This is a genomic window from Corynebacterium sp. HMSC067D03 (genome assembly GCF_001811185.1).
Classification (GTDB): domain Bacteria; phylum Actinomycetota; class Actinomycetes; order Mycobacteriales; family Mycobacteriaceae; genus Corynebacterium; species Corynebacterium coyleae.
On record NZ_KV803781.1, the window covers coordinates 57,672 to 114,552 of the forward strand.

Here is a 56,881-nt window from a genome sequence, read left to right on the forward strand (position 1 = left end):
TCTTGGCCCGCGAGTTCGGCGACGTGCTCGAGGTGGCCGCCTTCCACCCGCAGAAAGGTGCGGTGAACCTGTACCGGACGCAGCGGCTGGCGAATGGGAAGCAGCGGACGATGTCGAAGTTGATGTCGCCACGTTGCGCCTTCCCCGACTGCCGGCATTCCGCCGAAACCACCCAAACCCACCACATGCACGCCTGGAAGCACGGCGGGATGACCAACATGGACAACCTGGCGCAACTGTGCGCCTACCACAACGGAGTCAACGACGACGACCGGTGGCGGGCGATCCGCGGGCACATCGACAACCCGAACGGGCGCATCTGCTGGATCGCACCCAACGGGACCGAAGTGCCCACCGTGACGGGGGCGATGGAGCTGCTGTTCGACTAATCGATTCACCCGGCCCCGAAAACGCGAAAAACCCGCCCGGGTGAGCGGGTGACGCGGTGTGCCTGAAACCGGTTAGAGGGCTTCGACCTCGAACTGGAGTTGCGGGTTGGCGTAAAACTCCTGGGCCTCGACGAGCTGGAGTTCGTTGGTCTCGGCCTCGAAGGTGAGGCGCAGCATGTCGTAGACCGAGGAGGCGGTCTTTGCCAACGCGTCCTTTGCGTCGTGGCTGCGCACGTAGTGGCCGGTAAACAGCGCTGCAGTAACATCGCCGGAGCCGTTGCGCTTAAACGGCAGGCGCGGGGTGCGCACGATCCACTTGCCGTTGTCGTCCACGGCGATCATCTCAATCGCGTCCTCGGGGGTTTCGGGGCGCTCCACCGAAGTCACCAGCACGGTCGACGGGCCCATCTCGCGCGCGGCGTCCACGGCGGCGAGGGTGGAGTCGAGGTCGGTGACGTCGCGCTCGGTGAGGTAGCCCAACTCGAACTGGTTCGGCGTAATGATGTCCGCCGCCGGCACGATCGTCGAGCGGAACAGCGGCGGGATCGTATCCGCCACGAAGCAGCCCGACTTCGCCGACCCCATCACCGGATCGCACGCATAGAGCGCATCCGGGTTTTCAGCCTTGATGTCGCGCACGGTGCTGACGATCACGTCGGCGATTTCCGGGGAGGCCTGGTAGCCGGTGAGGATGGCGTCGATAAGCGGGAACGCATTGCGGTCGCGGATGCCCTTGAGCACCGCCGCAACGTCGGCGGCCGGAATGATCGGCCCCTCCCACGCACCGTAACCCGTGTGATTGGAGTAGTTTACCGTGTACACCGGCCACACCTCGTGGCCGATGCGCTGCAAAGGAAAGACCGCCGCCGAGTTGCCAACATGGCCAAACGCGACGGCGGACTGGATCGAGAGAATATTGCTCATACGAGCATTTTAGAGCTCCGGCGACACCAGAATCTTCACTGCGGTCTCGTTGCGGTTAATCAGGGTGTCGAAGCCCTCGTCAACAACACCGTCGAAACCGATCTTGCCGGTGATAAACGGCTTCAGATCAATCTTGCCGGACTCCACCAACTTGATGGTCTGCGGGTGATCGTGGGCGTAGCCGATGATGCCGCGGATGGTCAGTTCCTTCATCACGAGCGCGTGGATGTCCAGCTCGGCCTTCTTCGACCAGATGGACTCGACGACCAGGGTGCCCTTGAGCTTCAGGCAGTCGATCAGCTGGTCGAGCACAACGTTGACGGAGGTGCACTCGAATGCGACGTCGACGCCCTTGCCGTCGGTGATCTTTTCGATCTCTGCCTTGAGGTCGGTTGCGCTCGGGTCGATCGCGTAGTCTGCGACACCTGCGTCGAGCGCCTTCTGGCGACGCAGCTCGGAGAGCTCGGAGACGATGACGGTCAGGCCGTATGCCTTCGCCACAGCTGCGGTGAGCACACCGATCGGGCCGGCGCCACCAATGAGGGCGACGTCGCCTTCCTTCGCCTCAGACGCAACGAATGCGTGGTGGGCGACAGACAGCGGCTCGATGAGCGCAGCCTCGTCGAGCGGAACATCGTTGGAAATCGGGTGAACCCAGCGACGCTGCACAGCGATCTTCTCGGAGAGGCCGCCGCCACCACCTGCGAGGCCGATGAAGTTCACGTCCGGGTGGAGGTTGTACGGGCCCGGCTCCTTCGGGTCGACGTCGTCCGGCAGGACGTACGGCTCGACGACAACGTGCTGGCCGACCTCGAGGTCGTCGACACCCTCGCCGAGCGCCGAAACAACACCGGAGAACTCGTGGCCGAGGGTGACCGGCGGCTCCTCACCAGTGATCGGGTGCGGATGGCCAGGCTTCGGGCAGAAGATCGGGCCTTCGAGGTACTCGTGCAGGTCAGTGCCGCAGATGCCGCACCAGGCGACGTCGATGAGCACCTCTCCCTTGCCTGCAACCGGGGCGTCGATTTCCTCGACGCGGATGTCCTTCTGGCCGTAGTAGCGAACTGCTCGCATGGTGGAACTCCTTTCGGTTGGTTACAGGTGCTACGATACCCCGTTTTCGGGTTCCTCGCCGACCGCAACCAGCACGGTCCGGGTCTTGATGCGCCCGCGTCGGTCGCGGCCGCCTTCTGCGGTGTAGCGGATGCCGTCGCGAAGAATGGAGGCGCCGGGAAGGGGCACGCGGCCGAGTTCGTACGACAGCAGGCCGGCGACGGTGTCCACATTGTCGACGACCTCCTCCGAGTACTCCAGCGTGTAGTCGAGGTGGTCGGCGAGGTAGTGCACGAGGTCGTCGAGAGGCAGGCGCGCTTGGACGCGGAAGACGCGCTCGTCGATTTCTTCGATGGGGGCTTCTTCATCCTCGTCGTATTCGTCGGTGATCTCTCCGACGATTTCTTCAAGCAGGTCTTCCATGGTGAGCAGGCCTGCGACGTTGCCGAACTCGTCGATAACCACCGCGATGTGGGTGTTCTGCTGCTGCATCGCGCGCAACAGCAGGTCGAGCGGCTTGGAGTCCGGGATGAACATCGGTTGGCGCATCAACTCGGTCAGTGGCGTGTTCGGGTCGACGGGCGCGCCGCGGTCGGTGAACATGTCTTTGAGGTAGGCGACACCGATGATTTCGTCGACGTTTTCGCCGATGACGGGCACGCGCGAGTGGCCGGAGCGCACCATGAGTGCGGTGGCTTGGCGGGCGAGTTTTTCGCCTTCGATCCACACCATTTCGGGTCGCGGAACCATGACTTGGCGTGCGGTGGTGGAGGCGAGGTCGAAGATGTTTTGGATCATGCGGCCTTCGGTGGTTTCCACCACGCCTTTTTCTTGGGCAACTTCGACCATTTCGCGCAGTTCGATTTCGGTGGCGTATGGCCCGTTGCGGAAGTCTTCGCCGGGATGGAACAGGTTGCCGATCCAGATGAGCAGTTTCGCCACTGGTCCGAGCACGGTGTGGAAGATGTGCAGGCCTTGGGCGGCTTTGAGCGAGATGGTGTACGGGTTGCGTTTGCCGGCGGTGCGTGCGAACACGCCGATGATGGAAAATTGCAGCAGCGTCACGACGATTACCGCCACCGCAATCGCCCACGCATCTGACGCGATGACGTCCATGGCCAGCATCGCCGCTGAGACTGCCGCCATGACATCTAAGACGGTGCGCAGCAGCACGAGGGTGTTGATGTGATTCGCGCGATTATCGACGACGCGCAGCAACGCATCTGCACCCGGCGTCTCATCCTTGACCATGCCTTCCACGCGGGCACGCGAGATGGGGGCCAGGGCAGATTCGACGGAACCGAGCAGGCCGGAGAGCAGTAGCGCAACGACGGTGATCGTTGCGAAGGTGATGGTGAGTGTCACTCGGCGCCCTTCATCAGCTTGTCTAGCTCGTCGCGGTCAGCTGCGGACGGGAAGGCGTGCGGGCCGGTCGGCTTCGGCTGGTATGCCACCCCGCGGCGGGCCAGGTCGTCGTACCAGTCGGCGAGGATCTCGTTTTGCAGCGCGAACATTTCCCGCTCGTCTTTCGGCTCGATGTGGTCGTAGCCGAGCAGGTGCAGCACGCCGTGGACGGTGAGCAGCGCCATTTCGTGGGCGAGGTCGTGGCCGGCCATCTCGGCCTGTTTGCGGTCGTAGGCCGGGCACAGGATGATGTCGCCGAGCATCGCAGGTCCCGGCATGTCGGCGTCGGGCCGTCCCCCACCCGGGGTGAGTTCGTCCATGGGGAAGCTCATCACGTCGGTGGGGCCGTCGAGGTCCATCCAGCGGACGTGGAGGTCGGCCATGGTGGCTTCGTCGACAAGCGTGATGGTTGCTTCGGTGTCGGGGTGGACGTCCATGGTGCGTAGGGCGTAGGAGGCGACGTCGATAAGCATTTGCTCGTTGACTTCCGCCTCGCCGGACTCGTTTAAGACTTCAATGCTCACTGCGCTGCCTCCGCTTCGCGCTCTGCTTCAATCTTCTGCTGCCGCTTTTCGTAGCGCAGCGCGTTCTGGGCATCGTGGTGGTCGTAGGCGGCCACGATGCGGGAAATCAGGTGGTGGCGCACAACGTCGTCGGCGCGCATCTCCTGGAAGGAAATGTCGGGGATGTCGCTCAAGATACGACGCGCCACACGCAGGCCCGAGACGGTGCCGCGCGGCAGATCCACCTGAGAGGTGTCACCCGTAACCACCATCTTTGAGCCAAACCCGAGGCGGGTGAGGAACATCTTCATCTGCGCCCCGGTGGTGTTCTGGGCCTCGTCAAGGATGACAAACGCGTCCGACAGGGTGCGCCCGCGCATGTAGGCCAGGGGCGCGACCTCGATGATGCCGGCCTCGATGAGTTTCGGGATGGCCTCTGGGTCCATCATGTCGCGCAGCGAGTCGTACAGCGGGCGCAGGTACGGGTCGATCTTGTCGGAAAGCGTACCGGGCAAAAAGCCGAGTTTCTCGCCGGCTTCCACGGCGGGGCGCGTCAGGATGATGCGTTTGACCTGCTTGTTCTGCAGCGCCTGCACCGCCTTCGCCACCGCAAGGTACGTCTTGCCGGAGCCGGCAGGCCCGATACCGAAGGTGATCGTGTTCTCGTCGATCGCATCCACATAGCGGCGCTGACCGGCAGTCTTCGGGCGGATCACCTTGCCGCGCCGCGCAATGATCTCCTCGCCGAGGATGTCCGCGACCGAGCCGGGGGCTTCCATCTCCATGAGTTTCACCGCCTCCACGACGGTGTCAGGGCGAAGTGGCACCCCGCGTCGCGCCATGGACTCCAGCTCCTCCACCACGCGCAGCGCGTGCGCCACGTGGGCGGCCGTGCCGCGCACCGACAAGGTGGTGCCGCGGGCGTGGAAACTCACGTCCAGATAGCGGTCCAGTAGTTGGAGGTTGTTGTCGTTGATGCCGAGGACGGATTGTGCGTACGCCGAGTCGAGTTCGACCTTGCGCGTCACCATTTCTTCCATGTGCGTTTACCCTACCAGCGGTTTGTCAGCGCGCCGATCGCGCTGAGCGCCGCGAACGCTGCTGTTGCGGTGCGCAGGACTTCGGGGCCGAGTTTCACGGCGTTCGCGCCGAGCAGTTCGAGTTCGTCTTGCCCGATGCCACCTTCGGGGCCAACGATGAGCCAGATGTCCTCGCCGAAGGTGACCTCACGCAGCGCTACGGTGGCGTCTTCATGCAACACGAGCGCGTGACGCTCGTCCCTCGCATCACGCAGTATTTCGGACAACTGGTTCGTGGTCACCGGCTCGTGGATCTCGGGCACCCACGCGCGGCGCGCCTGCTTCGCGCTCGCCAGCGCTTGCGAGCGCCACTTTTCCACCTGCTTCGCCTGCTTGTTCGCCGGCCAGCGCGCAATCGTGCGGTGCGAAATCCACGGCACGATTCGATCCGCCCCGCCCTGCACGGCGAGGTCGACGGCGAGTTCGGCGCGCTCGCTTTTCGGGATCGCCTGCACGACCGTCACGCGCGGCGTGGGGCGCTCCACGAACTCATGCTTATCGACGACCCCCTCAACCCTTGAGGCATCCACCCGCGTGACGGTGACTTCCGCCTGGTTGCCGGTGCCGTCGAAAAGCATGATGCGCTCCCCCGGCTGGATGCGCTTGACGTGGGCGTGTTTGGCCTCGGGGCCTTCGATGATGCCGGAGGTGGGGTCGTCGCTAAGAAAATAGGGCAGGCTCATCGGCGGAAACGATCACGCATCCGGGAGAAGAAACCATCACCGTGTTCGCCGCCCTCGGAGTGGACCTGAGGGTCCTCCGGGTGGCCGGCACGCAGGTCCTCAAGGGCTGCGCGCTCCTCGTTGGACAGCGCGGTGGGCACAGTGACCTCGATATGGGCGATCATGTCGCCGGCCCCCTCCTGGCGCAGGCGCGGCATGCCCTCGCCGGAAAGCACGACGCGGTCGTCCGGCTGGGTGCCGGCGGGCACCTCGATGCGGGTCTCATCGCCCGTGAGATTCTCCACGGTGAGCTCGGTGCCCAGCGCCGCGTCATACATGGGCACAGTCAGGCGCAGGTGCAAGTCGTTGTTGTCGCGCACGAACACCGGGTGCGGCTCGACGTGCACCTCGACGTACAGGTCGCCGGCGGGACCGCCGCCGTGGCCGACCTCGCCCTGGTCCGCCATGCGGATGCGCATACCGTTATTGATGCCGGCCGGGATGTTGACCACCAGGTCGCGGGTGGCGCGCACGCGGCCGTCGCCGGCGCACTGGGCGCACGGGTCGGTGATCACTTCGCCGAAGCCGTGGCACTTGGGGCACTCGCGGGTGGTCATCACATTGCCCAGGAAAGACTGCTGCATCTCCTGGACCGCGCCGTGGCCCTGGCACACGTCACAGGTGACCGGCTTAGCCCCTGACTTGGAGCCCGAGCCGTGGCACTTGTCGCACAGCACCGCCGTATCGACGGTGACGTCCTGCTTCACGCCTGTGAACGCCTCCGCGAGCGAGATCGAGGTGCGCAGCAGCGCGTCGTTGCCCGGCTGCACGCGCGAGCGCGGCTGGCGAGCACCACCGCCACCGCCGAAGAATGCCTCGAAGATGTCGCCGAGGCCACCGCCGCCGAAACCGGCGCCGCCCATGCCGCCGCCGGCCTCCATCGGGTCGCCGCCGCGGTCCACGATGGAACGCTTCTGCGGATCCAGCAGCACCTCTTGGGCTGCTGCGATCTCCGCGAACTTCTCGGCAGCTTCCTCGGACGGGTTCACGTCCGGGTGGTATTTGCGTGCGAGCTTGCGGTACGCCCGTTTAATTTCCTGCTCGGTGGCGTCCTTGTCCACGCCGAGGATGCCGTAGTAATCGCGAGCCATATCTTCCCTTCTATTCACCCCGCAGTGTGCGGCTGATGTAACGAGCCACGGTGGCAACCTTCTGCATGGTACCGGGGTAGTCCATGTGGGTTGGACCGACTACCCCGAGGCCGCCGAGTGCTGCATCGCCTGCCCCGTACGCTGTTGTAACAATTGAGGCGCTGGATAATTCCTCGTCTTCGTTTTCGCGGCCGATGCGCACGGAGACACGTTCGAGTTCTTGGGCGCCGGCGAGCAGTTTCAGTACGACAACTTGCTGCTCGAGGGCGTCGATGACGTCCTGGAGGCCGCCGGAGGGCACGAGCAGGTTTGAGGAGCCTGCGATGATGAGGCGGTCGGGGGCGGCGTCGACAAGTGTGGTGATGAGCACTTCGGCGGCGCGCGTGGTGGGTTCGGTCAGGTGCGGCGGGGCGCTGACCGCCACGCCGGCGAGTGAGGCGGAGGCGTCGCGCATGTTCTTGCCCACAAGTGCGTCGTTGAGGATGTCGCGAAGGATGCGCACGCCGTCGTCGCCAATTGGCGCGGCGAGATCAACGTTGCGTTGGTCGACGCGCCCGGCGTCGGTGATGAGCACGAGCAGCAGGCGCGTTGGTGTGAGTTCGACAACCTCACAGTGTTTCACGCGCGAGGCGGACAGGTTCGGCAGTTGCACCACGGCGGCTTGGTGGGTCAGTTGGGAAAGCAGTTGGACGGAGCGGCGCAGCACGTCTTCGAGGTCCACCCCGTCTTCGAGGAAGTCCAAAATCGCGTGGCGCTCGGCGGCGGACAGTGGTTTGACGTCGTGGAGCGCGTCGACAAACTTGCGGTAGCCGGCCTCGGTGGGGATGCGCCCGGACGAGGCGTGCGTCTGCGAGATGTAGCCCTGCTGCTCAAGCACCGCCATGTCGTTGCGGATCGTCGCCGACGACACCCCCATGTTGTGCCGCTCCACCAGTGCTTTGGATCCGACGGGTTCTTGGCTGGCGATGTAGTCCGCCACGATCGCCCGCAGCACCTTTTGGCGCCGCTCGTCTGCTGCGCTCATGATCGCCTCCTTACTCGGCTGCCAGGATATCGGTGATGATGCCGTCTGCAAGCAGTCTGCCGGTATCAGTCACGCGCAAGCGCTCTCCCCGCTCTAGGAGCCCCGCGCGCACATGCTTATCGACGACCCCACGCGCCCGATCCCCAACCCACCCGGCCGGAATCCCCTCACGCAGGCGAAGCCCGAGCATGATCGCCTCCATGTGGGCTTCGTCTGCGGTGATGGTTTCGGTGTCCTGGATGGGCAGGGTGTCGTCGCCAAGCAATTGTGCGTAGCGCTCGGGGCGCTTGACGTTGTAGAAGCGCTCGCCGTCAATGAAGCTGTGCGCGCCGGGGCCTGCGCCCCACCAATTCTGGTTGTGCCAGTAGATGAGGTTGTGGCGGCACTCGCCGCCGGGTTTGGACCAGTTGGAGACCTCGTACCAGTCGTATCCGTTGCCCTCCAGTGTTGCGGCGATGATCTCGTAGCGGTCCGCGTAGACGTCCTCTTGTGGCGCGGGCAGTTCGCCGCGGCGGATCTTGCGGGCCATGGCGGTGCCATCTTCCACGATCAGTGAATAGGCGCTGACGTGGTCGACGCCGGTTGCCAGGATGGCGTCGAGGGTGCGGCGCACGTCGTCGTCGGTTTCGGTGGGCGTGCCGTAGATCATGTCCAGGTTCACGTGCTCGAACCCGGCGGAAAGTGCCTCGCGGGCGGCGGCGACGGCGCGGCCCGGGGTGTGCTGGCGGTCCAGGACTTTGAGCACCGGCGTTGAGGCGGACTGCATGCCGAGGGAGACGCGGGTGAAACCGGCGTCGAGCAGGCCCGCGAAGTAGTCGGGGCGGGTGGATTCCGGGTTGGACTCGGTGGTGATCTCCGCGCCTGCCGCGATGCCGAACGTGTTGCGGATGGCGTCCAAGATGCGGCCCAGCCCGTCCGCGCCGAGCAGGGACGGGGTGCCGCCGCCGATGAACACGGTCTGGGCTTGAGGCAGCCCCCGGGCAGCCGCGAGTTCGAGTTCGCGTTCAAGCGCGTCGAGGTACTGCGCGTGCGAGGAATCCACCTCGGTGGGCGTATACGTGTTGAAGTCGCAGTAGCCGCAGCGCGTCGCACAAAACGGCACGTGGATATACACGCCGAAGGAATCCATCACGGAACCCACCACGGTCCCCACCTAAGCCCCGCGCAGGGAACGCTTCGCCGCCACCTTCGCCACAATGCGGTCGATGCGGGCGCGCTCCTCCAAAAACTCCGGCGGGTTGGATCCGCGCATCGTGCGCACGAACGCCGGGTGGTCCAAGCAGACGGTTTCGACCCAGCCGATCACGGCTTCCTCGACGATCTCACCGACCCGCGCGTACAGGTGCGGAAGCGACACCACGCCGAGTTCGCGGGCGACCATGTCAGTCTGCTCGAGGGTGAAGGAGACGATCTCCTCCAAGTGCTGCACCACCAGTTCGGTGCGGCCGACGAGCGCGTCGTGCATCGTCTGCACCGAAAATGGTGCTTGCAGCGGGAAGAGGTCTTTGAGGCCGGCGGCGTCGAGAAGTTCAGGCTGCGGGATGCGCTCCTCTGGGCGCACCCCCACCGACAGGTAGCCTGCGGCGCGGCCCGAGGTCAGCGCTTGGCGCAGGCCGATTAACTCGGCGACGATGCGGCGGGCGTCCTGGCGGGCGTCGTCGACAATCTCCTCGAACTCTGCCAGGCAATCTTCAGTGAGCTCACCGTCATAGTCCGCAATCGACTCGGCGACGTGCTCGATGTACTCCGCAACCTCGTCGCCGATGTTGTAAATCTCCTGGGTAAGTTCACGGTGACGCAGCACGGCTGCAGTTTTGTGCACGGCGTGAACCCCCTTAAAACGAACTGTGGAAGTGACAAACTGGGATGCTATGCCACACCGTGAGCCGATGAGGGTAGGCGCGCCGTTAACGCTGATACAGCTTGTCGATGTCCTCCTGGAAGCGCTGGAACACCACATTGCGCTTCACCTTCATCGTCGGCGTCATCTCGTCGTGCTGCTCCGACAGGTCGCGATCCAGGATGCGGAACTTCTTAATCGCCTCCGCGCGCGAGACGGTCGCGTTGGCCATGTTCACCGCGTCTTGCACCTCGGCGCGCAACGCCGGGTCCTGCGCCAGATCCGACACCTTCTTGTTCGCCGGGATGTTGTGGTTCGCCTTCCAGCGCTTCAGTTCCTCCTCGTCGAGGGTGACCAAAACGCCGACGAACGGTTTGCCGTCGCCGACCACCAACGCGTTAGAGATCAGCGGGTCCTGGCGGATGATCTCCTCCAGCGGGCCCGGGGAGATGTTCTTGCCGCCGGCGGTGACGATGAGGTCCTTCTTGCGGCCGGTGATGGACACGAAGCCGTCCTCGTCGACCTCGCCAAGATCGCCGGTGTTGAACCAGCCGTCCGTGAGCGCTTCCTCGGTTGCGGCCGGGTTGCGCCAGTACTGGGAGAACACGCCGGGGCCTTTGAATTCGATCTCGCCGTCGTCGTTAATCCGCACCGAGTAGCCATTGACCGGGCGGCCAACGGTGCCGATCTTGTTGCTGTGCGCGTTGTTCACACACGCCGCCGCACACGTTTCGGTCAGGCCGTAGCCCTCGTAGATCGGCACACCCATGCCGCGGAAGAAGTGCGACAGGTCCGCGCTCATCGCCGACCCGCCGGTGATGCCGTACCAGACGGAACCACCCATGGCCTCCTTGATCTTGGCGTAGACCAGTTTGTCGTAGAGCTTCACCTTCGCCTTTTGCACGCGCGACGGGCCGTCCGGCGTATCCAGCGCCTTGGAGTACTCAATCGCGGCCTTTTCGGCCTCCAAGAAGACACGTTTGCCAATCGCGGAGCCATCCGCGGCCTTGTTGTAGGCACCCTCACGCACCTTTTCAAACACGCGCGGCACGCCGATGACCAGGTTGGGGCGTGCGCGCTGCAGCTCCACGGTCAACGTCGAAGTATCCGACCAGTGCGACTGGGTCGCGCCCGAGATCGTCCACGCCAGCGCCACCGCGCGCGCCAGCACGTGCGCCAACGGCAAAAACGTCACCATGCGCTGGCCCGGGAAGGACACGGAGCCGATTTCGTTTTCCAGCAGCGCCCACGCCTGGTACGCCCAGTTGCCGTGGGTGATCTCCACACCTTTGGGGCGGCCGGTGGTGCCGGAGGTGTACACGATGGAGCCCAGATCGGGGTGGCGGGTGGCGGCAACGCGGTCGTCGATAAGCGACTGCTCCACCTCGCGGCCCTCAAACTTGATCTGCTCCACGGCGGCCGAGTTAAACTCGTAGATGCGCTGCAACTGCGAGGTCGAGTCGGCCATGCGCGGGGTGCCGTCCTCGCCGAGGAGGAACGGGCTCATGAGCATCGTGTGGTCGCGCGTTTCCGTGAACGCGATTTTCGCGCCGGAGTCCTCGAGGATCCACTGGATTTGGTGCATCGAGGACGACGGGTAGATTGGCACGGATGCGGCGCCGGCGGCCCAGATGGCGAAGTCGAGCAGCGCCCACTCGTAGCGCGTGCTGGACAGGATGGCCACGCGGTCGCCGGGCTCGATACCTGCGGCAATCAGCCCCTTGGCCACGTCGTAGACCTCTTGCAGGAACTCCCCTGCCGTGACCGAGATCCATTCGTAGTTGCGGGGCCGCGAGAACAGCACGAGGTGCGGGTGCTTCTCGCACATTTCGATGAGTCGGCTCAGGCACGTCTCCGTGTCGTTGAGGGTGAATCCAAGTTCCGTCGTGTGCGAAGTCGATGGCATGGTGTTCAACCCTACCGCCGTTTTGGCAGAATGCGGAAGCGTGACCAACGTGGAACTGCTGCACGCCCTTGCCGAGTCCTATGGCTTCGGCACCTCCTACCGCGCGACTGACGGGAAGATGGTGTCGCCGCCGCCGGCGTCGTTTGTTGCGTTGTTGCGGGCGTTGGGGCTTTCGCTTGACGACGACCCCACCGACGAGGAACTCCACTTCCACCTCGACGCCCGGCGCGAACACTGGGCCACGCGCCCGTTGCCGCCGACGGTGGTGGCCACGGAGGGCCGCGAGCAGCATTTCAACGTGCACGTCCACGACGGGCACCCGGCGCATTGTTGGATCCGGCTGGAGGATGGTTCCTCGCGGGAGTGCTACCAGGATGAGAATTGGGCGCCGCCGCATACGGCTTCGGACGGTGTGGTGTGGGGCGAGGCGACGTTCCATACGCCTGGGGATCTGCCGCCGGGCTGGCACGAGCTGCACTTGGAGTCGGACAATTTTGATGCGGTATGCACGTTGCTCGTGGTGCCCGATTGCTTGTCGACGAACTCCCGTGTCGTCCAGCACCCCGTCTGGGGCGTGATGGCGCAGTTGTATTCGGTGCGCTCGGCTGCCTCGTGGGGGTTGGGCGATTTTGGGGATCTGGCGTTGCTCGCGGAGACGGTCGCCGCGCAGGGGGCCGATTATCTGCTGATCAACCCGGTGCACGCCGCCCAGCCGGTGCCGCCGGTGGAGGATTCGCCATATTTGCCCACCTCGCGCCGGTTTATCAACCCGCTCTACATCGCGGTGGAGCAGGTGCCGGAGTTCGAGCTGGTCGATGGTGATCTTCGTGCAGCGATCGCCGAATTGGCCGCGCCGTTGAAGGCCTTGAATACCTCGCCGGCGCCGCTGGATCGCGACCGGGTGTTCGCCGCGAAGTTGGCGGCGCTGCGCGAGCTGTTCTGGGCCTCGCAGGCCGATGCCGCGCGCACCCACGACTTTGAGCTGTTCTGTCTGGACGAGGGCGAGGGCCTGCGCGAGTTTGCCACCTGGTGTGCTGCGCAGGCCGCCGAGTCAGAGCACGAAGGTGCGCAGAAGCACGCCGGCGACGACGTCGAGGATCTGGTGCAGTTCTACATGTGGCTGCAGTTCATCGCCGACGAGCAGCTGCGCCTCGCCCAGGAGCGCGCGACAGCGGCCGGGATGTCGATCGGCATCATGACGGACCTTGCGGTGGGCATCCACCCTGGCGGCGCGGACGCGGCGACACTGCGCGAGGTGTTGGTGTCCGATGCGTCGGTGGGAGCTCCCCCGGACCAGTACTCGCAAAAAGGCCAAGACTGGTCGCAGCCGCCGTGGAACCCGCAGCAACTCGCCGAGTCCGGCTACGGGCCGTGGCGCGACCTGCTGCGCACAGCGCTGCGCCACAGTGGCGGCATCCGCGTCGACCACGTGCTCGGACTGTTCCGCCTGTTTTGGGTGCCACGCGCTGGCACACCCGCTGGCGGGGTGTACATGAACTACGACTTTGAGGCCATGGTGGGCACCCTCGTGTTGGAGGCGCAGCGCGCCGGGGCAGTCGTCGTCGGCGAGGACTTAGGCACGTTCGAGCCGTGGGTGCAGGACTTCCTTCGCGACAAGGGCATTTTGGGCACCTCGGTGCTGTGGTTCGAATCCATCCCGCCGGGCGTGCCGCGCCCCTCGCAGCAGTACCGCCACCTGGCGCTTACGGCTGTGGGCACGCACGACCTGCCGCCCACCGCTGGCTACCTCAAGGGTGCACACAACGAATTGCGCCATGAGCTCGGGCTTGTCGACGACCCCGTGGAGCACCTCAACGCCACCGACCGCATCTGGATCGACCAGGTGCTTGGCCTCGCGCGGGAGGAAGGTGCGCTTACCGGCGACGACGATAAGGCACTGATCACGGGACTGACTCGCTTCGTCGCCTCCACCCCATCGGCGATGACGTGTACGAACCTGGTGGACATGGTAGGCGACGAGCGCATTCAAAACCAGCCCGGCACCAACGGCGAGCAGTACACCAACTGGCGCATGCCGCTTTGCGACGCCACCGGCACCCCCGTGCTCATCGAACACCTACCGGAGATGGAGTTGTTTAAGGCGGTGGCGGAGGCGTCGATACGCAACTAAAGCGCGCCGATCACCGCAGCAACAATGACAAGAGCGATGAGCACCCACATTGCTTGGGTCACCCGCGACTGCGGGTACTTACGCTGCGGCTTGGGCAGCTGTTGATCCTGCTTGCGCAGCTCTTCAGGGTTGGCCATGGTGCCCAAGCCTAGACCGAGCCGGTCGACGACCCAAAGCAGCACATAGGACACCGCCACGCACGCCGGCAGCGCCAGCACCACAATCAGCGGCACCTGCAACCACGGGCTCAACCCCATTAACCAGCCCATTTAGACCGCTTTCAACGCCATCATCACGATCGGGCTCACCGCGGCAACAACCACCAAAATGCCGATAATGATCCCGATAACTTGCGACGCCGACGGGCCCGACGGCGCCTGCTCCACCGCCTTCTGCCTTGGTGCCACCGTCGGCACACTCGTCGGCGTCGCGGCACCAGACTCAAACGTCGCCTGCGCAGGCGTCCTTCGCGGCACCAAGGTCGGTGTCAACGTGATCGTGCCACCCGGCGGGTTGGTGATCGTCGTGGAGTAGCGCAGCGAATACTGGTACTCCAAAAAGTCGTCGACCTGCTCCTCCCCGTACACCGGGCCACTGTCGAGCGAACTGGCGCGCTGGAACCCAATCAACTGATGGTTATCCTCGCCCGCGACATAGTTCGCGCCCGAGATCACCCCCACCAGGCCGCGGCCCGGGATGTACACCGGCCCACCGGAGTCACCTGGCACCGGCATCTTCGGCGCGTCGAAGTACGTGGTGTTTTCAACCGTGCCGACGAACTTGCCGCACGTCGAGGCATCCGAGCGCCCATGGGTGGAGTACCCGCGGAAGCAGATCGTGTCGGTGCTGCTGATCTTTTCCACCGGCACAACCGTCCCGCCATACGGGTTGCCGCCAACACGAACGTCTTCGAACCAGTAGATCACCGCCCAGTCGTTGGCGGACGTCTTCGGCGAATACGCCCGCGCGGGGAAGATCAACCCTGCGGGCTCGTCGATTTGTTTGCCGGCGCTATCTGCAAGGTAGACCAGCGCGCCCTGGGGGAAGTACTGCTCGTTTTGCACCACGCAGTGGGCGGCGGTGTAACTGCGACGGTGCTCGACGTCGTTGAAGCCAAGCGTGCAGGCGGTGAGGCGGTCCGAGCCTAAATTATCGACGAAAATCCGCCCACCCTGCGCCGCATTCAACGCAGGCGAAGCAGGCGCGACTGCAGGAACCACCGACGCCGCAAGCGTCGTGGCAACCACCGCAGCCGCGCACCAATGCTTCACACTTCCGCGGGACATGCCGCCAGCGTAGCGCAGGCCGTTAACCGGCTATGCCGATACGTCGGAGCCCGCCAGGCCGCGACGCTCCAGCAACGGACGCGTGTCCTTGTCGCGGCCACGGAACGCACGGTAGGCCTCGGCGTAGTCGCGCGAGGACCCCTTGGACAGGATGGTCTCGCGGAACTTCGCGCCGGTGTCGCGGTTGATGCCTTCCTGTTCGACCAACTGGTAGCCGTCGGCATCAAGTGCTTCTGCCCACAGGTAGGAGTAGTAGCCCGCCGAGTAGCCGCCGGCGAAGATGTGGTTGAACCAGGTGGAGCGGTAGCGCGGCTCGAGCCCGTCGATGTCCAGACCGACCTCGCGCAGGGCTTCTTCCTCGAAGGTTTGGATGTCGGACGGGGTGTCCTCGGTGATCGAGTGCCACGCCAGGTCGATCGCGCTGGCCGCGAGGTACTCGGCGGTGAGGAATCCCTGGCCGAACTGACGCGAGGCCTTCAGTGCGGCGAGTTGCTCGTCGGAAATGACCTCGCCGGTGTCCACGTGGCGCGCGTAGTTGCGGGCGATCTCCGGGGCGAACGCGTAGTTCTCGTTGATTTGGGAGGGGAACTCCACCCAGTCGCGCGGCACGTTGGTGCCGGAGTTCGACGGGTAGCGCACGTCCGACAGCAGGCCGTGCAGAGCATGGCCGAACTCGTGGAACAGGGTGGTCACTTCGTCGATAGTGAGCAGGTTCGAGGTGATCGACATGACGTTGACCACCACCGGCTTCGTGCCCGCCAGGTGCGACTGGTCCACAAAGGAGCTCATCCAGGCGCCGCCGCGTTTCGACGAACGCGCGTTGTAGTCCGTCAGCAACAACCCAATGCCAGTGCCGTCTTCTTCCTTCACCTCCCAGACGTCCACGTCGTCGCGGTAACCGTTGAGGTCCTCGCGCTTTTCCACCGTGATGCCGTAAAGGAGGTTGGCGGCGTAGAACACGCCGTCGGTGAGCACCTGCTCGAGCGGGAAGTACTTACGGATCTCCGCTTCGTCGATGCCGAGTTCCTGCTCGCGGCGCTTCGCCTGCCAGTACGGCCAGTCGGCGCCGTCGAGGTCTTCACCGGCGAGTTCGGAGGCGAGCTTGCGCTCAGCCTCAGCGTTCGCAGCGGCGGCAGGGGCCAGGTCCGCGATCAACTGGCATGCAGCAGACGCGGTGCCGGCGGTCTCCTCGGCGATGACGTAGTCGGCGTGCGAATCGAAGCCGAGCAGCTTCGCGCGCTCGAGGCGCAGCTTCACCGACTCGGCGACGATGTCGGCGTTGGTGTCGCGACCGCGGGCGCGGGAGGCGTCGAAAAGCTTGTGGCGTGCGCCCGAGTTTTCGAGTTCGGCCTGCAGGGACTGGGTGGTCGGCAGTTCGATCGGCACGACGAAACGCTCGCCGTCCTGGTAGGCCTCGATCTGTGCCTCGGACAGGCCGTCGAGTTCTTCGCGGGTCAGTTCCACGGCGAGTTTCTTCGTATCCGCCAGCAGGTTGCGGCCGAAGAGTTCGGACAGTTCGGACAGGCGCTGGTTGATCTCCTGCAGGCGCGTCTTGCCGGCCGCATCCAGGTCGGCGCCGCGACGTGCGAACCGGCGCTTGAGCTCGTCGTGAAGCCGCTGCGATTCCTCATCCTCCGGCGCCGTGACCTGCTGGATGCGGGAGTAGAGCTCGCTATTTTGGTAGATAGAGTCCACGTGCGCGGACAACTTGGGCACGATCCGGTCGGCGACGGCGTCGAACTCGTCGGTGGAATCGGTGCCCTGCAGGTTGAAGAACCACGCCATGACACGGTCCAGGTCCGCACCGGCGAGCTCGAAGGCCTCGACGGTGTTCTCCCAGGTTGGGGTGTCTTGGGTGGTGATGTCCGCGATTTCCTGCGCGTGGTTGACCAACGCCTGTTCAAAGGCGGGTTCCACGTGCTCAAGCCGGATTGCGGCGAAGTCCGGCAGGTTGTAGGGCAACGTCGATGGCGCAAGCAAAGGATTTGTCATGCGCGACAGTCTAATAGCTCAAATTGCCCTTGAATGTGACATTGCCAACAGTGAACTCTGCATCCCACAGGTTGCCCTGCGCGACCTCGAAGGGGAACTTCGCGTTCGTGGTGGCACCCGGGCCGAGCGGCATATCGATGCCGACGACATCCACCTGGGCCTTCTCCGCATTGGAGATGTAGGAGGCGTCGGTGTAGGAGGAGCCGTCGGTGCTGTAGCGCAGTTCCGGCTTCAGGGCGTCGACAGGCAGTGGCGCGTCGGACGTGTTGGTCACCGCGATAACGACCACGGTGCCCACGCCTGTCGACGACGTCCCCTGCCACTTGTACGACAACTCCATCGCCGGATCCTTGACGGACTTGCCGGTGAGCTCGTCGGTGACCTTCGGGTCGGTTTCCTCAACGTTGAAGGTGGGCTTGTCGTTGACCTTCGATTCGACGGATTCTTCGAGGTTCTGGCTGGTTTCGTCGCCAATCGGGTCTTCTTGTTGGTCCACGCAAGCTGCCAGCGGCATGGTCGTGGCCAGGATGACGGCGGCAAGCCGGGTGCTCGTGCGGATGGACATGTGCGCCTCGTTTTCTGTCGCGTAACTAGTGCTTCGCTGCACACAATACCGCGCAGGTACCCTGTGGAAATTATGCAGTCTTTGATGCGCGTCGTTCGCAGTGCTTCCGCGTTGTGGCCGTTTTATATCGCGGTTGTGGTGGTGTCGTCGATAGTCGCGGGGCTTGGGCTTATCTCCCCGTTCCTCATTCGGGAGGCAACCGACACGATCATTGCGGCGCTTGGCGACGAGCCCGTGCCCGACGCAACCCGCACCGTCGTCTGGCTCGCCATCGCGCTGTTTGTCGCAGAGGCGTCCGCTTCCATGCTGCACAACGTGTCCGGATACCTGGGCGATGTGATGGTGGCGCGCATCCGCCAGATTCTGTCTACGCGCTACTTTGCCAAGTTGCTCGCACTACCGCAGCGTTACTACGACAACCAGGTCACCGGCACGATCATCGCGCGGCTGGACCGCTCGATTGCGAACGTCACGCAGTTCATCCAATCCTTTACCAATAATTTCCTGCCGATGCTGCTGCAGGTCGTGGCCATTTTGGGCATCACGGCCTACTACTACTGGCCGCTGACGGTGCTACTGGCGCTGCTGTTCCCGCTGTATACGTGGCTGACGGCGTTGACGTCGAAACGCTGGCAGGTTTTCGAGCAGGAAAAGAACGCCAATATCGACGAGGGCAACGGGCGTTTCGCCGAGGTCGTTGGCCAGGTGAAGGTGACCAAGTCCTACGGTGCCGAGGTGCGCGAGTTAGAAAAGTTCGGCCGCCACTACACCAACACGGTGGACATCACACGGCCGCAGTCGCGCTGGTGGCACTCCATGGATACCGCGCGCGGCGTGGCCATGAACCTGATCTTTTTGGGGATTTACCTGATCCTGTTCACGCGCACGCTCGATGGGCATTTCACGGTTGGTGAGATGGTCATGCTCATCCAGATGGTGACCATGGCGCGCCAGCCGGTGACCATGATGAGCTGGATCGTCGATTCCGCGCAGCGCGCCATCGCCGGCTCGCGCGACTACTTCAAGGTGATGGACGAGCCGGTCGAGCCGACCGCGAACCGCCAGCTGGTGGCCGCGACGGAAGCCTCCGGCATGCCGGCGCTCGACGCAACGCAGCAGACACCGCTGAGGGTGCGCGAACCGGTCGTCGCATTCGACAACGTCACCTTTGAGTACATGCCGGGTGAGCCGGTGCTGCACGATGTGACGTTTACCGCCCGCGAGGGCGAGAAGATCGCGCTGGTTGGCGAGTCCGGCGGCGGCAAGTCCACGATTGTGAACCTGCTGCTTGGCCTCTACCCCATCACGCGTGGCCGCCTTGAGGTGTGCGGCGAGGAGATCTCGCACCTGGACGTGGAGAAGCTGCGCGCCACCACGGGTGTGGTGTTCCAGGAGGCTGCGCTGTTTTCCGGCTCGGTGTTTGAAAACATCGCCTACGGCAAGCCGGACGCGACGATGGAAGAGGTCGTTGCCGTGGCCAAGCGTGCGAACGCGCACGACTTCATCATGAAGTTCACCGATGGTTATGACACGATCATCGGCGAGCGCGGCCTGCGCCTATCCGGTGGTCAGCGCCACCGTGTGGCGGTGGCGCGCGCGATGCTCAAGGACGCCCCACTGTTGATTCTCGACGAGGCCACCTCCGCCCTGGACACCAAAGCCGAGCGCGCCGTCCAAGCCGGCTTGGATGAGCTCATGCGCAACCGCACCACCATCATGATCGCGCACCGCTTATCGACGATCGCCGGCGTGGACACCATCATCACCCTGCGCGACGGACGTATCGACGAGATCGGCTCGCCGGCAGATCTGGCTGTCTCTGGCGGTATTTATTCAGAGCTATTGCGCCTGACGGCAACCTCTTCTGCTGCAGATAGGAAGCGGTTGAAGGCGTTCGGTTTCGCCGCCGACGGGGGCGATGACGACGAGTACGACGAAGATGAAGACGAGGGCACAGCGGACTAAACCGAAATCACGTTCAAAAGTTCCTCAAGACCTCTAAAGTCCTGCGGGTTCCTCGTATACAAATCAAGCCCTTCCGCCACAGCAGTGCTTGCGATCAAAAGATCAAACGCGCGGCCTCGTGGCTTTCGCCCGGCACGGATCACTGCCCCATATACAAGGGCATAGGCTTGTGCTGCACGATCGTCGAACGGAATACATTCAACGAGTTCAGCGATTGCACGGGCCTGATTTGATCGTCGGGCACGCTCCAAAGGATCCTGCGCTGCAACAGGGCCGACAGCCAGCTCAGCGAAAGCGATAGACGAGATTGCCCACTGCTCTGGCAGCAGATTTGGATCTATTTCATCGAGATCGAAGAGCACCGATGTATCCAACAAGCCTCGCCTAGTCACGCGGATCAATTCGTTGGTCTACATACTCGTCAATATCGGCCCGGAACTCTTCAAACTTAACTTTCGGAAGCCGCTTGACCGTTGCTAACAAGTCTTCTTTTCGAGCGAATCGTGACTTTCGTAATGGTCGCAATTCACCGACCGGTTGCGAGTTGCTCGTAATCACAAATGTCTCCCCCTCATCAAGCGCTCGCATGATACGCCCGCTTTCATTGCGCAGCTCTCGCTGGCTGATTGTCTCCGTCATGTACTGACCGTAGCACCACGCGCTACGGCATAAAAGGGTCCGCAAAGGAAAAAATCTCACTACCGTAGGGCGCATGCAATTTCCCAGCCTTGAAACCCTGCAAGCCCGCGGCACGCGCAAGTGGACGCAGTTCGACGCTGACGTGCTGCCGTTGTTCATCGCGGAAAGCGACTTCCCCACCGCCCCGGCGGTAAAGGAAGCGATTGCGGATGCGGTGGAACGCGAGATGTTCGGCTACACCCCGGCGCCGCACGCGCACCATTTGGGTGAAGCGGTGGCTGGGTTCTACGAGCACCGCTACGGCTGGCGCCCGGACGCGGATAAGATCTTCCCGGTTGCGGATGTGGTGCGCGGTGTGATGCTGGCGATCAAGTACTTCACCGAGGGCGATGTGATCGTGCCGGTGCCGGCGTACTTCCCGTTCCTGGAAGTTGCCCAGGTTGCGGGCCGCAAGCGTGTGGATGTCTCCAGCGCAGGCGGGCTCGAACTGGATGAGGTGGACGCGGCGTTTGCCAACGGTGCCGGTAGCATCATCGTGACCAACCCGTTCAACCCGGGCGGCTACATCTTTACCGCTGATGAGTTGGATGCCGTCTGCGAGGTCGCGCGCAAGCATGGCGCGCGCGTGATTGTCGACGAAATCCACGCGCCCTTAGTCTTCGACGGCGCCCACGTCTGCGCCGCAGCAAACAACCCGGACGTGTGCATCACGGTGACGGCAACGTCGAAGGCATGGAACGTGGCGGGCTTAAAGTGCGCGCAAATGATCTTTACCAACGACGAGGACGTTCGTACGTGGAACGCGATGTCGGGGGTAGCCAAAGACGGTGTGGGCACCCTCGGCATTGTGGCCGCGGAGGCCTGCTACACGCATGGTCGTGAGTTCCTCGACGAAGAGATAGAGCAGCTGCGGGCCAACCGCGACTGGCTGGTGGAGCACCTCCCCAAGGCCGTGCCGGGTATTGCAATTGAGGTGCCGCAGGCGACCTATTTGATGTTCCTGGACTTCTCAAAGACCAAGCTTGTGGATGAAAAACCGGCGGCGTGGCTTCGTCGTCACGCAAAAGTTGCGATGAATGAGGGCGTGGACTTTGGCCCTGGCGGAGAGCACCGTGCGAGGATGAACTTTGCCACCTCCCCGGAGATTCTCCAAGAGGCTGTCAAGCGGATCGGGGACGCAATCAACACCATCTAACGTCCCACCTATTGGAACTCAGTTCCCATCTAGCGGGCGTGTGGTCTATGCTAAGGCAACTGCACACTAGCTAGAGAGGTTCTCCCAATGGGTTCCACAGCGATTTCACGGGCAGACGGCCAGTCAACGAATGGACGCTCCACCAGCGCCATCATCGTGACTGCGCTCGCCCTGTTCTCAATGTTCTTCGGTGCGGGAAACCTCATCTTCCCGCCAATGCTGGCCGTCCAGGCCGGTGACAACTTCTGGCCGGCACTCATCGGCTTCCTCCTCACCGCATCGCTGCTGCCGGTGCTCGCCGTGATCGCGATTGCACTGTCCGGCTCGAACCTGCGCGACCTCGCACAGCGCGCCGGCACCGCCTTCGGCGTGGTCTTCCCGGTCCTGGCATACCTTTCCATCGGCGCGTTCTACGCACTGCCACGTACCGGTGCCGTCTCGTTTGAAACCGCGATCACCCCGCTGTTCGGCTTTGACTCGCTGGTTGCCTCGGGCATCTTCAACGTCGTGTTCTTCGGCATCGCCCTGGCGCTGTCTTGGAACCCGACCACCATCATGGAGAAGCTGGGCAAGTTCCTCACCCCGGCGCTGCTCGTCCTGCTGATCGTCATGATCTCCGTGTCCGCATTCCGCTGGAGCGCCGAGCCGGCCACCCCGCAGGAGCCGTACGACAACGGCCCGCTGACCTCCGGCCTGCTCGAGGGCTACCTGACCATGGACTCCATTGCCGCACTGGCGTTTTCCATCGTGGTGATTTCCACCCTGCGTGGCCGCGGCTTCAAGGAAGGCGCCCCGCTGGTCAGCGGCACCATCTATGCAGGTGTTGGCGCCGGTGCCATGCTTGCGCTGGTGTACGTCGGTCTTGGCGTCATTGGCCGTGTCATGCCGGGCGCATCCAACTTTGACAACGGCGCAGGCTTGCTCGCTGAAGCCTCCAACCTGACCATGGGTGGTGCTGGACAGGCAGTGTTCTCCGCCATCGTGCTGCTCGCCTGCCTGACCACTGCTGTCGGCCTGATCACCGCAACCGCCGAGTACTTCTCGGAGCAGTTCCCGGGTTCCTACCACGTGTGGGCTGTCATCTTCGCTGTCGCTTCCATGATCATGGCAACCCAGGGCCTGGACTTCGTTATGGCGATCGCTGCTCCGGTGATCGGCTTCCTGTACCCGCCGGCGATTACCCTGATTGCCCTGACGCTCATCGAGCCGGCCTTCCGTGCACGTACCCGCTTCAGCTGGGCGTTCTTCGTCCCGCTGTGGGTCGCCGTGGTCTGGTCCGCGATCGAGACCTTCATCTCCTTGGACTGGGCAGCCGATGCACTGCGCCCGATTGTGCAGTGGGCCCCGTTGGCCGCCGAGGGCCTCGGCTGGGTTGTTCCGGTTGTTGTGGCCTTCATCATCGGTTTGATCGTGGACCTGGCCAAGCCGAAGCCTGCGATGATCCCGGGCACCATGGAGTCCATCGAAGGCGAAGACCTCTCCGCCGAAGGTGACGCTGCACCGGTGCTGCAGTCGTAGTCGCACCTGGCTCTCCTGCGAGGCCCCACTGTTCGCAAAACGCGTACGGTGGGGCCTTATGCGTACGCCACTTTCTCTGATCGATTTTTGCACCCGCTACCCCGACGAGTCCGTCGGCGAGGCGATGAAACGCTCCGTTACTTTCGCCCAAAAGGCGGAAGGGTTGGGCTACGACCGGATTTGGTACGCGGAGCACCACAACATGTCGAGCATTGTGTCGTCGTCACCCGCAGTGCTCATTAGCCACATCGGCGCGAAGACCGAGCGCATTCGCCTCGGTTCGGGTGGGGTGATGTTGCCGAACCACTCCCCGTACGTCATTGCGGAGCAGTTCGGCATGCTCGAGGAGCTCTACCCCGGCCGCATCGACCTTGGTTTGGGGCGCGCGCCCGGTACTGATCAGCAGACGTTGGGCCGCGCTTTGCGACGAGACCCTGCCGCCGCCGAGCGCTTCCCCGACGATGTTCTCGAGCTACAGGCCTGGCTGTCCAACGAGTCCCCACTGCCGGGCGTGACGGCGATGCCCGGGTTTAACACGAACGTACCGCTGATCATTCTGGGTTCGTCCATGTTCGGCGCATCCCTGGCCGCGAAGCTGGGCCTGCCGTACGCGTTCGCCTCTCACTTCGCGCCGCAGCACTTGGAGCAGGCCACCACCTATTACAAGGAGAACTACCAGCCGTCGGAGCGCTACCCGGAGCCGTACTGCATCGCCGCGGTCAACGTCACGGCTGCCGATTCCGAGCAGGAGGCCGTGGAGGAAACCCGTATCGTGCACCGCAACCGGGTGCGTGCGTTTATGGGTCGTCGTGGCACTGCACTTTCGGACGATCAGCTCGACGCCGTGGTCAATTCCTTCCAGGGCCGTCAGATCACGGACATGCTGCGCTACACGGCGAAGGGCACCGGCGAGCAGGTTGCGGAATACCTCGAGGCCTTCCAAAAACTGGCCAATGCGGACGAGTTGATGATTTCGCTGCAGTCCGGAAGCCACGATGCAACCCTGCGCAACATGGAAATTTTGGCCGGTTCCTGGGGAAAGTAAAATTCTGGTGAACAGTGGTCTAGGATTTGGCTATACAAATCCGCTTCGACCACGAAAGAACTGACCCTCATGGCTCAATTGCCCACCGGTCCACTCCGTCGCCCACAGCAGCACGAGGAGATCGCCGATTACCTTCGCGACGAGATTTTCGCAGGCCACATCCCTGCAGGCGAATCGTTGCCAAGCGAGGTCGAGTTGTGTGAGCAGTTCAACACCTCCCGCGGACCGGTGCGTCAAGCGGTAGCGACGTTGCGCGCGGAGGGCCTGCTCTCCTCGGGCCGCGGGCGTCGCTCTCTGGTGCTGTCGAATACCCGCACTGAGACGTTCGAGGAGATCCTGTCCACCACCTCGTGGTTGTACCGCATGGGTAAGAACCCGGGCGAGGTGGTTAACCGCCGCGGCATCATCGAGGCGGACGAGACTGTCGCCGAGAAGATGCACATCGCCCCTGGTACGGACGTCTACGTGCTCGACCGGGTGCGCAGCGCCGACGACGAGCCGCTCGTGGCCGAAGTGATGTACTTCGACGCGTCGCTGACCGACGTGATTGAGACGGTGGATACCTCCGAGGATTCCATCCACCGCGAACTCATTCGCGCGGGCGCGGACTTTAACAACCTGTCGCGTTCCTTCACAGTCGAGCGCGCCGACGCGAAGCTGGCCAAACAGCTCGGCATCGAGGAAGACGACCCGGTTGTTGTGGTGGCGCTGAAGGCGCTGACACACAACGGTGACGTGCTCGAATACGCGGTGCACATCTTCCGCGCGGACAAAGTGTCCTTCGGATTGAACAATGTTCGGGGGCACTCGTCCCCCCTGTGGTTCCAGGTGGAATCCGACATCCACTAATCTCACAGCATGCTTTCAAGGACGCTGGTCGCAGCCACCGTCTCCCTGTCACTTACGTTGGCTGCTTGCACCAATTCCGAGGCCCGCGATGAGGTGGTGGTTGCGGCTTCCGCAGCACCTGCTGGCTTGGACTTCACCACCGTTGGCGGCGCTGCTGCACCCCAGGCTCTCGTGGGCAATGTGTACGAGACGCTGGTGCGTATCGACGACAACGGCCAGCCCATCCCCCACCTCGCCTCCTCGTGGGACCTCGACGGCGACACATTCATCTTCCACCTACGCGACGACGTGACGTTCTCCAACGGCAAAGCGTTTACCGCCGAGGACGCCGCGTTCTCAATCGATTACGTGCAAAACGAGTGGACGAATGGGTTGAAGGCCCAGATGGCTCCGGTCGTCGATACGCACGTGCTCGACGAGCACACCTTGGCCGTCACCATCGAGGGTGACGCGGACGCGTGGCTGTGGTCCATGGCAACGCTGACCGGCGCGATGATGACCCCGGCGAGCATCGAGCGCCTGGCCACCGACCCGCTGGGAACCGGCCCATACACAGTGCAGCGCTTCGACATCGGCGAGAAGATCGTCTTCGAGGCACGCGAGGACTACTGGGACGGCTCCGTCGAGCGCAACGCCGTGATGCGTTACTTCGACGACCCGGTCTCCGCCGTCAACGCGCTGCGCGTGGGTGACGCGGACGTGGTGTGGGCGATGCAAGCCCCGCAATTGATCGAGACGCTGCCCGAGGACATCCGGGTGGAAGTGGGCACCACCAACGGCGAAGTGCTACTGAGCATGAACAACCAACGCGCCCCCTTCGACGACCCCGACATCCGCCGCGCGGTGGCGTACGCGATCGACCGCGACGCGATCAACGAGGTGGTCTACAACGGGCTGGCCACCGACACCGGCGGCGCCCCCGTCCCACCGACCGACCCATGGTTTACCGGGCACAACTACTACCCCTTCGACCCCGACAAGGCCCGCAAACTGCTCGCCGGGCGCACCCCGGAGGTCACCATCACGGTGCCCAACCTGCCGTACGCACAGACCGCATCGGAGCTGCTCTTCTCGCAACTTCGCGACGTCGGCTTCAACATCAAACTGGAAACCGTCGAGTTCCCCGCCGTGTGGCTCAGCCAAGTGCACAAGGGCCACGACTACCAGTCCTCACTCATCGCCCACGTGGAGCCGCGCGACGCCGCCCAACTGTTCGGCAACCCGGACTACTACCTGGGCTACGACTCGCCCGAGGCCCAGCAGCACTTCGCGGACGGCGACATCAAAGCCGCCATCGACCAAGTCATGGCCGACGCGGCGTCGCTGACCCTGGTCAACGCGCCCAATATCGTGCTCTACGCCCCAGGCGTGAGTGGACTCAACCCCAACGTGGTCACTGACTCGCTACGGCTGAACGAGGTGAAGAAATGATCCGCACCATCAGCAAACATCTGCTGCGCTTTGTGCTGCTGCTTGTCGCCGCCAGCCTGATCATCTTTACGCTGCTGCGCGCAGTGCCGGGCGACCCGGCGCGCATCGCGCTCGGCGTGGCGGCAACCGAGGCAGACATCGCAGAGCTCAACACCCGCCTCGGGCTCGACCGCCCGTTGCCAGCGCAGTACTTCGACTGGATTTCAGGGCTGATCACCGGCGACTTTGGTGTGTCGTTGTCCTCGGGCAAGGAGATCACCGAATCCGTCATTGAACGCGCCGGGGTATCGCTTACGCTCACGGTGCTTGCGATGACGGTGTCGCTGCTCGTCGCGGTACCCGCCGGTGTGTACATCGCGGGTCGGCGCCGTTCCGCGGGACCTGCGCTGGTCAGTGGCCTGTCGCAGGTGGGCATCATCGTCCCGTCGTTTCTTGTCGGTATTGCGCTGGTGGCGTTGTTCTCCGTACGCTTAGGCTGGCTGCCCGCCAACGGGTGGGGCACGCCTGCGCACGTGGTGCTGCCGGTGGCGGCGCTTTCACTTGTGCAGGCGTCGATTCTGACCCGCTACATTGCGGCGTCGGTGCGCGAGGAGCTGGGGAAGGATTATGTGCGTACGGGACGGGCGCAGGGGTCGTCGATACGCGCAGTGCTCTACTCCTCTGCCCTGCGCAACGCGGCACTGCCGGTGATCACGGTCGTTGGCGTGCAGCTGGCGTCGCTGGTCGTTGGCGCGGTGGTCATCGAGCGCGTGTTCACGATCCCGGGGTTGGGCACAATGCTTCTCGACGCCGTAGGCAACCGCGACCTCACCACCGTCCAAACCGTGATGATGCTGGTCGTGGCCTTCACGCTGGTGGTCAACCTCATTGTGGATCTGACGTACACGGTGGTCGACCCGCGGATTCGGAGGCAAGCATGACAACACAACGCAAAATCGGCGGGCTGATCGTACTGGCCGTCGCGGCAGTTGCGCTGCTGTCGCTGGTGTGGACGCCGTTCGACCCGCTACAGGCCGACGTTCAGAACCGACTCCAGGACACTTCGGCAGCGCACTGGATGGGCACCGACCAGTTCGGCCGCGACATCACCTCGCGCGTCATGGACGGTGCGCGCCTGACCCTAACGGTGGCCATCGGCGCAGTTGGGCTTTCCGCGTTGGTCGGCGTGCCGCTGGGCATCTGGGCCGGCATGCGCCGCGGTGCGTCCCGATTCGTCATGGCCGGCGCCGACCTTCTGCTCGCCTTCCCCGCGCTGCTGCTGGCCATCGTGTTCACCGCCGTGTTTGGTGCCTCGATCTGGATCGTCGTGCTAGCCATCGGCATCGCCGGCATCCCGGGATTCGTCCGCGTCGCCCGCGCCGGCACGCTGCAGGTGATGCAAAACGACTACATCCTGGCCGCACGCATTGCCAAGGTGTCCGGGCCTGCAATCGCGTGGCGCCACGTCCTGCCGAATATCTGGCCGATCGTGCTCACACAGGTCTCCGTCGCCGTGGCCCTTGCCATTCTCGCCGAGGCTGGCCTGTCCTTCCTCGGCCTCGGCTCCCCCGCCCCGTACGCGTCGTGGGGCCGCATGCTGCAGGCCTCGCAGCCGTTCTTGGCCACCTCCCCGCACCTCGCACTGTGGCCGGGCCTGGCCATCGCGGTGACCGTGCTGGGATTTAACCTGCTCGGAGGCACCAATGATCGACGTTAAGCACCTCAGCATCGACGGCATCCTCCACGACATCACCTTCCACATCGCCCCCGGCGAACGCGTGGGCATCATCGGCGAATCCGGCTCCGGCAAGTCCGTCACCGCCTTAAGCATCATGGGGCTGAGTGACCTGCCCGCGACCGGATCCATCACCGTCAACGGCACCGAGATGGTGGGCACCCGCGACCGCGTGCGCCGCCGAGTGCGCGGCAAAAACGTAGCCATGGTGTTCCAAGAACCCATGACCGCACTCGACCCGCTGAAAAAGATCGGCCGGATCGTTGCCCGCGACCTGCTCCGAGACGTTGGCGTGGACCGCCCCGACGCCTACCCGCACGAACTCTCCGGCGGCCAGCGCCAGCGTGTGCTCATCGCGCTCGCGCTATCCCAGAACCCGGACGTGCTCATTTGCGACGAGCCCACCACCGCCCTCGACGCCATCGTCCAGTCCGACATCCTCGACCTGCTCGACCGCCTCGTCCGCGAGCGTGGCATGGGCCTGCTGTTCATCTCCCACGACCTGGCCGTGGTGCGCCGCATGACCGACCGGGTGCTGGTGTTTAAGGACGGGCGCATCGTCGCTGGCGACTCCGACTACGCCAAAGCACTCGCCGCCGCAGCCGAGCCCGGCGCGCCCGCTGCCCCTGTCACGCTCGGCGAGCCGGTCGTCGAACTGGATGGTGTCTCGCTGCAGCGCGGCGCCACCATGGCGGTGGACAACGTCACCCTCACCGTCCGCGAGGGCGAGCGCCTGGCCATCGTGGGCGGCTCAGGCTCCGGCAAGACGTCGCTGCTCCACCTGATTGCGGGGCTGCGCCAGGCCACCTCCGGCACCGTGACGGTCGCAGGGGACGTGCAGATGGTGTTCCAGGACCCGTACTCCTCCCTTGACCCACGTATGGAGGTTGGGGCGTCGATTCGTGAGGTAGGCGTCGATAAGCAACGCTCCGACGAAATGCTCGAGCGCGTCGGCCTTGCCGGCGCCGGCCACCGCAAGCCGGCGCAATTCTCCGGCGGGCAGCGCCAACGCATCTCTATTGCGCGCGCCGCAGCCCCTCGCCCGAGCATTTTGCTTGCCGACGAACCCGTGTCCGCCCTCGACGCCACCATCCAGGACCAAGTGCTTGACCTGCTTCGCGACACCATAGGCGCCAACACCCTCATCTTCGTCACCCATGACTTAAACGTCGCGCGTGAACTCTGCCCCACCGTCGCCGTGATGCAGTCAGGGCGCATCGTCGAGCAGGGGCCAACCGAGGAGATCTGGGCCAACCCACAGCACCCCTACACCCGAGAACTGCTCGCCGCCGTACTATAGGCACCCATGAGTGCCGCAAAAATCTGCGTGGTCGGATCCATCAACGCCGACCTCACCGTCAATGTTGACCGACACCCCACCCCAGGCGAAACGCTACTCGGCTCCGGCGGAGGCATCACCGCCGGCGGCAAGGGCGCGAACCAAGCCTGCGCCGCCGCACGCCTCGGCGCCCCCGTCGCACTGGTCGGCGCGGTAGGCACCGACTCGAACGCCATCCCGGCAACTGCACTGCTGCGCGAGGCGGGCGTCGACCTCACCCACGTCGAAGAAGTCACTGAGGTCACCGGTCTTGCCGTGATCACCGTCGCAGCCAACGGCGAAAACACCGTCCAGGTCGTCCCCGGCGCCAACGCGCTCGTGGACGCCGACTTTGTCTCCCGCCACGCCGAGCCCGTCGAAACCGCCGAAGTGGTCCTTTTGCAGGGCGAAATCCCGGCCGACGGTTTCGCCCGCGCCGTCGAACTGGCAAAGGGTCGCGTGGTGATCAACCTCGCCCCCGTCGTCGACGTACCACGCGAGGCCCTGCTCGCCGCCGACCCACTGATGGCCAACGAGCACGAAGCAGGCCTGATCCTCGACCAGCTTGGCTACGACTCCACCGGCACCCCCGAGGACCTCGCACGCCGCCTGAAGGACGCAGGCTTCGCCTCCGTCGTGCTCACCCTCGGTGCAGCAGGTGCGCTCGTGGTTGAAGGCGACGCGCTGACCCACATCCCCTCCCCACAAGTCGATGCCGTAGACACCGTCGGTGCCGGCGACTCCTTCGCAGGCGCGTTCTGTGCCCGCATCATCGAGGGCGACACGCTCGTCGAGGCCTCCACCTATGCGTGCCGCGTCGGCGCGTTCTCCGTCACCCGCCCCGGGGCACAACCGTCCTACCCGACCGCCGCCGACACCCTGCCTGGAGCGTAAACCCAAATGAGCCCTCAGATGATGCCGCGACGGTCGTCGTCGACAAGCAATAAACGCCCCATGCGCGTCCAACGCACACAAGGCGTCTACCCCGACGACATGCACCCCGGCCTCGTCCCGGGCATCAGCGTCGAAGAATCACGCCACAACTTCAGCCTGGACAAAGTCGTTTTCGGCGTGACCGCCGCAGCCATCCTTGCCTTCATCATCTGGGGCGTGACCTCCCCAGAACAGGTCGGCTCGAGCGCGTCAAGCGCACTGTCATGGGGCCTTCGCAACTTCGGCTGGCTCTTCAACATCGTGCTCGTCGCCTGCGTCATCATCATGGCAGTGCTGGCGTTCTCTCGCTTCGGCAACATCACACTGGGCAAAGACGACGAAGAACCCGAATACTCGTTCTTCTCCTGGGTCGCCATGATGTTCGCTGCAGGCATCGGCGTAGGCATCTTCTTCTTCGGACCCTCCGAACCACTGACCATGTACCTCGACCCGCCACCGCTGACCGTCGAGGCCGAAACCGAAGAAGCACTGCACCGAGCAATCGCCCAAGCCAACTTCCACTGGGGCCTCTCCCCGTGGGCGCTCTACGCACTGGTCGGCGGCGCCATGGCCTACTCCTGCTACCGCCGCGGACGACCCACGCTTATGTCGTCGCTGTTTACCCCGGTGTTCAAGCGCTCAGGCCCTTTCGGCACCATCATCGACATCCTGGCGATCGTGGCCACCCTGTTCGGCACCGCGGCCACGCTGGGTATTTCTACCCTGCAGATCGGCGACGGGATCGCCATCATGCGCAGCGGCGACTCCGCCCCCATGGGCGTGCTGCTGACCGTCATGGGCGTGCTCACCATCGGCTTTGTTATCTCCGCCGTCTCTGGTGTGGGCAAAGGCATCCGCATCCTGTCGAATATCAACATCTCGTTGACGTCGGCGGCCATCCTGTTCATCTTCGCCACCGGGCCAACCCTGCTGCTGGTCAACCTGCTGCCGTCAGGCACCCTGGTCTACGCCGACCGCTTCTTCGACATGGCGTCGCGCTCCTTGTCCTGGGGTGAAGACACCCTCGACTTCCAGTCTGCCTGGACTGCCTTCTACTGGGCGTGGTGGATCGCCTGGGCACCGTTCGTCGGCATGTTCATCGCACGAATCTCCCGCGGACGCACTCTGCGCCAATTCGCGGTAGTGACCACGCTCGTCCCCACCGCCGTGCTCATCTGCGCGTTCACCATCTTCGGCGGCACCGCAATCACCTTCTCCCGCGAAGGCCGCGAAGGCTTCGACGGCACCGCCACCCCGCAGCAAGTGCTCTTCAACATGTTCGGCGAAATGCCGCTGGCGGAGATCACCCCGTACATCCTCATCGGCATCCTCGCGGTGTTCTTCATCACCTCCGCAGACTCCGCCTCCACGATCATGGGCTCCATGTCGTCCAAGGGCGACCCCGAGCCGAACAAACTCGTGGTGGTCTTCTGGGGACTGGCCATGATGGGCATCGCTGTGGTCATGCTGCTCTCCGGCGGCGAAGACGCCCTGTCCGGCCTGCAGTCCCTGACCATCCTGTCCGCAATGCCGTTCTCGGTGGTCATCCTGCTGCTGATGTACTCGTTTATCAAGGACCTCTCCACCGACCCCATCGCCATCCGCAATTCCTACGCCCGCAACGCGGTGAAGTCCGCCGTCATCCGAGGCATCGAAGAATACGGCGACGACTTTGAAATCGTGGTCGAGCCCTCTGCAGCAGGCGAAGGCGCAGGTGCCGAGTTCGATTCCACGTCCGACGAATACACCGACTGGTATCGACGCACCGACGAAGAAGGCACCCCCGTCGGCTACGACTACGAAACCGGCGAATGGTCCGACGGCTACCAGGCCGAAGACGAAGACAGCACGAACACCGACAGCGGCACCGGCACCGGCACCGCCGCCGAAGACAACCGCGGCTAGCTACTTCCCCGCCATGTCCAGCAGGCGGCCGAGCACCGCCTTGCCGTGGCGGCGCAGCCCGTCGTGCTGGAACTGGTCCGTCTCAAACACCTTCGCACCGATGACATCCGCAGTTTCCAGCGACAGCTCGCGCGGCACGTAGATGTCGTCGGTGTACACCGCCGCGTACGCATCATGGCCCCCACCGAGCCCGCCATACAGGTTGTCCCAGTCATCCTTCTGCGCCAACTGTTCTGCTGCAGCCTTGAACGGGCGCAGCTCCGGGTCCTCGTCGAATTGGAACGGGAAGATGTACTCGCCGGTGAGGTAAAACTCTTCGTCGTCAGGGCTAGCGTCCGGCGCAAACCCTGCAAGTTCGCGAGAGACCCGCTCCGCCGCCCAGTTCGTCGCCCCCGGCACCGTGCCGCCGTAGATCGACTCGTGCACCGCCGCATACAGAGGGCCTTTGGCGAAACTCACGCGCTCCCCCACCGACGCCAAAAAGTCCGTGCGCAGCCTGCCGTTCGGGTGAAACGGCGCCTCAAACAACTGCGCCAGCGACGCGAACCCATCCTCGCGCCCCAACTCGATGCCGAGAGTGCGCAGGCGCCGCGCGCTCAGCCGCTCGCCGGTAGGCAGCAGTTCCTCCTCCGCCTCCAGGTGGCGACACACCTCGCGGATCGTCCGCTCAGCCTCCGGGTACTGCTCGTTGAACTGCAGGTGGCGGCGCTTGAGCTTGGCAAAGGTCGCACGGTAGACGCTCTCTACGCCCTCGCTTATCGACGGCAACCCGCCCGTAAACAACGCCCTCCCCACACTCTCCGGGTGCACGGCCAAATAATGCGTCAGGCAGAACCCGCCAAAGGACTGGCCCAACACATCCCACTGCTTCAGCCCCATCTCCTCACGCAACGCTTCCGCATCGGCGATGATGTCGCTGGCGCGAAGCTGGGTGAGCACGGTGTCGTCGATAAGCGACGGCGTCGCCGAATCAATCCTGGTCGAGCGGCCCGTCCCGCGCTGATCCAACATGACCACCTGGTAGCCGCGCTCGAGCGCAGTTTCCACCCACTCGAACCGCTCACGCGGCGCCGGAAAACCCGGGCCACCCTGCAGGAACAACAACGCCGGGGCATCCGCCTCACCGAAGATGCGGGCGAAGATGGAAAAGCCGCCACGGTTCAACACAATTTCACGCATACGGCGATTGTAGGAACCGGGGCGAGAGTTTCCACGTCAAATAGTTATGTACGACGGAATGAACATCGAATTCCCGCCAACCATCGTCAATGCGTCCCAGATGGAACGCGGACAAAACTACCTGCCTGTTAGCAAACAACGCTTCATCCACGAGCGCCACAGCCTGGAACAATGGGCAGTCCAACTCGCGGCACGACACCACCCGCACAACCAGAAATACGACGTGCCCGCAGCCGTGCGCGCCGTCGTCCACGCCTACGAACGCCCAGGCAGCGTCGTGTGCGGCTTCTCCGCACTCGCTCTCTACGGATTGCCGTATCTCGTTGAAGGCGCAGACACTACTCTGCGAGCACCCACACCCCAAAAACTCAGCGCTTCCGCTATACGTCCCTCCGTCGCACGACTCCACGCCCCACACACAGAAACATGGACCCTCACCCACCGCGGTGTGCCCATCCGCGTTTCTCGACCATTACGTGCAACCGTGCAGGCTCTGCAACAAATTCGACGAGGCGAACACTCGTGGCAGACAGAGCCAATCCCTGGTGTGAGCCCAGAAATGGTCAAGGCTGTACAACTTGTCGACTGCGCCCGTCGACACCTCGGACTACAGGCGGAAGACATTCGCGCCAGCGCCCTTCGGCAAATCAATCAACGGTGGCTGTCTCGGGCGCTCGATCTGTCACGTTCAACTGCCGATTCGCCGAAAGAAACCGAACTGCGGTTGCTCCTCCAGCCAGTGGTTCGCAACTACGGCCACACGCTCGTAGAGCAGTATCCGCTGACAGTGGGCGGCAAAGCCATTACGACCTTTGATTTTGCCATCCCCGAACTCAAGATCGGGATCATGTTCGACGGCCGACACCACTGGGAGTACGACCAACGACAGTTAGATACGTCCATCAACCTGACATCGATGCTTCATGGTTGGACAGTTCCCCGGGCGGGGTCGAAAACCATGCAGCAATGCGTCGAGGTCGTGGAGAAAACGATCCGGCAGGCGCGTCGGCGCTAGCGCGATGCAAGATGTTACAAGGCCCACGGTAGCGACCTGGGCAAAGTGTAAAACCACGCAGGCGGTACTGCGTGGTTTTACATCAAACTAGGGCGCCGAACTACTCCTCGTCGGTGGACAGCGCTGCCACGAACGCTTCCTGCGGCACGGTGACCGAACCGATGGACTTCATGCGCTTCTTACCGGCCTTCTGCTTCTCCAGCAGCTTGCGCTTACGGGAAATGTCGCCGCCGTAGCACTTCGACAGCACGTCCTTGCGCAGGGCGCGGATGTTCTCACGGGCGATGATCTTCGAGCCGATCGCGGCCTGGACGGGCACCTCGAACTGCTGGCGTGGGATGAGCTCTTTGAGCTTCTTGGTCATCTTGTTGCCGTACCACTGGGCGGAGTCCTTGTGCACGATGGCGGAGAACGCATCCACAGGTTCGCCTTGGAGCAGGATGTCTACCTTGACCAGGTCGGCTTGCTGCTCGCCGGCTTCTTCGTAGTTGAGCGATGCGTAGCCCTTGGTGCGGGACTTCAGCATGTCGAAGAAGTCGAAGATGATCTCGCCGAGCGGCATGAGGTAGCGCAGCTCCACGCGGTCCTCGGAGAGGTATTCCATGTTCTTCATCTGGCCGCGCTTGGACTGGCACAGTTCCATGGTGGTGCCGACGAACTCTTGGGGCACGATGATCGTCATGTTCACGATCGGCTCGTACACCTCGGGGATTTTACCGCCGGGCCAGTCGGACGGGTTGTGCACCATTTGTTCGGTGCCGTCTTCGGCGATCACGCGGTAGGTGACCGACGGCGCAGTGGAGATGAGGTCCAGGTCGAATTCGCGCTCGAGGCGGGGGCGGGTGATCTCCATGTGGAGCAGGCCCAAGAAGCCGCAGCGGAAACCGAAGCCGAGGGCGACGGAGGTTTCGGGCTCCCAGGTGAGGGAGGCGTCGTTAAGCTGCAGCTTCTCCAGCGATTCGCGCAAGGCCGGGAAGTCCTCCTGGGAGACTGGGAACAGGCCCGAGTACACCATCGGCTTCACTTCCTCAAAACCTTCTAAAGGTTGCGAAGCACCTTTAGAAGCCCAGGTGACGGTGTCACCGACGCGGGTCTCGCGCACGTCCTTCACGCCGGTGATCACGTAGCCGACCTCGCCCGGGCCAAGCCCCTTGGTCTTCTTCATCGTTGGGGAGACCACGCCGATTTCCAGGATCTCGAGCGTGGTGCCGGTGTTCATCATCTGTACCTTCTGGTTCGGCTCGAGGCGGCCGTCCATCATGCGCACATAGGTGACAACGCCGCGGTAGGTGTCGTAGACGGAGTCGAAAATCAGGGCGCGGGCCGGCGCCTCTGCGCCGTGCTCGGACTCCGGAGCCGGGATCAGCTCAACGACGCGGTCGAGCAGTTCCGGCACGCCCTCGCCCGTCTTGCCGGACACGCGCAGCACGTCTTCCGGTTCGCAGCCGATGATGTTGGCGATCTCGAGTGCGTACTTTTCCGGGTCGGCTGCCGGCAGGTCGATCTTGTTCAGGACCGGGATGATTTCCAGGTCGTTGTCGATGGCCATGTAGAGATTGGCCAGGGTTTGGGCTTCGATGCCTTGGGCTGCGTCGACAAGCAAAATTGCGCCCTCGCACGCGTCGAGGGAGCGGGCAACCTCGTAGGAAAAGTCCACGTGGCCTGGGGTGTCGATCATCTGCAACACCATCTCTTCACCCGCGTGCGCGCCGGTCTTGGGCACCCACGGCAGGCGAACGTTTTGGGCCTTGATGGTGATGCCACGTTCGCGCTCGATGTCCATGTTGTCGAGGTACTGGTCGCGCATCTCACGCTCGTCCACCACGTTGGACAGCTGCAAAATGCGGTCTGCCAGCGTGGACTTACCATGGTCGATGTGGGCGATAATGCAGAAGTTACGGATGCGGGCGGGGTCCGTGAACGTATTTTCCGCGAAGTTCGTCGATTTGGCAGCCATAATTGCTTCATCTTACGTGTCGCGCGACGCGCTAACGTGTGGGCATGCCAACTGAGTTTCACAGAGCTGGTTTAACGCACCGTTTGCGCAAGCCTGCGTGGTGGCGTCCGCTCGTCGAATTGCTGGTGCTCGCTGTATGCCTTGTGGCGTTCACGATGGCGATGGCGGTGCCGATCGGCCTTGCCGCTGGGTTCTACGGGCTGGGCGATCTTTTCGACGAAACCTCCTCCGACCCGCTTGCCTCCCTGGTGCAGGTGCTTTTTATTGCTGCCTGGTTGCCTGCGCCGTTTATCGCCGCGCGGGTACTCGGCCGCAAACCTGGTGCGCTCTCCAGCATCGAGGGGCACTTCCGCTGGGGCGTTGCTGGGCGCGCGTTCGTGGTGGTCGGCGCGATCTATGGGGCGCAGGTGCTTCTCGACGCCCTCCTGTTCGGGACCGGCGACCTTTCGCTGAGTCCTCGCGAATGGATGCTGCTCGCCGCCTTTGTGGTTGTCGTCCCGCTGCAGGCCGCGGCCGAGGAGTACGTCTTCCGCGCGAGCCTGCCGCAGATCCTCGGCCAGTGGATCTCACCTGGCTGGATTTGCTACGGGCTGCCCGCCGCCGTGTTCGTGGCGTTGCACTTGTACAACTGGATCGGCCTGCTCGACATCGCCATTTTCGCCCTGTGCGCCGCACTGCTGACCTGGCACACCCGCGGTGTGGAGGCGGCCGTAGTTTTGCACGCGGTGTCCAACACGATTGTGTTTTCCTACGGCACGCTGGGATTGACTGATCCAGGCGAAACAGAAATCACCCTGCCTCAAACGGCCGTCTCCGCGTTGCTCACCATCGGAACGACCGCGCTACTCATGTGGGTGCTGCGCGACGTAGGGAAACATTCGCAGCAAAAAGTGGTTGTTCCATCCCCCGCGAAGGCTTAGAGTGGCCAGTGACCATAAACCGGAGGTGAAACCGTGGCGTTTGAGCGCTTTAAGCGAAAGAGGAAACCCGTCCTCGACCACGGTTTTACGCTGTTTGGTGATCGACTGACATCCCAGATCCAGCAACGCCGTGGTCGTGCCCCGCAAGTCTCGGTGCGCCCCACCGACTCCGTGTGTCGCAGCATCTACTACGCCCCGGACATGGACGGCACCGCCGAACCAGGCGAGGTTGTTTGGGTCACCGTCCCTTCACATCCGCCGCGGCAGCGCTCGATCCTGATCGTGGGCCGCGAGCGCCACGACGTGTTGGGGTTGCTGATCTCCCCCGAGCGGGAACACGAAAACGACGAGCGGTGGTTTGAAATCGGGCCGGGCGATTGGGAATCCTCCGGCCAGCCATGCTGGGTGCGTTTGGATAAGACTCTGGTCGTGCCGGAATCAGATGTGGAACGTCGCGGCACCACCGTCCCGCCACGTCGCTTCCAGCGGGTGGCCAACACGCTGCGCGAACGCTTCAACTGGTCGTAACTCCACCGGTTTGGTTTGTGCAGTTCACACTGTTATTCTTTCGGGGTTGTTCGCATCCGGCGCTCAATAGGGTGTGCGGTGCTACGCGGACAGGACCTTGGGTTCGCGTTTGATACCCAAAGCACTGCACGCAATGCCCTGCCAGATGCCGCGACATGTACATGTTCGATTGAGAAACCAAGAGGTATTTCACGATGGCAAACATCAAGCAGCAGAAGAAGCGCGTTCTCACCAACGAGAAGCGTCGTCAGCGCAACAAGTCCTTCCGTTCCGCTACCCGCACGGAGATCCGTAAGTTCCGTGAGGCTGTGGAGTCCGGCGACAAGGCTGCCGCTGAGGCACAGCTGCGCGTTGCTTCCCGCAAGCTGGATAAGGCTGTGACCAAGGGCGTCTTCCACCGCAACTCTGCGGCGAACAAGAAGTCCAACATGGCTCGCGCCCTGAACAAGATGGACTAATTGCCGTTGTTCACAGGTTGATCCCGCCCAGGTTTATTCGGGGCGGGATTTACTTGTTTCTAACGCCGCGTGCGGCCCGACAAAAGAGGAACTTCCGTGAAAATTAAAAAGCGTGCGGTTGCGGCCGCGCTGACGTTTAGCCTGATGGCATCCCCTGCAATCGCTCCAGAGGCGAAGGCTGCAGACCCGTCCGTTTCGGCATCCGTGGATGCAGCTGAGCTCGTTTCGGCATTGTCGAAACTCCTTCCGATGAATAACCCGCAGGTCAAGCAGGCGCTTGGCGTGTTGACGTTGATCATCGCCGGTATTTTGGTTGCGGTGCCGATGGCGGAAGCGGGGTCGTCGATACGCAATGGCGCCGTGGGCGACAAGGCTCCGGGCAAGCACACGCGCCGCATCGTGGTGGATGGCACCTCGCGCTCCTACGATGTGGTCCTGCCGTCGAACTACTCCGAGGGCGTCGCCTACCCGGTGATTCTTGGTTTTGGTGGCTGGCAGCACACCGCGAGCCAGACGCGTGACTACCAGAAGTTCGAGACCGCAATCGACAACACGATTGTCATCTACGCGCAGGGTGTTGACAACGCGTGGGCTGGCGCGCCGTATGCCCGCACGTCGCTGGATGAGGACATCGCCTACACGCGCGCCATTATCGACGACGCCGCCACCCAGTACGGCGCCGACCCGAACCGTGTCGTCGCAGCCGGCCTGTCCAACGGCGGCGGGTTTGCGGCCGCACTTGCCTGCCACGCCCCCGACACCGTCAAGGCGGTCGCCTCCGTCGCTGGTGCGTTTTACAACCCGACCGTGACCGGCTGCACCTCCGGATCGGTGCCGACGCTGATCATGCACGGCACCAATGACAACGTTGTGGGATACAACGGCGGTATCCGGCACGGTGCGTTCTACGAGTCGGTGGATAGCGTCATGCGCACCATGGCCTCGAAGAACAAGTGCTTGGGCACGACCACCCGTTCGCGCTCCGGCAACGTGACCACGTTTGAGGCGCAGGGCTGCGACGCGGCCACGCGCGTGGAGCGCATCGAGGGTGGCATCCACACCTGGTTCACCGACCCGAGCGCAACCGCCCACACGGTGCGCTTCCTCCTGCCGTACCTGTAAACGGCGAGCCGTTTACAGGGCGGTTAGAGCGCCAGCGCCCCGCGCACGATCAAGGTCAGGCCGACGATAACGAAGAACGCGCCTGCACCGATGTCGATGTAGGGGCCGGCGCTCAGGAACTTCCGCCGCACCCGCTGGGTAGAGATCACCTGGACAAAGACGGCGAACAAGACGAAGGAACTCAGCCACAGCGCAAACGTCACGATAAGGGCGGTGCTCAGGCTGGGGCTGGGCGGCAGCAGTGGGGCGATCATGGCGGACAGCGCGATGACGATCTTGGGGTTGGCGAGGTTCGTCGCTAAGCCACGCATGTATGCAGAACGCACCGTGCCGAGCCGCTGCTCCGCCTCTTCGAGGGTCATTGGTGGGTTGTGCCGATCCGCGAGACCACCACGAACGTTGCTCGCACCCATCGCAATCAGCACTGCACCACCCACCAGTTGGACGTAGGTCAGCGCGTCTGGGAACGCGTTGAGCAGCGCCGCAGCACCAAAGACGGTGAGCGCGCACCACATGAGCACGCCAGTTTGGATGCCGATGGCGGTTGCCCACCCGTGGCGGCGCGAACGCGTCGCTGTGCGGGTAATCAGCACCACGTCGGGACCTGGCGCGGCGGCACCGATGACGTTGAGGCCGATGATGACGGCGAGATCTCCCGGCGCGATCATACAAGCTCCGCGATGCGTCGCACGGCGTTTTCCAGGGCGAACTCGGCGTCGCCGCCTTGGCCTTTCACCTCTGCGTCGAGGTCAGCCACGATGATCACCGCTTCGGACACCGCTCGGCCAGACCAGTGGCGCGCCACCTGCATGGTTTTCTTGGCCACGTACGGGTGCATGCCTACGGTGCGTGCGATCTGGTCGGGGTTGCCGCGCACGCCGTAAAGTTTCGCGATGTCGCCGACTTTGTGGGCGAGCGCTGCGGCGATGGTGGCCGGTTTGACGCCCAGTTGAAGCGCCCGGCGCGTCGATGCGAGTGCGCGGTCGGCGCGGCCGGCGACCATTTGGTCGGCGATGTCAAAGCCTGCGACCTCCGCGACGCCAACGTAGTATTCGCGCACTGCGGCGACGGTGATTTCCCCGTCGGTGTCGGCGACAAGCTGGCTAACGGCGGAGGCGAGTTCGCGCAGGTCTGAGCCGACGGATTCCAAGAGTGCGGCAACCACATCGGGGGTAGGGCGCACGCCGTGGGAGCGGAACTCTTCGGTGACCCAGGTGCGACGTTGGCCGTCGTTAAGCGGATTGGCCTCGTGCACATCGGCGAGTTTTTTGAACTTGGGCACCAGCGACTTCTGCCGCCCACCACCGGTGTGCTGGATGATGATCACGATGCCGGGCGCAGGATCCACGCATGCTTTCAGCAGTACCTCGGTGGGTTCTTTGCCTGCGAGTTCTGCGTGTTTGACCAGTACGACGCGGTCTTCGGCGAACAGTGACGGGCTGGTTGCCATGGCGATTTCGCCTTCGGTGACGTCGCCTGCGCGCAGGGTGGTCACTTCGATGCCGTCGCCAGCGTCGGCAATGATCTTTTTTGTGGCACGCTCGGCGAGGAATTCGTCTTCGCCTAAGACAAGGTGCACGGGGTTGAGCATGACGACCATCTTAAAACTCTCGCCGCGGCAGCACTTGGGTGCCATCCGGGTAGATGGCAACGTTGCCGTCGCGGTTGGGAAAGATCACGGGGATGCCCTGGTCAGTGACCACGGGTCTTCGGTGGGGGCGGCCCTTTTCAAGCACGACAACAAGCTGCGTGCCCGGCGGAATGGGCAGGGCATCTTCTTGCTTTTCGACGACATGAGCACGCAACCTGCCCACATCCACCGGCGTGCCCGCCGGCGCCTGCGACAGGACCACACCAAACCCGCACACAAGCGCCGCCGCCAGAGTGGTCTTCGGGTATCCGGCAAACAAGCCCGCGAGGAACCATCCGTAGACAACCACGACGACGATGGGTTCCGTCTCTACCGTGGCACCGGGAAACCGTGCACCGTTCTCTGCGACCACACGCACCCAATAGGCCATGGGTTCCACCACCCACAGCACAGGTGTAGCCAACCCGCCGTGGATGAGGCTGAGCAGCACCGCCGCAAGGCCGAGCACAGTCACCGGGCCGGTCACCGGTGCGACGATGACGTTTGCCACCACAGAGACTAAAGAAGCCCGGCCGGCCATCATGGCGACAATCGGCATCGTCGCTACGTCGGCGGCAACCGCAACGCCAAGTGCACGCACGAGAATGTCGGGCCAGCCCGTGGCAGCAAGGACGCGGTACAACAGCGGAAACAGTGCGACGATGCCCGCGGTCGCCGCTACCGAGAGCGCGAACCCGTAATGCACCGCCAGGTCTGAATCCACCAGCACTAGGCCGATCACCGATAAACACAGCGCGTGGATCGGCTCGGACTGGCGTGAAGCCAACACCGCAGTCAACCCCACCAACCCAGACACGGATGCGCGCAGCACGCTCGGCTCGGGTCCGACCAGCGAGGCGTAGAGCAACAGCGCCGCAGCCGACGCCACGATACGGCCCCGCAGCCCCAAGCCCACTGCCGCTGCGGCAATCGCTGCGAACGTGGTCACGATTGCCACGTTCGCACCAGAGACTGCTGACAGGTGCGAGAGGCCAGTGTCGATGTAATCCTGCTGTTCCTGGCTGGTTTGCAACGAGACGTCCCCGAGTACCATGCCCGGGATCAGCCCTTGGGCGGACTCCCCCACGGTGGCCTGGACAACGCCGGCAAACGTTTCCCGGGTGTGCTGCGCAAACGCAGCCAACCCCTGCGGTGGGGCGACCACCTCAACTGACCCGTTGACCGCAATCGGGTTGATCCCAGCCATCTCCGATTCCTTCACCACGCCACGCACAACCACCTGGGCGCCGGACACGGCAGTGTCCGGCACTTCATCGACAAACACGGGCGTCAGCGTCGGGTTGCCGTCTACCTGCACGCGGACGATGAACCCGCCGGTGCTCGTCTGCTTCGGCGCGCCCGATACCCGGCCCACGAACTGACCCGCGGGCTCCCACGCCCGCGCAATGCGCAGTCGCACCCCGGTGGTCACGACGGCGGCCGCACCCATCCCCGCAATGAACACCGCCTGCCCGTAGGCGCGCAGCACCACAGCACCGATAACGGCCACCAGCACCACAACCACCGCGATGCCCACTCCGAGGGTGATCGCCACCGCAGCCGCTGCCCACACCACCAGCGCCGCCGGGACAAGCCTGATCTCCCCCACTTACCCCACGCCCCCGTCTATAAGCCGACCTGGTCGCGCATTGCCGCAAGTTTCGCCGGTCCAATTCCTTTCACGTCAGTCAACGCATCTACCGACGCAAACGGCCCGTTTGCCTCACGGTGCGCCACGATCGCGGCTGCGGTTGACGGGCCGACTCCGGTAATCGTCGTCAATTCCTGCACCGATGCGGAGTTGATCGACACCACCCCACCCGCCGAAGCGCCAGCGCCACCAGCGCCAGCACCGCCACCGGAATCCGTGGCGGCCGGTGGGGCGTGTTGGGAGCGGACGTGGATCTGTTGGCCGTCGACAAGCAATTGCGCATGATTGATCGAGATCAAGTCAGCATCCGGCAATGGCCGGGCCGTCTGCAGCGCATCCGCGACCCGTGCACCCTGGTTCAACGTGATCAGACCCGGGTTTTCCACCTCACCAACAACAGAGACCACCACGGTGCCTGTGACCTCGGTGGGAGAGGCGACCTGTTCCCACGCAACGCCCTCATCATCCACGGGGCCGGATCGGGTCACCGCCCATCCGCCGACGGCGAGCAGCACTGCACCGGCGGCGGCCGCAGCTTGTTTCACAGGGATGCGCACCCGCGGCTCTGGGTAGCGCACCGTCAGGAGGTCTTCTTCCCCGGTGGGCCGGGTGAGCTCCTTGAGTCGTTCAGTGGCGTTCACACCAAAAACGCTATAAACCCCCGGCACACGCGCCAAGGGGTCAGAAAAAATCTGTGGATAACCCGCCATCTACGGGCGACGAAAACAACAGTTATCCACAATTACGAGATGAGAACACCACCGACAGGCCGATTGCCCCTTCGCCGGTATGCATCGCGATCACCTTCACCAGCGGCTCGACCATGACCCGTGAGCCTTCCGGAAGTGTTTCGCGCAGCAGGTCCGCGAGTTGCTCGGCGGCGTCCGGCGCGTCCGCGTGCTGCACTGCGGCGAAAACGGGCTCGTCGCACGCGCGCTCTTCTACCAACTCGGTGAGTTTGGCAAACGCCTTCGACTGTGTGCGAGTCTTGCCCGCGAGTTCGAGCTTGCCTTCCCTGATGTGCAGGATCGGCTTGTTTGCCAGCAGCGCAGCCGAGAGCATCGCGGTGCCGGCAGGCAGGCGGCCGGACTTGCGCAAATCGTCGAGTTGGTGCAGGTACAACCACGTTTCGGAGCGCGCAATGGTGGACTTCGCCATCGCTTCGCACTCGTCTAACGTGCCGCCTTCCGCCGCAACAGTCGCGGCTGCCATCGCTGCGGCGCCGATCGCCATGCCCGCGGAGTGCGTCTCCACGACACGGACCGTGCCTGGGAACACCGCAGACGCGGCCACCGCAGCCGACCAGGTGGACGAGAACGTCTTAGCAAGGTGGAGGGCGATCACGCCGTCGTCGCCACCACGCTCGAGCTGGCGGGCATAACAGGCGGCGAGTTCCAGCGACGACAACCCGGACGAGGACTCCCCTTCTGCGCCCTCGACACGGTGCAGGTCAACGACGCAGATGTCGAGTTCCTCCACGACCTCCTGCGGCAACCCCGCGGAGGAATCCACCACGACGCGAACACCCATTAGTTACGGCCTCGGTTCCAGGCTTCGATGTACCACTGGGTCTTGGTGTCGTCGTCAATGCGCGGCATTGCCACCAGCCGTGACGTGTTCGCGTTACCGAGCCCCTTGAACAGCGGATACTGGGACACCTCCAAACCGAGCAGCGTCGCGGTCAGCGCGGCGATGGTGCCTCCGTGCGCCACGAGCAGGACGGCAGCATTGTCCCATTCATCGTGGTCACGCATGAGTTCCATGACCACTTCGCGGGAACGTTGCGCAACGTCGATGCGGCTTTCGCCCTCTGGCGGCGCCCAGGTGGGGTCGGTGCGCCACAACGCACGAGCCCCGTCGTGGGCGGTGTCCACTTCCTCGTGCGTCTTGCCTTGCCACTGGCCAAGGTGGGTTTCGCGCAGACGCTTATCGACGACTACCTCAAGGCCCAAATCTGCCGCCACCACATCAGCCGTATCCTTCGCCCGCATCAGGTCGGAGGACACGATCTTGTTAATACCCAAGTGCCGTAGGTCCTCTGCCGCAGCGTGCGCCTGGGCGCGTCCGCGCTCGGACAGTTCAGTATCCAGCTGGCCCTGCATGCGGCGAGTTGCGTTATAGAGCGTCTCGCCGTGACGCAGCAAAATCAGTCGGCGCTGCATGGGTCTTAGTACTCGTCGTCCGCGGCTTCGGGTCCCTCACCTGCCAGAGGAAGGTCCTCGATGGTCTGGGCTTTGCGCAGGTCGGCTTCGTCGCCAAACGCTGCGGGACGCTCGTAAGGCTCGAGCCCTTCGACCTCAATGGCCGGGCAGTCTGCGTACAGGCGGTCCAGGCCGTAGAACTCGCGCTCGGCTTCGCGCTGGATATGGACCACGAAGTTGCCGTAGTCAAGCAACACCCAGCGGTTTTCGCGGTTGCCCTCACGGCGCTTCGGCTCAACACCCACGTCGGTCAGGTCGCCTTCGACCTCTTCAACAATGGCGGCAACCTGGCGTTCGTTATCTGCAGAGACGATGACGAACACGTCGGTGATCGCCATGACGTTAGACACGTCGATAACAGCGATATTGGTGCCGAGCTTCTCGTCGGCGGCCTTCGCGGCTACCTTGGCGCGGTCAATGGAGATCTGCGGGGCAGTCAAGTGGCAATCCTTATTCAGGTCATGGACAAATCAACTGGGCCATTGTCCCACGTATGACCGCAACATTTCCAGTTCAGGGGTCGCGCCTAGGGTGCGTAGAGCGAATTCTTCGCGATGTACTGCACCACACCGTCCGGCACCAGGTACCAAACCGGGCGCCCATTGGAGGCGCGCTCGCGGCAATCGGTCGAAGAAATCGCCATGGCGGGGATCTCCACGAGGTGCACGCGTTCCTGGATATCCGCAGGCAGCATGTCTTCGCGCAACTCGTAGCCGGGGCGCGTCACGCCGACGAATTCGGCGAGTTCAAACATTTCTTCCCAGTCGTGCCAGGACATGATCGACGCCAACGCGTCCGCCCCCGTGATAAAGAACAGGGCCTCGTCCGGGAACTGCTTTCGTAGGTCCCGCAGGGTGTCAATCGTGTAGGTGGGTCCCCCACGGTCGATATCCACCCGTGAAACGGAGAAGCGCGGGTTGGACGCGGTGGCCACCACGGTCATCAGATAGCGGTCTTCCGCCGGACTGATGTGCCGGTCGGCCTTCTGCCACGGCTGGCCGGTGGGTACGAAGATGACCTCGTCGAGGTTGAAGCGATCCGCCACCTCACTCGCGGCAACGAGGTGGCCGTGGTGGATCGGGTCGAACGTGCCACCCATCACCCCGATGCGCCGGGCGTTGTCCAGCGATGCCGCGTAGTGCTCAGCCATTGGGTGTTTACCTCAGTCCTGGCAGTGGCTGGATGTTAATCGACTCAATAAACAGCAAAGACATGCCGATGACGCCTGCGACCAGCGCGCCGAGAATACCCAGCACCGTGCCGATGATCACCGGACGATTCGACTCGTCAGCCCACTTTGCCTTGTTGGAGCTGCCCGGCTGGGACACGGTCTCCGTGACACAGATCTGCTCGCCCTTGCTGTTGGTCACCGGGACGGGGTTGCCGCCCTCCTCATCAACTTTCCACTGGCACGTTTCCTTGACGGTTTTCGTTTCCTCGGTCTTGCGCACAAACTCTGCGGCCGAGGCAACAGTAGGCGTCGCGCCAGCCAACAACGCGGCAGCGACAGTAGCGGAAATGATGCGGTTCATTAGCGGTAGCGTACCTGATCAACAAATCGGCCGAAAGCATCCGAGACTTGGTTGTCCCAGCGCGATGGCCAACGGAAGTAACGCGCGTGGTTGCCACCAGTTGGCTGGGATGCCTGCAGCGTCTGAATGGACAGGTCACACACGGAGTCCTGCGGCAAGCAGTAGTTCACGCGGTTCGGGGTCGCCCCTGCGGTCTTGGTGTTAAACGGCAAGAAGCCAAGCATGCCTCCGGCACCACCTGCTGGCACGCCGACGGTGGACCAATCCCCCGCCGCCGTGTTCGGGTTGCCAAAGTAGACCACACCCGCCAACTGGCCACGGCGTGCCAGTTCGCGCTCGTGCTCAAGCAGAATCATCGCGCCTTGCGAGTAGCCGGACAGGATGTACTTCGGGCGGCAACCACTGCGATGCTCGTAGTCATTGACCATCTGCATCACACCGGTGCGTCCGATCTGGACCGAATCCACGAACTCTGTGGCTACTCGCCTTGCCATCATCCACACCGGGTTGGCGTACTGCAGCGCAAGAGCCAGTGCCTGCAGGATGGTGCTTGGTACGGCAACCGACGGTACGTCGTATTCGGGGAACGTCGCCGGGTAGTAGCGCGGCTCCAGGCCGATGACCTCGACGTCCTTCATCAGCGAGTTACCGCCGTGGGTGGCTGCGTAGCGACGCTCCGCATGCTGCAGGAACGCACGAATCGTCTCACCCTCCCAACCGTTGGAGGTCCACGGCGCAGCCCACGAATACTTCGTGCGGTAAATCTGCGTGTTCTGGCCCGAGCCGCGGGCAGCGATGACGGCGACCGCCGGGCAGCGCGTCTGCGCGTCTGCTTCGGGGGTCGGTGCGACGGGGCTCAACGTTGCGGTCACAGCCGTCGCAATAGCCGTGGCAAACAGCGCAAACTTGGCGCGAATGGAGGTCCGGGATTTTAGCACGCCGATAGACTAGCGCACCTGGCCATTACCTTCCAGAATCCACTTCGTGGTGGTCAGCTCCGGTAACGCCATGGGTCCGCGTGCGTGAAGCTTCTGTGTAGAGATGCCGATCTCTGCACCCATGCCGTATTGCTCCCCATCCGTGAATGCGGTCGAGGCGTTGAGGACGACGGCGGCGGAGTCGACGGCGGCAGCAAATCGTCGCAAAGCATCTGCGTCTTGGGCTGCGATCGCATCCGTGTGGCCGCTGGAGTAACGCGCGATGTGCGTGGTCGCACCATCGACGCCGTCAACGATGGCGCTTGCGATGTCCATGCTGAGGTATTCCTCGGCGAAGTCCTCCTCCGTTGCGGGTTCTACGGTGGCACCGAACGCAGCATGCTTATCGACGTCACCATGCACCACCACACCAGCCTCCTGCAGCGTCGCGATGATGGTGTGTTTGTCGGTCTCGGACAGGTGGGCGTCGATAAGCACCGTCTCTGTCGCGTTGCACACGCTGACCCGGCGCGTCTTGCCGTTGAGCAGCATCGCGATCGCCTTGTCCAGATCTGCGGACGCGTCGATGTAGAAGTGACAGTTGCCAGTGCCGGTCTCGATGGTGGGCACGGTCGCGCCGGTCACCACCGCGTTGATCAAACGTGCACTTCCGCGCGGGATGACCACGTCCACCAGCCCGCGGGCGGTGATGAGGTCCTGGACAGAATCGTGGCTCTCACATGGCAGGAGCTGCACGGCCTCGCGCGGCAAATCGTTGGCAGCGAGGACGTCCTGCAACACGGCGACGAGCGCCTCGTTGGAGTGGCGTGCCGTCTTGGAGCCACGAAGCAGGGCCACGTTGCCCGACTTCAGCGCCAGGCCGAACGCGTCGACGGTGACGTTCGGGCGTGCCTCGTAAACCATGCCCATCACGCCGAGCGGGACGCGCACCTTCTTCATCTGAATCCCGTTGGGCAGCGTACGTCCGGTAAGCACCTCGCCCACCGGATCCTGCAGGCCCGCAACCTGGCGCAGCCCCCCGGCGATGCCGTCGATGCGTTCCTCGTCGAGCGCCAGCCGGTCCAACACCGACTCCGCCAGCCCGTTCGCGCGACCTTCTTCGATGTCGCGCGCGTTGGCTTGAAGGATTTCACCTGCGCGCTCGGCCAGTGCCTGCGCTGCCGCCAACAGCACCGCATCCTTCGCCGGTGTCGGCAGCACCGCAATCGTCGGGGCAACATCCTTGGCACGCTGTGCTTTCTGGAGTACCTCGTCGCGCTCGGCTTGGCGTTGCTGATCAGTCTGTTGGGCAGTCATGCGGCAATCGTAGCGTTAATGCAACTGCCAAGGTCTTGACACCGATAGTGGGCTGGCGCACCATTTTTTCATGTCCGACAAGCACACGCCCGAGCCTGAAAACGTAAAACGATCAGAAGCCTTAGCGCGACTTACCAAACTTCCCCGGGTGGACACCGGGCAAGAATCGGTCGCAGACGCGGTGCGCGCAGAGCGGGACTCTGCCGCACTGACGTAGTGGTGATCTAGTACCCGGCCTCGACGTCGACCTCGGTCGACATCTTCTCCCCCGCTTCGAAGAGGTCCCAGTTCTTCAACGCCAGCGCCCCGATGCGGCGTTCCATGTACCGCGGGATATTCGCGGTGTGCGGCGTGATCACACAGTTATCCAGGTCCCACAGCTTGTGGTCCGCCGGCAGCGGCTCCGGCTCCGTCACGTCAAGACCAGCGCCACGGAGCTTGCCGTTGACCAGTGCGTCGGTGAGCGCCTCCGTATCAATCAGCGGACCGCGCCCAACATTGACGACGACCGCCGTGTCCTTCATCTGCTCAATCCGATCAGTGTTCACCATGTGGCGGGTCTCCTCCGTCAACGGGGTAAGCAGGACAAAGTAATCGTGATCGGCCCAGACCTCGTCGGCATCCTTCATGGCAACGGTCCGGTCCGCACCGTCCACCGGGTTGCCCGAGCGGTTCACGGCGGTGATCTCCATACCGAACGGCTCCAAGAAGCGGATCAGGGTTTTACCGATACCACCAGCACCAATCAGGGCGAGCTTCTTGTTATCGAAGAGGTACTCCTTCTCTTTGAACAGCTGTGTGTTGTTCCACTCGCGGTCCACGGCCTTCATACGGTGCTCCACGGCAAGCAGGAGGGCGAGGGTGGATTCGGCCACGGTGTCGTCGTAAAGCCCACCCGCATTAGCAAAGCGCACACCGTTGGCCGCATGTTCAGCCAGGATGCCAGCCTCCAGCAAACCCTCGATGCCGGCGTACTGGATCTGCACGACCTTCACGCTGTCGGGCAGCTCATCCGGGAAATCCTTCGGGCCGCCGCCGAACAGCACGAGGTCAGGGTTGTCCTCGAGAGCGACATACTCATGGCCCTGTGCCTCCAGCGCGGCGATGGGCTCGTCTTTGGGCTTTGGCAAATACGTGAACTTCATGCCTGCCCAGAGTACGGAAGAACCCGACCCCCGGCACCGACATTGGAACTATTCGAGTGTCCACGATCGCACGGGCGCCACCCCTGTAAGGAAGTTAACAGTGCCCGTCAAGAATTCCTCAAGAAAACTCATGTGATCACACCTATAGGACCTGTAGTGTTTCCCCGACACCTGTAGAAGAAAGTGCATTGCCTATGACAACTCCCCTCTCACCCGAGCTCGTGATCTACATGATGGAAAACGGCTACCGCCAGGTAGAAATCGCCCGTGAGTACAACGTTTCCCGCCAGTACATTCATCAACTGGCAAAACAAGCCGGCTACACCTCTCCAATCACCACCGTCCAAGAGAACCTGCCCTGGGACGTCGATCCCACCCTCACCAAAAACGCCACCTTCGTCGCATTCCGTCTCATCGGACACGAAATGGTCGCGCCCGGGAAACTGACGAACGAGTCCCGCGAACGCGCCAACGGTCTCATGAAACGCCTCCGCCAATTCGACGTGGTCATCGACTACGACCCGTCCTACCCGCCCATCATGGGACTGACCAACACTCCAGGATTCGCCTACCTTCCGCGCACAGCTAGCGACGAAAACTTCCTGATGAAGATCAAACCCGAAACCCGCATCACCCCACTCGGCGAAAAAATCTGGCGGATGCCCACCGAACTGTTCCGCTAACGCCTACAGCCTGGACTACAACCTGGACGCGTAGTTGCTCAGGTAGTCCGCGTGGACGACTGGGCGGCGCTGGTGTTCGGGCAACTCGTCGGAGTGGCGACCCAGCATCCCGGCGAGTTCGGCGGCGTCGTACGCCACCTCGCCACGGCCAATGGCTTCAGAGTCGGGCCCGAGGATCTCCACGATGTCGCCAGCGTGGAACTCGCCTTCGATCCCGGTGATCCCCACCGCGAGCAGGCTCGTGCCGCCACGTGTTACGGCTTCAACCGCACCGTTGTCCAGGCGCAGCACACCCTCCGCGTCTGCCGCGTAGAGCGCCCAGAACTTCCACGCCGAAAGTTTCCGGCCCGGGCGCGTATGGAACACGGTGCCCACCTGGCCGTGGTCGAGCGCGGCGTCGATGTTCTCCGTTGCAGTGAGCAGCACCGGCACGCCGCCACGTGCAGCCAGGCGAGCCGCCGACACCTTCGCGGCCATGCCACCGGTGCCGAAGACACCGCCGTCGCCGGCTTGGACGGCTTCGAGGTCCTTGCCGGTTCGGACTTCGTCGATACGCACTGCCCCAGGCTCAGCCGGGTTGCGGTCATAGAGCGCATCCACGTCGGAGAGCAACACCAGCGCGTCCGCGGCGATCAGCGTAGCGACGATCGCCGACAATCGGTCATTATCACCAAACCGCATCTCAGAGGTGGCAACCGTGTCGTTTTCGTTGACGATCGGCACCGCACCCATCTGACGCAGCCGCTCGAGTGTGCGCTGCGCGTTGCGGGCGCGCTCACGCGAACCTGCATCGGACTGGGTGAGCAACACCTGGCCGGTCGCGCGGCCATAGCGGGCGAAGGAGGCACCCCACACCTGAGCCAGGTGGATCTGGCCGACCGAGGCTGCGGCCTGCTTCGTCGCCAAATCACGCGGGCGCGTCTTCAACCCGAGCGGGACCATGCCGGCGGCGATCGCACCCGAGGACACGACAACCACGTCGGTACCGCGGGGGATGCGTGCTTCGATGGCGTCGACGATGCGGTCGATTTTTGCTGGGGATACCTGCCCGGTGTCGTCGACAAGCGAACTGGTGCCTAGCTTCACCACAATGCGACGTGCGGACGCGATCTGGCTGCGAAGATCCGACATCCCTATCCCTGCCAGCGCTCGCGATCGGCCTCTTCGCCGGTGCCGTAGTCGTACTCGTCGATCAGGCCACGACGAGCCTGCGATGCACGCTTGCGCTCCGCCGAGGACACACGGTCGGTGCCGCCAAGACGCGCGTCCTGACCACGGCCGGCAAGAGTCGGGTCGCCACCGATCGATGGCTCCCAGTCGAAGGAGATCTCACCAATCGTGACCGTATCGCCCTCTTCCGCGCCGAGCTTGCGCAGCATTTCCTCCACGCCAGCTTTGTTCAGACGGTCAGAGAGGTAGCCGATGGCCTCGTCGTTTTCAAAGTCGGTCTGGCGGATCCAACGCTCAGCCTTCTCACCGGTAACCAGCCAACCCTCCGGGTACATCGGGTCGCGGGTGACCTCGATGCCGCCACGGTTGGAACGACCCACGGCGCGCGGACGGATCACCTCAGCCTCAGCGGTGCGCTCCGGCTTCGGGCGAGCCTTGCGGGCCTTCTTGACGATCTCCCACATCGCCCACTTCAGCTCATCAAGACCTTCGCGGGTGGCGGTGGAAATCATGTAGATCGGCCAGCCGAACTTCTCCTCGACGTCGTCCTTGAGGAACTCCGCGAGCTCCTTAGCCTCCGGCACGTCCATCTTGTTCAGCACCACAATGCGGGGACGCTCGCGCAGATCGCCCAGGCCGGTGTCCATATCCAACGCCTCGGCGTAGGTATCCAATTCGTGCTCCAGCGCCTCGATGTCAGAGATCGGGTCGCGCCCCGGCTCCATCGTGGCCACATCCACGATGTGAGCCAGCACGGCGGTGCGCTCGATGTGACGCAGGAAGTCCAGACCAAGCCCCTTGCCCTGGCTTGCCCCCGGGATCAGCCCGGGCACATCGGCGATGGTGAACGTGTCATGGCCAACGTTGACCACACCCAGGTTCGGCGCGAGCGTGGTGAAGGGGTAGTCCGCAATTTTCGGCTTTGCCGCGGAGAGCACTGCAATTAACGACGACTTACCCGCCGACGGGAAACCCACCAGGCCCACATCAGCCATGGACTTCAGTTCCAGGATCAGGTCCAGCGCTTGGCCCGGTTCACCCTTGAGCGCGAAGCCCGGTGCCTTGCGCTTGGCGGTAGCCAGCGCAGCATTGCCCAGCCCACCGAAACCGCCTTCTGCAGCGATGAAGCGGGTGCCAGGCACGGTGAGGTCTGCGAGCACCTCGCCCTCTTCGCTGCGCACAACGGTGCCGACCGGCACCTCGAGCACGAGATCCTCGCCGCGTGCACCGTTGCGCCAATCACCCGCGCCGTTGCCACCACGCTTCGCCTTCACATGCGGGCGGTATTGGAAATCCAGCAGGGTGTGGACCTGTGTGGAAACCTCAAGGATGATGTCGCCACCGTGGCCGCCGTTGCCACCGTCCGGACCGCCGAGGGGTTTGAACTTTTCGCGGTGGACGGACACACAGCCGTGGCCACCATCGCCGGCTTGGAGGTGCAGGGTGGCACGGTCAACGAATTGAGCCATGGTTGTTTTCCGCCTTTCTGTAACACGGACGATGATATGCAAAAAGCGCCGCAAGCCCGAATGCACGGGACCTGCGGCGCCGAAGCGTTACACGCGCTTACGCGGTTGCGGTGTTTTCCTCAACAACGCCTGCTGCCTCAGCCTGCTCGAGGACCTCGGAAGCAACACCCTGGCCGTCAGCCGGGATGATGTTGACGATGCGACGCTTGCGCTTGATGCCGAACTGCACGGAGCCGGAGGCCAGTGCGAACAGCGTGTCGTCGCCACCACGGCCGACGTTGTCGCCCGGGTGGAACTTGGTGCCGCGCTGGCGGACGATGATCTCGCCGGCCTTGACCTGCTGGCCACCGAAGCGCTTCACGCCGAGGCGCTTCGACTCAGAGTCACGACCGTTCGAGGAGCTGGATGCACCCTTCTTGGTTGCCATAGTTCAATCTCTCCTAGTTGGTTACTTGATGCCAGTGATCTTGACGGTGGTCAGCGGCTGGCGGTGACCCTGACGGACCTTGTAGCCGGTCTTGTTCTTGTACTTCAGAATCTTGACCTTCTTGCCCTTGCCCTGCTCAACGATCTCCGCGGAGACCTTTGCCTTGGACAGAGCGTCGGCACCGGAGGTGACGTTTGCGCCATCAACGAGAAGGACCGGGGTGAGTTCGACCTTGTCGCCTGCTTCACCCTCAAGCTTCTCGACCTTGACGAGGTCGCCTTCGGCAACCTTGTACTGCTTGCCGCCGGTCTTGACGATCGCGTACATAGAGGGTTACCCCTTATCTCTACTCGCCCAACCTCGGCATGCAACGAGGTCGGAATGGAACAACTTAAGCGTTTCAGGGCCTAACGTGGCCAGCCGTGCCCGCATGCAAAGGCAACGAGGCGGCACGCCCCAAAACAGCGACTGCCAAAGACTACACCGCCCCTACGCGTTACTCCAAACCGCGCCCGCCACCACGTCGGGTAGCACGGCGGCGGCCACGTCGTGCAGCAGGCGCTTGTCGACGAGTCTCCTTCTTCACCGGCTTGTCCTCCGGATCCGCTGCGACGTGCTGACGCACCGGCGCAGAGGTTGCCGACTTGCGGACAACACGACGGCGACCACGACGGTTCGTCTTCGTCGTCACCTGCACGGTTGCCTCTGCTTCTGCACTCCTCGACTTGCGAGACGCACTGCGCTTCAGGGCCTTTTCTTCCTGCTGTACCTGCTGTTCCTGCTGCGCTTGCGACTCCTGCTCGAAGTCTTCCCGGCGCGGCCTGTGATCGGATCGGGAGTTGCCGCGCGTGCGACGCTTGCGGCGCGGCGAGGCCTCGAACTCCTCAACCGCTTCCTCGTACGTCTGGGTCGGCTTCTCTGTCTGCGCCGGCTTGTCGGACCGCTCGCCGCGCTCCGGGGTGGTGTCGCTGTCACGCTGCTCACCACGCTTCGGGGCGTCGGAGCGGCCGCGGCCACGGCTGCCGCCACGGCGCCCGCGACGGCGGGTCTGGCGCGGCTTCTCTTCGCCAGCCGACTCTTCAGTCGGCTCCTCAGCGGAGCCGTTTGCAGATTTGTCAGAGGAGAAGATGGAGTCGAGCAGTTCGTCCATGTGGTCGTCGTCAAGCGGCTGCTTCTGCTGCGGCTTGCGCTGAGGCTGCTTCGACTCGCGCGACTTGCGAGCAGGGCGGTCGGGCTTCCTCTCCTCGGCCTCGACGGGGTCCTCGGTGAGCACAACACCGCGGCCGTCGCAGCACTCGCACGGCTTGGAGAACGTCTCCAACAGGCCGGTGCCCAGGCGTTTGCGAGTCAACTGCACCAGGCCCAGCGAGGTCACCTCAGAGACCTGGTGGCGGGTGCGGTCGCGGCCCAGCGCCTCGTTGAGACGGCGCAGCACGAGGTCCTGGTTTTCCGGCAGGATCATGTCGATGAAGTCGATGATGATCATGCCGCCGATGTCGCGCAGGCGAATCTGACGCACGATCTCCTCAGCCGCCTCGAGGTTGTTCGAGGTGACCGTCTCCTCCAGCGAGCCACCGGAGCCGGTGAACTTGCCGGTGTTGACGTCGATCACCGTCATCGCCTCAGTGCGGTCAATGACCAACGTGCCGCCCGACGGCAGCCACACGGTGCGCGACAGTGCCTTGGAGATCTGTTCGTCGACGCGGTATTCCTCGAACGCATCCTTGCCGTCGTGTGCGTTGCGGTCGAACTTCTCCAACCGGTCCAGCAGATCCGGCGCAACCGACTGCACGTACGCGTGCACGGTGTTCCAGGGCTTCCGGCCATCCACGATCAGAGAGGTGAAGTCCTCATTGAACAGGTCGCGCACAACCTTGACCAGCAGGTTCGGCTCTTCGTAGAGGGTCACCGGCTTGGCACCCTTGGAGTTTTTCTCCTCCTCGGCGCGCTTTTGAATCGAGGTCCACTGGTTGTGCAGACGGTTCACGTCCGCAGCAATCGCTTCCTCGCTGACGCCCTCTGCGGCGGTGCGGATGATGGCACCGCCCTTGCCCGGCACCACGTCCGCAAGGATCTGCTTGAGGCGCTTGCGCTCCGGGGTAGGCAACTTGCGGGAGATACCTGCGCTGCGCCCACCCGGGACGTAGACGAGGTAGCGGCCCGCGAGCGAAATCTGGGTACTCAACCGTGCACCCTTGTGCCCGATCGGATCCTTAGTCACCTGCACCAGTACTTGGTCGCCGGACTTCAGCGCATGCTCGATGCGGCGCGAACGCCCACCGAGGCCGGCAGACTTCCAATCCACCTCGCTGGCGTAGAGCACACCGTTGCGGCCCTGCCCGATGTCGATGAAGGCAGCTTCCATACTCGGCAGCACGTTTTGCACACGCCCCAGGTAGATGTTGCCAATCATCGAGGCCTGCGCATCAGAGGTAACAAAGTGCTCGACGAGCATGCCGTCTTCAAGCACACCAACCTGCGTGATCCGCCCCTGCCCGTCGTGGCGCTCCCGTTCACGCACGACCATGTGGCGCTCGACCGATTCGCGGCGCGCCAAGAACTCCGCCTGGCTCACAATGCGGGAGCGCTTGCGGTGTTCCTCGCGGCGCTCCGAGCGACGACGGCGCTGCGCCTCCAGACGAGACGACCCCTTGATCGCCACAGGCTCGTCGATCTCGCTGTGCGTATCGACGACACCCTCACCCGAATCCTCTACCTGGCCATCTTCGAGTGGCTCGTCTACCTGCTGCTTCTGTGAGGCGGTGTCCTCGGCCGGCTTCGCCTTGCGGGTGGCGCGGCGGCGTTCCGAACGCGTCGGTGCCTTAAACAGCGGCGCGTGAGTAGCGGGGATGCGATCCTCTTCCGGATCCTCCTGCGGCGCCGGGGTGATATCGGGCTCGATGTCGGTGAGCGGTTCCTCAGCCGGTTCCTCCGCTGGTTCTTCGGCAGGCTCCTCGGCCGGTTCTTCAGCCGTCTGCAGTTCCGCCTCGACCTTTTCTTCGATCTGGTGGATCTCGTTTTCCACGTCCTTGCGCACGCGGTTACGGATCTTCTCATCCGCCTCTTTATCGCGCTCAGGGTCGGATGTGGTGCTGGCACCTGCCGCCAAGGCGTCGAGAAGCATGTCTGCTTCCGCCTT

At 63.6% G+C, this 56,881-nt stretch carries 55 protein-coding genes (2 of these 55 only partly in view); 19 read left to right on the forward strand and 36 right to left on the reverse strand.

The window, feature by feature from the left end:
• On the forward strand, positions 1 to 389 hold the final stretch of the coding sequence (locus HMPREF2785_RS01235; RefSeq protein WP_070613977.1) for an HNH endonuclease signature motif containing protein. 649 nt of this gene lie to the left of the window's left edge; the window shows 389 of its 1,038 coding nt (coding positions 650-1,038); the start codon falls outside the window, past its left edge; it ends in the stop codon at positions 387 to 389.
• A gap of 72 nt (positions 390 to 461) precedes the next feature.
• On the opposite strand, the gene pdxY is transcribed toward HMPREF2785_RS01235, so the two are convergent.
• From pdxY to HMPREF2785_RS01290, 11 genes are all read right to left on the reverse strand, one after another.
• Complete coding sequence (pdxY, locus tag HMPREF2785_RS01240; protein WP_070613979.1) at positions 462 to 1,313, reverse strand: pyridoxal kinase PdxY; 852 nt, start codon at positions 1,311 to 1,313, stop codon at positions 462 to 464.
• 9 nt (positions 1,314 to 1,322) lie between these two features.
• Entirely contained in the window at positions 1,323 to 2,387 is a 1,065-nt protein-coding gene (locus tag HMPREF2785_RS01245; RefSeq protein ID WP_070613981.1) for a 2,3-butanediol dehydrogenase, read from the reverse strand.
• A gap of 30 nt (positions 2,388 to 2,417) precedes the next feature.
• Positions 2,418 to 3,731: a hemolysin family protein gene (locus tag HMPREF2785_RS01250; protein WP_070453566.1), complete on the reverse strand. Its 1,314-nt coding sequence runs from the start codon at positions 3,729 to 3,731 to the stop codon at positions 2,418 to 2,420.
• A complete protein-coding gene (gene ybeY / locus HMPREF2785_RS01255) occupies positions 3,728 to 4,294 on the reverse strand; it encodes an rRNA maturation RNase YbeY (RefSeq protein WP_070453569.1) in 567 nt (188 codons plus the stop codon). The genes HMPREF2785_RS01250 and ybeY overlap by 4 nt, the downstream gene beginning before the upstream one ends.
• On the reverse strand, positions 4,291 to 5,313 hold the full coding sequence (locus HMPREF2785_RS01260) for a PhoH family protein (RefSeq protein WP_070421347.1): 1,023 nt from the start codon (positions 5,311 to 5,313) through the stop codon (positions 4,291 to 4,293). The genes ybeY and HMPREF2785_RS01260 overlap by 4 nt, the downstream gene beginning before the upstream one ends.
• A gap of 11 nt (positions 5,314 to 5,324) precedes the next feature.
• A complete protein-coding gene (locus HMPREF2785_RS01265) occupies positions 5,325 to 6,035 on the reverse strand; it encodes a 16S rRNA (uracil(1498)-N(3))-methyltransferase (RefSeq protein ID WP_070613984.1) in 711 nt (236 codons plus the stop codon).
• Entirely contained in the window at positions 6,032 to 7,165 is a 1,134-nt protein-coding gene (dnaJ, locus tag HMPREF2785_RS01270; RefSeq protein ID WP_070613985.1) for a molecular chaperone DnaJ, read from the reverse strand. The genes HMPREF2785_RS01265 and dnaJ overlap by 4 nt, the downstream gene beginning before the upstream one ends.
• Before the next feature lie 10 nt (positions 7,166 to 7,175).
• Positions 7,176 to 8,192 (reverse strand): heat-inducible transcriptional repressor HrcA, encoded by a 1,017-nt coding sequence (gene hrcA / locus HMPREF2785_RS01275; protein WP_070421398.1) that lies wholly within the window; start codon positions 8,190 to 8,192, stop codon positions 7,176 to 7,178.
• 7 nt (positions 8,193 to 8,199) lie between these two features.
• A complete protein-coding gene (gene hemW, locus HMPREF2785_RS01280; RefSeq protein WP_210386069.1) occupies positions 8,200 to 9,318 on the reverse strand; it encodes a radical SAM family heme chaperone HemW in 1,119 nt (372 codons plus the stop codon).
• Between the two features lie 24 nt (positions 9,319 to 9,342).
• The gene (locus tag HMPREF2785_RS01285) at positions 9,343 to 10,011 is read right to left on the reverse strand and encodes a hypothetical protein (RefSeq protein WP_070421344.1); all 669 of its coding nucleotides are present in this window, start codon (positions 10,009 to 10,011) and stop codon (positions 9,343 to 9,345) included.
• A gap of 85 nt (positions 10,012 to 10,096) precedes the next feature.
• A complete protein-coding gene (locus HMPREF2785_RS01290) occupies positions 10,097 to 11,935 on the reverse strand; it encodes an AMP-dependent synthetase/ligase (protein WP_070613987.1) in 1,839 nt (612 codons plus the stop codon).
• On the opposite strand from HMPREF2785_RS01290, the gene malQ reads away from it, so the two are divergent.
• The gene (malQ, locus tag HMPREF2785_RS01295; RefSeq protein ID WP_371440471.1) at positions 11,934 to 14,066 is read left to right on the forward strand and encodes a 4-alpha-glucanotransferase; all 2,133 of its coding nucleotides are present in this window, start codon (positions 11,934 to 11,936) and stop codon (positions 14,064 to 14,066) included. The two genes, HMPREF2785_RS01290 and malQ, sit on opposite strands and share 2 nt — an antisense overlap.
• Here malQ and HMPREF2785_RS01300 read toward each other — a convergent pair.
• The 4 genes from HMPREF2785_RS01300 to HMPREF2785_RS01315 are packed head-to-tail and all read right to left on the reverse strand — an operon-like array spanning position 14,063 to position 17,909.
• Complete coding sequence (locus HMPREF2785_RS01300; protein WP_070484909.1) at positions 14,063 to 14,335, reverse strand: hypothetical protein; 273 nt, start codon at positions 14,333 to 14,335, stop codon at positions 14,063 to 14,065. The genes malQ and HMPREF2785_RS01300 overlap by 4 nt on opposite strands.
• On the reverse strand, positions 14,336 to 15,352 hold the full coding sequence (locus tag HMPREF2785_RS01305) for a trypsin-like serine protease (RefSeq protein WP_070613989.1): 1,017 nt from the start codon (positions 15,350 to 15,352) through the stop codon (positions 14,336 to 14,338).
• A 30-nt stretch (positions 15,353 to 15,382) separates the two neighbouring features.
• Positions 15,383 to 17,344, reverse strand: a complete 1,962-nt coding sequence (locus tag HMPREF2785_RS01310; RefSeq protein ID WP_070613991.1) for a M3 family metallopeptidase — start codon at positions 17,342 to 17,344, stop codon at positions 15,383 to 15,385.
• 10 nt (positions 17,345 to 17,354) lie between these two features.
• Positions 17,355 to 17,909: a hypothetical protein gene (locus HMPREF2785_RS01315; protein WP_070613993.1), complete on the reverse strand. Its 555-nt coding sequence runs from the start codon at positions 17,907 to 17,909 to the stop codon at positions 17,355 to 17,357.
• Positions 17,910 to 17,981: 72 nt separating this feature from the next.
• Here HMPREF2785_RS01315 and HMPREF2785_RS01320 point away from each other — a divergent pair, with 72 nt between their 5' ends.
• Positions 17,982 to 19,874, forward strand: a complete 1,893-nt coding sequence (locus HMPREF2785_RS01320) for an ABC transporter ATP-binding protein (protein ID WP_070613995.1) — start codon at positions 17,982 to 17,984, stop codon at positions 19,872 to 19,874.
• Here HMPREF2785_RS01320 and HMPREF2785_RS01325 read toward each other — a convergent pair.
• Together HMPREF2785_RS01325 and HMPREF2785_RS01330 are read right to left on the reverse strand one after the other, a co-directional pair.
• Positions 19,871 to 20,248: a type II toxin-antitoxin system VapC family toxin gene (locus HMPREF2785_RS01325; protein ID WP_246821123.1), complete on the reverse strand. Its 378-nt coding sequence runs from the start codon at positions 20,246 to 20,248 to the stop codon at positions 19,871 to 19,873. The genes HMPREF2785_RS01320 and HMPREF2785_RS01325 overlap by 4 nt on opposite strands.
• 10 nt (positions 20,249 to 20,258) lie before the next feature.
• Positions 20,259 to 20,513 carry a type II toxin-antitoxin system Phd/YefM family antitoxin gene (locus tag HMPREF2785_RS01330; protein ID WP_070569615.1) on the reverse strand — a complete coding sequence of 85 codons (255 nt, stop codon included), beginning with the start codon at positions 20,511 to 20,513 and terminating at the stop codon, positions 20,259 to 20,261.
• A gap of 73 nt (positions 20,514 to 20,586) precedes the next feature.
• On the opposite strand from HMPREF2785_RS01330, the gene HMPREF2785_RS01335 reads away from it, so the two are divergent.
• The 10 genes from HMPREF2785_RS01335 (at position 20,587) to HMPREF2785_RS01380 (ending at position 32,421) form a co-directional block, all read left to right on the forward strand.
• Positions 20,587 to 21,708 (forward strand): MalY/PatB family protein, encoded by a 1,122-nt coding sequence (locus HMPREF2785_RS01335; RefSeq protein WP_070613997.1) that lies wholly within the window; start codon positions 20,587 to 20,589, stop codon positions 21,706 to 21,708.
• Between the two features lie 87 nt (positions 21,709 to 21,795).
• Positions 21,796 to 23,226 carry a branched-chain amino acid transport system II carrier protein gene (gene brnQ, locus HMPREF2785_RS01340; RefSeq protein WP_070613999.1) on the forward strand — a complete coding sequence of 477 codons (1,431 nt, stop codon included), beginning with the start codon at positions 21,796 to 21,798 and terminating at the stop codon, positions 23,224 to 23,226.
• A 58-nt stretch (positions 23,227 to 23,284) separates the two neighbouring features.
• Complete coding sequence (locus tag HMPREF2785_RS01345; RefSeq protein ID WP_070614001.1) at positions 23,285 to 24,271, forward strand: LLM class flavin-dependent oxidoreductase; 987 nt, start codon at positions 23,285 to 23,287, stop codon at positions 24,269 to 24,271.
• Positions 24,272 to 24,340: 69 nt separating this feature from the next.
• The gene (locus tag HMPREF2785_RS01350) at positions 24,341 to 25,120 is read left to right on the forward strand and encodes a GntR family transcriptional regulator (RefSeq protein WP_070614003.1); all 780 of its coding nucleotides are present in this window, start codon (positions 24,341 to 24,343) and stop codon (positions 25,118 to 25,120) included.
• Between the two features lie 9 nt (positions 25,121 to 25,129).
• Entirely contained in the window at positions 25,130 to 26,551 is a 1,422-nt protein-coding gene (locus HMPREF2785_RS01355; protein ID WP_083308808.1) for an ABC transporter substrate-binding protein, read from the forward strand.
• Positions 26,548 to 27,471 (forward strand): ABC transporter permease, encoded by a 924-nt coding sequence (locus HMPREF2785_RS01360; RefSeq protein WP_070421332.1) that lies wholly within the window; start codon positions 26,548 to 26,550, stop codon positions 27,469 to 27,471. Before HMPREF2785_RS01355 ends, HMPREF2785_RS01360 begins: the two co-directional genes overlap by 4 nt.
• A complete protein-coding gene (locus HMPREF2785_RS01365) occupies positions 27,468 to 28,247 on the forward strand; it encodes an ABC transporter permease (RefSeq protein WP_070614005.1) in 780 nt (259 codons plus the stop codon). The genes HMPREF2785_RS01360 and HMPREF2785_RS01365 overlap by 4 nt, the downstream gene beginning before the upstream one ends.
• Complete coding sequence (locus HMPREF2785_RS01370) at positions 28,234 to 29,565, forward strand: ATP-binding cassette domain-containing protein (RefSeq protein WP_070614006.1); 1,332 nt, start codon at positions 28,234 to 28,236, stop codon at positions 29,563 to 29,565. The genes HMPREF2785_RS01365 and HMPREF2785_RS01370 overlap by 14 nt, the downstream gene beginning before the upstream one ends.
• A 6-nt stretch (positions 29,566 to 29,571) precedes the next feature.
• A complete protein-coding gene (locus HMPREF2785_RS01375) occupies positions 29,572 to 30,477 on the forward strand; it encodes a ribokinase (protein ID WP_070614008.1) in 906 nt (301 codons plus the stop codon).
• 21 nt (positions 30,478 to 30,498) lie between these two features.
• Positions 30,499 to 32,421, forward strand: coding sequence for a BCCT family transporter (locus tag HMPREF2785_RS01380; RefSeq protein ID WP_083308817.1), 1,923 nt, complete (start codon positions 30,499 to 30,501; stop codon positions 32,419 to 32,421).
• On the opposite strand, the gene HMPREF2785_RS01385 is transcribed toward HMPREF2785_RS01380, so the two are convergent.
• Positions 32,422 to 33,600 carry an alpha/beta fold hydrolase gene (locus HMPREF2785_RS01385; RefSeq protein WP_070614010.1) on the reverse strand — a complete coding sequence of 393 codons (1,179 nt, stop codon included), beginning with the start codon at positions 33,598 to 33,600 and terminating at the stop codon, positions 32,422 to 32,424.
• 58 nt (positions 33,601 to 33,658) lie between these two features.
• On the opposite strand from HMPREF2785_RS01385, the gene HMPREF2785_RS11745 reads away from it, so the two are divergent.
• Positions 33,659 to 34,615 carry a hypothetical protein gene (locus HMPREF2785_RS11745; RefSeq protein ID WP_141750614.1) on the forward strand — a complete coding sequence of 319 codons (957 nt, stop codon included), beginning with the start codon at positions 33,659 to 33,661 and terminating at the stop codon, positions 34,613 to 34,615.
• A 100-nt stretch (positions 34,616 to 34,715) separates the two neighbouring features.
• On the opposite strand, the gene lepA is transcribed toward HMPREF2785_RS11745, so the two are convergent.
• Positions 34,716 to 36,572, reverse strand: a complete 1,857-nt coding sequence (lepA, locus tag HMPREF2785_RS01400) for a translation elongation factor 4 (RefSeq protein ID WP_070614016.1) — start codon at positions 36,570 to 36,572, stop codon at positions 34,716 to 34,718.
• Positions 36,573 to 36,616: 44 nt separating this feature from the next.
• Here lepA and HMPREF2785_RS01405 point away from each other — a divergent pair, with 44 nt between their 5' ends.
• From HMPREF2785_RS01405 to HMPREF2785_RS01420, 4 genes are all read left to right on the forward strand, one after another.
• Entirely contained in the window at positions 36,617 to 37,492 is an 876-nt protein-coding gene (locus HMPREF2785_RS01405; protein ID WP_083308809.1) for a CPBP family intramembrane glutamic endopeptidase, read from the forward strand.
• Between the two features lie 33 nt (positions 37,493 to 37,525).
• The gene (locus HMPREF2785_RS01410; protein ID WP_070421325.1) at positions 37,526 to 38,020 is read left to right on the forward strand and encodes a type II toxin-antitoxin system PemK/MazF family toxin; all 495 of its coding nucleotides are present in this window, start codon (positions 37,526 to 37,528) and stop codon (positions 38,018 to 38,020) included.
• 194 nt (positions 38,021 to 38,214) lie between these two features.
• Positions 38,215 to 38,478 (forward strand): 30S ribosomal protein S20, encoded by a 264-nt coding sequence (gene rpsT, locus HMPREF2785_RS01415; protein ID WP_070421324.1) that lies wholly within the window; start codon positions 38,215 to 38,217, stop codon positions 38,476 to 38,478.
• Between the two features lie 96 nt (positions 38,479 to 38,574).
• Positions 38,575 to 39,600, forward strand: a complete 1,026-nt coding sequence (locus tag HMPREF2785_RS01420) for a CE1 family esterase (protein ID WP_141750615.1) — start codon at positions 38,575 to 38,577, stop codon at positions 39,598 to 39,600.
• Between the two features lie 23 nt (positions 39,601 to 39,623).
• Here HMPREF2785_RS01420 and HMPREF2785_RS01425 read toward each other — a convergent pair whose 3' ends face one another.
• The 12 genes from HMPREF2785_RS01425 to HMPREF2785_RS01480 all read right to left on the reverse strand — a co-directional run bounded on the left by HMPREF2785_RS01425 (position 39,624) and on the right by HMPREF2785_RS01480 (position 49,993).
• Complete coding sequence (locus tag HMPREF2785_RS01425; RefSeq protein ID WP_070421323.1) at positions 39,624 to 40,268, reverse strand: LysE family translocator; 645 nt, start codon at positions 40,266 to 40,268, stop codon at positions 39,624 to 39,626.
• A complete protein-coding gene (holA, locus tag HMPREF2785_RS01430) occupies positions 40,265 to 41,200 on the reverse strand; it encodes a DNA polymerase III subunit delta (RefSeq protein ID WP_070614020.1) in 936 nt (311 codons plus the stop codon). Before holA ends, HMPREF2785_RS01425 begins: the two co-directional genes overlap by 4 nt.
• A 1-nt stretch (position 41,201) precedes the next feature.
• Entirely contained in the window at positions 41,202 to 42,839 is a 1,638-nt protein-coding gene (locus tag HMPREF2785_RS01435; RefSeq protein WP_070614022.1) for a ComEC/Rec2 family competence protein, read from the reverse strand.
• A 17-nt stretch (positions 42,840 to 42,856) separates the two neighbouring features.
• Positions 42,857 to 43,522, reverse strand: a complete 666-nt coding sequence (locus HMPREF2785_RS01440; RefSeq protein ID WP_070614024.1) for a ComEA family DNA-binding protein — start codon at positions 43,520 to 43,522, stop codon at positions 42,857 to 42,859.
• 91 nt (positions 43,523 to 43,613) lie between these two features.
• Positions 43,614 to 44,411, reverse strand: coding sequence for a DegV family protein (locus HMPREF2785_RS01445; protein WP_070421319.1), 798 nt, complete (start codon positions 44,409 to 44,411; stop codon positions 43,614 to 43,616).
• Entirely contained in the window at positions 44,411 to 45,043 is a 633-nt protein-coding gene (locus HMPREF2785_RS01450; protein ID WP_070614026.1) for a histidine phosphatase family protein, read from the reverse strand. Before HMPREF2785_RS01450 ends, HMPREF2785_RS01445 begins: the two co-directional genes overlap by 1 nt.
• 5 nt (positions 45,044 to 45,048) lie before the next feature.
• On the reverse strand, positions 45,049 to 45,522 hold the full coding sequence (gene rsfS / locus HMPREF2785_RS01455; protein ID WP_070614028.1) for a ribosome silencing factor: 474 nt from the start codon (positions 45,520 to 45,522) through the stop codon (positions 45,049 to 45,051).
• An 86-nt stretch (positions 45,523 to 45,608) separates the two neighbouring features.
• Entirely contained in the window at positions 45,609 to 46,232 is a 624-nt protein-coding gene (gene nadD, locus HMPREF2785_RS01460) for a nicotinate-nucleotide adenylyltransferase (protein WP_070421316.1), read from the reverse strand.
• Between the two features lie 7 nt (positions 46,233 to 46,239).
• Positions 46,240 to 46,614: a hypothetical protein gene (locus HMPREF2785_RS01465; protein ID WP_070421315.1), complete on the reverse strand. Its 375-nt coding sequence runs from the start codon at positions 46,612 to 46,614 to the stop codon at positions 46,240 to 46,242.
• Positions 46,614 to 47,552 carry a cutinase family protein gene (locus tag HMPREF2785_RS01470; RefSeq protein ID WP_083279295.1) on the reverse strand — a complete coding sequence of 313 codons (939 nt, stop codon included), beginning with the start codon at positions 47,550 to 47,552 and terminating at the stop codon, positions 46,614 to 46,616. The genes HMPREF2785_RS01465 and HMPREF2785_RS01470 overlap by 1 nt, the downstream gene beginning before the upstream one ends.
• A 9-nt stretch (positions 47,553 to 47,561) precedes the next feature.
• Positions 47,562 to 48,848 (reverse strand): glutamate-5-semialdehyde dehydrogenase, encoded by a 1,287-nt coding sequence (locus tag HMPREF2785_RS01475; protein WP_070453643.1) that lies wholly within the window; start codon positions 48,846 to 48,848, stop codon positions 47,562 to 47,564.
• Positions 48,849 to 49,072: 224 nt separating this feature from the next.
• The gene (locus HMPREF2785_RS01480; protein WP_070614030.1) at positions 49,073 to 49,993 is read right to left on the reverse strand and encodes a D-isomer specific 2-hydroxyacid dehydrogenase family protein; all 921 of its coding nucleotides are present in this window, start codon (positions 49,991 to 49,993) and stop codon (positions 49,073 to 49,075) included.
• Positions 49,994 to 50,187: 194 nt separating this feature from the next.
• On the opposite strand from HMPREF2785_RS01480, the gene HMPREF2785_RS01485 reads away from it, so the two are divergent.
• A complete protein-coding gene (locus HMPREF2785_RS01485; RefSeq protein WP_070614032.1) occupies positions 50,188 to 50,676 on the forward strand; it encodes a hypothetical protein in 489 nt (162 codons plus the stop codon).
• A gap of 15 nt (positions 50,677 to 50,691) precedes the next feature.
• Here the strand turns inward: HMPREF2785_RS01485 and proB are convergent, their stop codons facing one another.
• From proB to HMPREF2785_RS01510, 5 genes are all read right to left on the reverse strand, one after another.
• Entirely contained in the window at positions 50,692 to 51,807 is a 1,116-nt protein-coding gene (gene proB / locus HMPREF2785_RS01490; protein WP_070614035.1) for a glutamate 5-kinase, read from the reverse strand.
• A 2-nt stretch (positions 51,808 to 51,809) separates the two neighbouring features.
• On the reverse strand, positions 51,810 to 53,315 hold the full coding sequence (obgE, locus tag HMPREF2785_RS01495; protein WP_070421310.1) for a GTPase ObgE: 1,506 nt from the start codon (positions 53,313 to 53,315) through the stop codon (positions 51,810 to 51,812).
• A 97-nt stretch (positions 53,316 to 53,412) separates the two neighbouring features.
• On the reverse strand, positions 53,413 to 53,742 hold the full coding sequence (rpmA, locus tag HMPREF2785_RS01500; protein WP_070421309.1) for a 50S ribosomal protein L27: 330 nt from the start codon (positions 53,740 to 53,742) through the stop codon (positions 53,413 to 53,415).
• A 21-nt stretch (positions 53,743 to 53,763) separates the two neighbouring features.
• Positions 53,764 to 54,069 carry a 50S ribosomal protein L21 gene (gene rplU / locus HMPREF2785_RS01505; protein ID WP_070421308.1) on the reverse strand — a complete coding sequence of 102 codons (306 nt, stop codon included), beginning with the start codon at positions 54,067 to 54,069 and terminating at the stop codon, positions 53,764 to 53,766.
• A 169-nt stretch (positions 54,070 to 54,238) separates the two neighbouring features.
• Positions 54,239 to 56,881: the 3' portion of a translation initiation factor IF-2 N-terminal domain-containing protein gene (locus HMPREF2785_RS01510; protein WP_083308811.1), read on the reverse strand. It continues 165 nt past the right edge of the window; the window shows 2,643 of its 2,808 coding nt (coding positions 166-2,808); the start codon falls outside the window, past its right edge; it ends in the stop codon at positions 54,239 to 54,241.

Bases quoted from the DNA above. Each gene is read 5' to 3' on its own strand.
- pdxY (WP_070613979.1), bottom strand. From the start codon at position 1,313: ATGAGCAATATTCTCTCGATCCAGTCCGCCGTCGCGTTTGGCCATGTT.
- HMPREF2785_RS01245 (WP_070613981.1), bottom strand. From the start codon at position 2,387: ATGCGAGCAGTTCGCTACTACGGCCAGAAGGACATCCGCGTCGAGGAA.
- HMPREF2785_RS01260 (WP_070421347.1), bottom strand. From the start codon at position 5,313: ATGGAAGAAATGGTGACGCGCAAGGTCGAACTCGACTCGGCGTACGCA.
- HMPREF2785_RS01265 (WP_070613984.1), bottom strand. From the start codon at position 6,035: ATGAGCCTGCCCTATTTTCTTAGCGACGACCCCACCTCCGGCATCATC.
- dnaJ (WP_070613985.1), bottom strand. From the start codon at position 7,165: ATGGCTCGCGATTACTACGGCATCCTCGGCGTGGACAAGGACGCCACC.
- hemW (WP_210386069.1), bottom strand. From the start codon at position 9,318: ATGGATTCCTTCGGCGTGTATATCCACGTGCCGTTTTGTGCGACGCGC.
- malQ (WP_371440471.1), top strand. From the start codon at position 11,934: ATGGTGTTCAACCCTACCGCCGTTTTGGCAGAATGCGGAAGCGTGACC.
- HMPREF2785_RS01290 (WP_070613987.1), bottom strand. From the start codon at position 11,935: ATGCCATCGACTTCGCACACGACGGAACTTGGATTCACCCTCAACGAC.
- HMPREF2785_RS01300 (WP_070484909.1), bottom strand. From the start codon at position 14,335: ATGGGCTGGTTAATGGGGTTGAGCCCGTGGTTGCAGGTGCCGCTGATT.
- HMPREF2785_RS01305 (WP_070613989.1), bottom strand. From the start codon at position 15,352: ATGTCCCGCGGAAGTGTGAAGCATTGGTGCGCGGCTGCGGTGGTTGCC.
- HMPREF2785_RS01310 (WP_070613991.1), bottom strand. From the start codon at position 17,344: ATGACAAATCCTTTGCTTGCGCCATCGACGTTGCCCTACAACCTGCCG.
- HMPREF2785_RS01315 (WP_070613993.1), bottom strand. From the start codon at position 17,909: ATGTCCATCCGCACGAGCACCCGGCTTGCCGCCGTCATCCTGGCCACG.
- HMPREF2785_RS01320 (WP_070613995.1), top strand. From the start codon at position 17,982: ATGCAGTCTTTGATGCGCGTCGTTCGCAGTGCTTCCGCGTTGTGGCCG.
- HMPREF2785_RS01330 (WP_070569615.1), bottom strand. From the start codon at position 20,513: ATGACGGAGACAATCAGCCAGCGAGAGCTGCGCAATGAAAGCGGGCGT.
- HMPREF2785_RS01335 (WP_070613997.1), top strand. From the start codon at position 20,587: ATGCAATTTCCCAGCCTTGAAACCCTGCAAGCCCGCGGCACGCGCAAG.
- brnQ (WP_070613999.1), top strand. From the start codon at position 21,796: ATGGGTTCCACAGCGATTTCACGGGCAGACGGCCAGTCAACGAATGGA.
- HMPREF2785_RS01345 (WP_070614001.1), top strand. From the start codon at position 23,285: ATGCGTACGCCACTTTCTCTGATCGATTTTTGCACCCGCTACCCCGAC.
- HMPREF2785_RS01350 (WP_070614003.1), top strand. From the start codon at position 24,341: ATGGCTCAATTGCCCACCGGTCCACTCCGTCGCCCACAGCAGCACGAG.
- HMPREF2785_RS01355 (WP_083308808.1), top strand. From the start codon at position 25,130: ATGCTTTCAAGGACGCTGGTCGCAGCCACCGTCTCCCTGTCACTTACG.
- HMPREF2785_RS01360 (WP_070421332.1), top strand. From the start codon at position 26,548: ATGATCCGCACCATCAGCAAACATCTGCTGCGCTTTGTGCTGCTGCTT.
- HMPREF2785_RS01365 (WP_070614005.1), top strand. From the start codon at position 27,468: ATGACAACACAACGCAAAATCGGCGGGCTGATCGTACTGGCCGTCGCG.
- HMPREF2785_RS01370 (WP_070614006.1), top strand. From the start codon at position 28,234: ATGATCGACGTTAAGCACCTCAGCATCGACGGCATCCTCCACGACATC.
- HMPREF2785_RS01375 (WP_070614008.1), top strand. From the start codon at position 29,572: ATGAGTGCCGCAAAAATCTGCGTGGTCGGATCCATCAACGCCGACCTC.
- HMPREF2785_RS01380 (WP_083308817.1), top strand. From the start codon at position 30,499: ATGCCGCGACGGTCGTCGTCGACAAGCAATAAACGCCCCATGCGCGTC.
- HMPREF2785_RS01385 (WP_070614010.1), bottom strand. From the start codon at position 33,600: ATGCGTGAAATTGTGTTGAACCGTGGCGGCTTTTCCATCTTCGCCCGC.
- HMPREF2785_RS11745 (WP_141750614.1), top strand. From the start codon at position 33,659: ATGAACATCGAATTCCCGCCAACCATCGTCAATGCGTCCCAGATGGAA.
- lepA (WP_070614016.1), bottom strand. From the start codon at position 36,572: ATGGCTGCCAAATCGACGAACTTCGCGGAAAATACGTTCACGGACCCC.
- HMPREF2785_RS01405 (WP_083308809.1), top strand. From the start codon at position 36,617: ATGCCAACTGAGTTTCACAGAGCTGGTTTAACGCACCGTTTGCGCAAG.
- rpsT (WP_070421324.1), top strand. From the start codon at position 38,215: ATGGCAAACATCAAGCAGCAGAAGAAGCGCGTTCTCACCAACGAGAAG.
- HMPREF2785_RS01425 (WP_070421323.1), bottom strand. From the start codon at position 40,268: ATGATCGCGCCGGGAGATCTCGCCGTCATCATCGGCCTCAACGTCATC.
- holA (WP_070614020.1), bottom strand. From the start codon at position 41,200: ATGGTCGTCATGCTCAACCCCGTGCACCTTGTCTTAGGCGAAGACGAA.
- HMPREF2785_RS01445 (WP_070421319.1), bottom strand. From the start codon at position 44,411: ATGGGTGTTCGCGTCGTGGTGGATTCCTCCGCGGGGTTGCCGCAGGAG.
- HMPREF2785_RS01450 (WP_070614026.1), bottom strand. From the start codon at position 45,043: ATGCAGCGCCGACTGATTTTGCTGCGTCACGGCGAGACGCTCTATAAC.
- nadD (WP_070421316.1), bottom strand. From the start codon at position 46,232: ATGGCTGAGCACTACGCGGCATCGCTGGACAACGCCCGGCGCATCGGG.
- HMPREF2785_RS01465 (WP_070421315.1), bottom strand. From the start codon at position 46,614: ATGAACCGCATCATTTCCGCTACTGTCGCTGCCGCGTTGTTGGCTGGC.
- HMPREF2785_RS01475 (WP_070453643.1), bottom strand. From the start codon at position 48,848: ATGACTGCCCAACAGACTGATCAGCAACGCCAAGCCGAGCGCGACGAG.
- HMPREF2785_RS01480 (WP_070614030.1), bottom strand. From the start codon at position 49,993: ATGAAGTTCACGTATTTGCCAAAGCCCAAAGACGAGCCCATCGCCGCG.
- HMPREF2785_RS01485 (WP_070614032.1), top strand. From the start codon at position 50,188: ATGACAACTCCCCTCTCACCCGAGCTCGTGATCTACATGATGGAAAAC.
- proB (WP_070614035.1), bottom strand. From the start codon at position 51,807: ATGTCGGATCTTCGCAGCCAGATCGCGTCCGCACGTCGCATTGTGGTG.
- obgE (WP_070421310.1), bottom strand. From the start codon at position 53,315: ATGGCTCAATTCGTTGACCGTGCCACCCTGCACCTCCAAGCCGGCGAT.
- rpmA (WP_070421309.1), bottom strand. From the start codon at position 53,742: ATGGCAACCAAGAAGGGTGCATCCAGCTCCTCGAACGGTCGTGACTCT.
- rplU (WP_070421308.1), bottom strand. From the start codon at position 54,069: ATGTACGCGATCGTCAAGACCGGCGGCAAGCAGTACAAGGTTGCCGAA.